Annotated in this window: 53 protein-coding genes (2 of these 53 cut by a window edge); 8 read left to right on the top strand and 45 right to left on the bottom strand. The window is 69.2% G+C overall.

What is annotated here, in order from left to right; translation table 11 throughout:
- On the bottom strand, positions 1-122 hold the beginning of the coding sequence (gene argJ, locus BJEO58_RS04760; RefSeq protein WP_101588169.1) for a bifunctional glutamate N-acetyltransferase/amino-acid acetyltransferase ArgJ. 1,051 nt of this gene lie to the left of the window's left edge; only the first 122 of its 1,173 coding nucleotides appear in the window; its start codon is at positions 120-122; its stop codon lies beyond the left edge, outside the window.
- Positions 119-1,213, bottom strand: coding sequence for an N-acetyl-gamma-glutamyl-phosphate reductase (gene argC, locus BJEO58_RS04755; RefSeq protein WP_101588167.1), 1,095 nt, complete (start codon positions 1,211-1,213; stop codon positions 119-121). Before argC ends, argJ begins: the two co-directional genes overlap by 4 nt.
- Before the next feature lie 207 nt (positions 1,214-1,420).
- On the opposite strand from argC, the gene BJEO58_RS04750 reads away from it, so the two are divergent.
- Complete coding sequence (locus tag BJEO58_RS04750; RefSeq protein WP_101588166.1) at positions 1,421-2,401, top strand: quinone oxidoreductase family protein; 981 nt, start codon at positions 1,421-1,423, stop codon at positions 2,399-2,401.
- Between the two features lie 170 nt (positions 2,402-2,571).
- Here the strand turns inward: BJEO58_RS04750 and BJEO58_RS04745 are convergent, their stop codons facing one another.
- From BJEO58_RS04745 to infC, 8 genes are all read right to left on the bottom strand, one after another.
- A complete protein-coding gene (locus BJEO58_RS04745) occupies positions 2,572-4,593 on the bottom strand; it encodes an ABC1 kinase family protein (protein ID WP_101588164.1) in 2,022 nt (673 codons plus the stop codon).
- 68 nt (positions 4,594-4,661) lie between these two features.
- Positions 4,662-5,555 (bottom strand): SDR family oxidoreductase, encoded by an 894-nt coding sequence (locus BJEO58_RS04740; protein WP_101588162.1) that lies wholly within the window; start codon positions 5,553-5,555, stop codon positions 4,662-4,664.
- A complete protein-coding gene (gene pheT / locus BJEO58_RS04735) occupies positions 5,552-8,086 on the bottom strand; it encodes a phenylalanine--tRNA ligase subunit beta (protein ID WP_101588161.1) in 2,535 nt (844 codons plus the stop codon). Before pheT ends, BJEO58_RS04740 begins: the two co-directional genes overlap by 4 nt.
- Positions 8,086-9,150, bottom strand: a complete 1,065-nt coding sequence (gene pheS, locus BJEO58_RS04730) for a phenylalanine--tRNA ligase subunit alpha (RefSeq protein ID WP_101588159.1) — start codon at positions 9,148-9,150, stop codon at positions 8,086-8,088. The genes pheT and pheS overlap by 1 nt, the downstream gene beginning before the upstream one ends.
- Positions 9,151-9,289: 139 nt before the next feature.
- Complete coding sequence (locus BJEO58_RS04725) at positions 9,290-10,192, bottom strand: TrmH family RNA methyltransferase (protein ID WP_101588158.1); 903 nt, start codon at positions 10,190-10,192, stop codon at positions 9,290-9,292.
- Between the two features lie 133 nt (positions 10,193-10,325).
- Complete coding sequence (rplT, locus tag BJEO58_RS04720; RefSeq protein WP_101588156.1) at positions 10,326-10,715, bottom strand: 50S ribosomal protein L20; 390 nt, start codon at positions 10,713-10,715, stop codon at positions 10,326-10,328.
- A 104-nt stretch (positions 10,716-10,819) separates the two neighbouring features.
- Positions 10,820-11,017: a 50S ribosomal protein L35 gene (rpmI, locus tag BJEO58_RS04715; RefSeq protein ID WP_087008466.1), complete on the bottom strand. Its 198-nt coding sequence runs from the start codon at positions 11,015-11,017 to the stop codon at positions 10,820-10,822.
- Positions 11,018-11,058: 41 nt separating this feature from the next.
- Positions 11,059-11,679 (bottom strand): translation initiation factor IF-3, encoded by a 621-nt coding sequence (infC, locus tag BJEO58_RS04710; protein ID WP_246076087.1) that lies wholly within the window; start codon positions 11,677-11,679, stop codon positions 11,059-11,061.
- 305 nt (positions 11,680-11,984) lie between these two features.
- Here infC and BJEO58_RS04705 point away from each other — a divergent pair, with 305 nt between their 5' ends.
- Positions 11,985-12,425, top strand: coding sequence for a DUF1844 domain-containing protein (locus BJEO58_RS04705; RefSeq protein ID WP_101588153.1), 441 nt, complete (start codon positions 11,985-11,987; stop codon positions 12,423-12,425).
- 254 nt (positions 12,426-12,679) lie between these two features.
- Here BJEO58_RS04705 and BJEO58_RS04700 read toward each other — a convergent pair whose 3' ends face one another.
- From BJEO58_RS04700 to BJEO58_RS04670, 7 genes are read right to left on the bottom strand one after another with little or no spacing between them, the layout of a single operon-like run.
- The gene (locus tag BJEO58_RS04700) at positions 12,680-13,498 is read right to left on the bottom strand and encodes an SseB family protein (protein ID WP_101588152.1); all 819 of its coding nucleotides are present in this window, start codon (positions 13,496-13,498) and stop codon (positions 12,680-12,682) included.
- Between the two features lies 1 nt (position 13,499).
- Positions 13,500-14,243, bottom strand: a complete 744-nt coding sequence (gene priA, locus BJEO58_RS04695; protein WP_101588150.1) for a bifunctional 1-(5-phosphoribosyl)-5-((5-phosphoribosylamino)methylideneamino)imidazole-4-carboxamide isomerase/phosphoribosylanthranilate isomerase PriA — start codon at positions 14,241-14,243, stop codon at positions 13,500-13,502.
- Complete coding sequence (gene hisH / locus BJEO58_RS04690; RefSeq protein WP_101588148.1) at positions 14,240-14,893, bottom strand: imidazole glycerol phosphate synthase subunit HisH; 654 nt, start codon at positions 14,891-14,893, stop codon at positions 14,240-14,242. The genes priA and hisH overlap by 4 nt, the downstream gene beginning before the upstream one ends.
- Positions 14,890-15,492 carry a hypothetical protein gene (locus BJEO58_RS04685; protein ID WP_101588147.1) on the bottom strand — a complete coding sequence of 201 codons (603 nt, stop codon included), beginning with the start codon at positions 15,490-15,492 and terminating at the stop codon, positions 14,890-14,892. Before BJEO58_RS04685 ends, hisH begins: the two co-directional genes overlap by 4 nt.
- Positions 15,489-16,091, bottom strand: coding sequence for an imidazoleglycerol-phosphate dehydratase HisB (gene hisB, locus BJEO58_RS04680; protein WP_101588145.1), 603 nt, complete (start codon positions 16,089-16,091; stop codon positions 15,489-15,491). The genes BJEO58_RS04685 and hisB overlap by 4 nt, the downstream gene beginning before the upstream one ends.
- The gene (locus BJEO58_RS04675; RefSeq protein ID WP_101588144.1) at positions 16,088-17,248 is read right to left on the bottom strand and encodes a histidinol-phosphate transaminase; all 1,161 of its coding nucleotides are present in this window, start codon (positions 17,246-17,248) and stop codon (positions 16,088-16,090) included. Before BJEO58_RS04675 ends, hisB begins: the two co-directional genes overlap by 4 nt.
- Before the next feature lie 9 nt (positions 17,249-17,257).
- Entirely contained in the window at positions 17,258-17,734 is a 477-nt protein-coding gene (locus BJEO58_RS04670; RefSeq protein ID WP_101588142.1) for a hypothetical protein, read from the bottom strand.
- A gap of 358 nt (positions 17,735-18,092) precedes the next feature.
- Here BJEO58_RS04670 and lexA point away from each other — a divergent pair, with 358 nt between their 5' ends.
- Positions 18,093-18,746 (top strand): transcriptional repressor LexA, encoded by a 654-nt coding sequence (gene lexA, locus BJEO58_RS04665; protein WP_373270406.1) that lies wholly within the window; start codon positions 18,093-18,095, stop codon positions 18,744-18,746.
- A 57-nt stretch (positions 18,747-18,803) separates the two neighbouring features.
- Here lexA and BJEO58_RS04660 read toward each other — a convergent pair whose 3' ends face one another.
- Positions 18,804-20,795 (bottom strand): ATP-dependent DNA helicase, encoded by a 1,992-nt coding sequence (locus tag BJEO58_RS04660; RefSeq protein WP_101588139.1) that lies wholly within the window; start codon positions 20,793-20,795, stop codon positions 18,804-18,806.
- The gene (gene hflX / locus BJEO58_RS04655) at positions 20,792-22,378 is read right to left on the bottom strand and encodes a GTPase HflX (RefSeq protein WP_101588137.1); all 1,587 of its coding nucleotides are present in this window, start codon (positions 22,376-22,378) and stop codon (positions 20,792-20,794) included. Before hflX ends, BJEO58_RS04660 begins: the two co-directional genes overlap by 4 nt.
- A 54-nt stretch (positions 22,379-22,432) precedes the next feature.
- On the opposite strand from hflX, the gene BJEO58_RS04650 reads away from it, so the two are divergent.
- Entirely contained in the window at positions 22,433-23,050 is a 618-nt protein-coding gene (locus tag BJEO58_RS04650; protein ID WP_101588135.1) for a class I SAM-dependent methyltransferase, read from the top strand.
- Between the two features lie 66 nt (positions 23,051-23,116).
- On the opposite strand, the gene dapF is transcribed toward BJEO58_RS04650, so the two are convergent.
- From dapF to BJEO58_RS04590, 12 genes are all read right to left on the bottom strand, one after another.
- On the bottom strand, positions 23,117-24,055 hold the full coding sequence (dapF, locus tag BJEO58_RS04645) for a diaminopimelate epimerase (RefSeq protein WP_246075972.1): 939 nt from the start codon (positions 24,053-24,055) through the stop codon (positions 23,117-23,119).
- A 9-nt stretch (positions 24,056-24,064) separates the two neighbouring features.
- A complete protein-coding gene (miaA, locus tag BJEO58_RS04640; RefSeq protein ID WP_101588133.1) occupies positions 24,065-24,964 on the bottom strand; it encodes a tRNA (adenosine(37)-N6)-dimethylallyltransferase MiaA in 900 nt (299 codons plus the stop codon).
- A complete protein-coding gene (locus tag BJEO58_RS04635; RefSeq protein WP_101588131.1) occupies positions 24,961-25,731 on the bottom strand; it encodes a hypothetical protein in 771 nt (256 codons plus the stop codon). Before BJEO58_RS04635 ends, miaA begins: the two co-directional genes overlap by 4 nt.
- Before the next feature lie 7 nt (positions 25,732-25,738).
- Entirely contained in the window at positions 25,739-27,247 is a 1,509-nt protein-coding gene (gene miaB / locus BJEO58_RS04630) for a tRNA (N6-isopentenyl adenosine(37)-C2)-methylthiotransferase MiaB (RefSeq protein ID WP_101588129.1), read from the bottom strand.
- 65 nt (positions 27,248-27,312) lie between these two features.
- Positions 27,313-27,879 (bottom strand): hypothetical protein, encoded by a 567-nt coding sequence (locus BJEO58_RS04625; RefSeq protein WP_101588128.1) that lies wholly within the window; start codon positions 27,877-27,879, stop codon positions 27,313-27,315.
- A gap of 196 nt (positions 27,880-28,075) precedes the next feature.
- The gene (locus BJEO58_RS04620) at positions 28,076-28,786 is read right to left on the bottom strand and encodes a regulatory protein RecX (protein ID WP_101588126.1); all 711 of its coding nucleotides are present in this window, start codon (positions 28,784-28,786) and stop codon (positions 28,076-28,078) included.
- A 4-nt stretch (positions 28,787-28,790) separates the two neighbouring features.
- Entirely contained in the window at positions 28,791-29,906 is a 1,116-nt protein-coding gene (recA, locus tag BJEO58_RS04615; RefSeq protein WP_101588125.1) for a recombinase RecA, read from the bottom strand.
- Between the two features lie 330 nt (positions 29,907-30,236).
- Positions 30,237-30,464: a DUF3046 domain-containing protein gene (locus tag BJEO58_RS04610; RefSeq protein ID WP_101588123.1), complete on the bottom strand. Its 228-nt coding sequence runs from the start codon at positions 30,462-30,464 to the stop codon at positions 30,237-30,239.
- Between the two features lie 9 nt (positions 30,465-30,473).
- Entirely contained in the window at positions 30,474-30,923 is a 450-nt protein-coding gene (locus tag BJEO58_RS04605; protein ID WP_373270404.1) for a helix-turn-helix domain-containing protein, read from the bottom strand.
- A gap of 20 nt (positions 30,924-30,943) precedes the next feature.
- Positions 30,944-31,417 (bottom strand): CinA family protein, encoded by a 474-nt coding sequence (locus BJEO58_RS04600; RefSeq protein ID WP_101588120.1) that lies wholly within the window; start codon positions 31,415-31,417, stop codon positions 30,944-30,946.
- Positions 31,414-32,022 carry a CDP-diacylglycerol--glycerol-3-phosphate 3-phosphatidyltransferase gene (gene pgsA / locus BJEO58_RS04595; protein ID WP_246075971.1) on the bottom strand — a complete coding sequence of 203 codons (609 nt, stop codon included), beginning with the start codon at positions 32,020-32,022 and terminating at the stop codon, positions 31,414-31,416. The genes BJEO58_RS04600 and pgsA overlap by 4 nt, the downstream gene beginning before the upstream one ends.
- An 85-nt stretch (positions 32,023-32,107) precedes the next feature.
- Positions 32,108-34,828, bottom strand: coding sequence for a DNA translocase FtsK (locus BJEO58_RS04590; protein WP_101588229.1), 2,721 nt, complete (start codon positions 34,826-34,828; stop codon positions 32,108-32,110).
- Positions 34,829-35,179: 351 nt separating this feature from the next.
- On the opposite strand from BJEO58_RS04590, the gene BJEO58_RS04585 reads away from it, so the two are divergent.
- Positions 35,180-36,736 (top strand): DUF1846 domain-containing protein, encoded by a 1,557-nt coding sequence (locus BJEO58_RS04585; protein ID WP_101588117.1) that lies wholly within the window; start codon positions 35,180-35,182, stop codon positions 36,734-36,736.
- A 95-nt stretch (positions 36,737-36,831) separates the two neighbouring features.
- On the opposite strand, the gene aceB is transcribed toward BJEO58_RS04585, so the two are convergent.
- Together aceB and BJEO58_RS04575 are read right to left on the bottom strand one after the other, a co-directional pair.
- Positions 36,832-38,433 carry a malate synthase A gene (gene aceB / locus BJEO58_RS04580; protein WP_101588115.1) on the bottom strand — a complete coding sequence of 534 codons (1,602 nt, stop codon included), beginning with the start codon at positions 38,431-38,433 and terminating at the stop codon, positions 36,832-36,834.
- A gap of 67 nt (positions 38,434-38,500) precedes the next feature.
- Complete coding sequence (locus tag BJEO58_RS04575) at positions 38,501-40,474, bottom strand: FAD-linked oxidase C-terminal domain-containing protein (RefSeq protein WP_101588114.1); 1,974 nt, start codon at positions 40,472-40,474, stop codon at positions 38,501-38,503.
- A 297-nt stretch (positions 40,475-40,771) separates the two neighbouring features.
- On the opposite strand from BJEO58_RS04575, the gene BJEO58_RS04570 reads away from it, so the two are divergent.
- Positions 40,772-42,628 (top strand): L-lactate permease, encoded by a 1,857-nt coding sequence (locus BJEO58_RS04570; RefSeq protein ID WP_101588112.1) that lies wholly within the window; start codon positions 40,772-40,774, stop codon positions 42,626-42,628.
- A 58-nt stretch (positions 42,629-42,686) separates the two neighbouring features.
- Complete coding sequence (locus BJEO58_RS04565) at positions 42,687-43,439, top strand: IclR family transcriptional regulator (RefSeq protein ID WP_101588110.1); 753 nt, start codon at positions 42,687-42,689, stop codon at positions 43,437-43,439.
- 160 nt (positions 43,440-43,599) lie between these two features.
- Here BJEO58_RS04565 and BJEO58_RS04560 read toward each other — a convergent pair whose 3' ends face one another.
- Both BJEO58_RS04560 and dapA read right to left on the bottom strand, forming a co-directional pair.
- Positions 43,600-45,285: a ribonuclease J gene (locus tag BJEO58_RS04560; protein ID WP_101588109.1), complete on the bottom strand. Its 1,686-nt coding sequence runs from the start codon at positions 45,283-45,285 to the stop codon at positions 43,600-43,602.
- A complete protein-coding gene (gene dapA / locus BJEO58_RS04555) occupies positions 45,279-46,202 on the bottom strand; it encodes a 4-hydroxy-tetrahydrodipicolinate synthase (RefSeq protein WP_101588107.1) in 924 nt (307 codons plus the stop codon). The genes BJEO58_RS04560 and dapA overlap by 7 nt, the downstream gene beginning before the upstream one ends.
- 47 nt (positions 46,203-46,249) lie before the next feature.
- Between dapA and BJEO58_RS04550 the strand changes: the two genes are divergently transcribed.
- Complete coding sequence (locus BJEO58_RS04550) at positions 46,250-47,569, top strand: heparan-alpha-glucosaminide N-acetyltransferase domain-containing protein (RefSeq protein WP_101588106.1); 1,320 nt, start codon at positions 46,250-46,252, stop codon at positions 47,567-47,569.
- Here BJEO58_RS04550 and BJEO58_RS04545 read toward each other — a convergent pair.
- The 10 genes from BJEO58_RS04545 to BJEO58_RS04500 form a co-directional block, all read right to left on the bottom strand.
- The gene (locus BJEO58_RS04545) at positions 47,529-48,737 is read right to left on the bottom strand and encodes a MalY/PatB family protein (protein WP_101588104.1); all 1,209 of its coding nucleotides are present in this window, start codon (positions 48,735-48,737) and stop codon (positions 47,529-47,531) included. The two genes, BJEO58_RS04550 and BJEO58_RS04545, sit on opposite strands and share 41 nt — an antisense overlap.
- Positions 48,734-49,189, bottom strand: a complete 456-nt coding sequence (locus tag BJEO58_RS04540; protein WP_101588103.1) for a hypothetical protein — start codon at positions 49,187-49,189, stop codon at positions 48,734-48,736. Before BJEO58_RS04540 ends, BJEO58_RS04545 begins: the two co-directional genes overlap by 4 nt.
- Positions 49,186-49,938: a 4-hydroxy-tetrahydrodipicolinate reductase gene (dapB, locus tag BJEO58_RS04535; protein WP_101588101.1), complete on the bottom strand. Its 753-nt coding sequence runs from the start codon at positions 49,936-49,938 to the stop codon at positions 49,186-49,188. The genes BJEO58_RS04540 and dapB overlap by 4 nt, the downstream gene beginning before the upstream one ends.
- A 136-nt stretch (positions 49,939-50,074) precedes the next feature.
- Positions 50,075-50,695: a superoxide dismutase gene (locus BJEO58_RS04530; RefSeq protein WP_101588100.1), complete on the bottom strand. Its 621-nt coding sequence runs from the start codon at positions 50,693-50,695 to the stop codon at positions 50,075-50,077.
- 138 nt (positions 50,696-50,833) lie between these two features.
- On the bottom strand, positions 50,834-52,189 hold the full coding sequence (locus BJEO58_RS04525) for a M16 family metallopeptidase (protein ID WP_101588098.1): 1,356 nt from the start codon (positions 52,187-52,189) through the stop codon (positions 50,834-50,836).
- 9 nt (positions 52,190-52,198) lie between these two features.
- Positions 52,199-54,427: a polyribonucleotide nucleotidyltransferase gene (locus BJEO58_RS04520; RefSeq protein ID WP_101588096.1), complete on the bottom strand. Its 2,229-nt coding sequence runs from the start codon at positions 54,425-54,427 to the stop codon at positions 52,199-52,201.
- 366 nt (positions 54,428-54,793) lie between these two features.
- The gene (rpsO, locus tag BJEO58_RS04515) at positions 54,794-55,063 is read right to left on the bottom strand and encodes a 30S ribosomal protein S15 (RefSeq protein ID WP_101588095.1); all 270 of its coding nucleotides are present in this window, start codon (positions 55,061-55,063) and stop codon (positions 54,794-54,796) included.
- 71 nt (positions 55,064-55,134) lie between these two features.
- Positions 55,135-56,085, bottom strand: coding sequence for a bifunctional riboflavin kinase/FAD synthetase (locus BJEO58_RS04510; RefSeq protein ID WP_101588093.1), 951 nt, complete (start codon positions 56,083-56,085; stop codon positions 55,135-55,137).
- A 108-nt stretch (positions 56,086-56,193) separates the two neighbouring features.
- Positions 56,194-56,679 (bottom strand): hypothetical protein, encoded by a 486-nt coding sequence (locus BJEO58_RS04505; protein WP_087008238.1) that lies wholly within the window; start codon positions 56,677-56,679, stop codon positions 56,194-56,196.
- Positions 56,679-57,345, bottom strand: the 3' portion of a protein-coding gene (locus BJEO58_RS04500) for a MarR family transcriptional regulator (RefSeq protein ID WP_219617068.1). The gene runs 41 nt beyond the window's last position; only the last 667 of its 708 coding nucleotides appear in the window; its start codon lies off the right edge, out of view; its stop codon occupies positions 56,679-56,681. Before BJEO58_RS04500 ends, BJEO58_RS04505 begins: the two co-directional genes overlap by 1 nt.

The raw sequence follows: 57,345 nt of genomic DNA, 5'->3' as shown, positions 1-57,345 counted from the left end.
ACGGCGGCCACCGCATCGGAGGGCCCGTCGTTCACGACGAGCGACAGGTCGGACCTGCCGGAGTCCTTGAGCCCCACGGTGAGGCCCGCGGCGCGGAAGCCGGTCGGGTGGGTGACGGTCATGGTGCGACTCCATTCACGGGGAGGGCGAGGTCTTCATCGAGGCCGAGCGCGAGGTGGGCGGACTGGAGCGCCTGCCCCGCAGTGCCGCGCACGAGGTTGTCGAGGGCGACTGACACGAGGACGGTGCCCGCCCGTTCGTCGATCGCCCACTGGACGTGGGCGCTGTTCGAGCCGGTGACCGAGGAGGTGCGGGGCCACTGCCCCGTGGGCAGCACGGTGATGAACGGTTCACGGGCGTAGGCCGAGTCGAAGGCTCGTGCGATGGCGTCCGGGGCGTCGGCGACGACTGCGGACGGAGCCAGAGGTGCGGAGAGGGTCGCGTGGATGCCGCGCACGATGGGGACCAGAGTGGGGGTCAGCGCGATGCGGACGCCTCCGGCGTGCTGGGCCTGGACACCGATGCCGAGCGCTCCGGCGAGGTTCTGCTCGATCTCCGGCACGTGGCGATGGGTCCCGGCCTGTCCGTAGGAGCTCACGTCGCCGATGATCTCGCCGCCCAGGAGGTGCGGCTTCATCGCCTTCCCTGCTCCGGACACGCCGTTCGCCAGGGTCGCCGTGAGCCGGGTGGGATCGACGAGACCCGCCTGGACGAGCGGCTGGAAGCCCAGCGTGACCGCGGTGACGTTGCATCCTGGCACTGCGATGCGCGTCGCGCGGCGGAGGACCTCCCGCTGCTTCGATCCGTCGGCGAGCAGGAGTTCGGGCAGGCCGTAGTCCCAGCTGCCCTGGTGCTCACTGCCGTAGAACTCCTCCCAGGCCGCGGCGTCCGTGAGGCGGTGGTCGGCCGCGAGGTCGAGGATCAGGGTCCCCGGGCTCGTCGCTTCCAGTTCGGCGGCGATCGCGCCGGACGCACCGTGCGGAAGCGCGAGGACGACGATGTCGTGTCCGGCCAGGGCCTCTGGAGTGGACGGCTGGATCTCCATGTGCGCGCAGGAGCCGAGATGCGGCTGGTGTCGTCCCAGGAGGTCGCCCGCGGTCGAATGCCCCGCGACCGTCGTCACCCGCAGCTGCGGGTGACCGGTCAGCAGACGGAGGATCTCGCCGCCGGCATAGCCGGTGGCACCGGAGACCGCCACGGTATATTCACTCATGCGAATAATCATACGCCTTCCGGCGTCGTCATGCACGGCTTTCGGCACGATCCTCGCAGAAGACGTGCTCCCAGGCGCCCGTCCGGTTGGCGGAAGCCCTGATGCGGGCGAGCCCCTGCGCGCTACGATCGCCGGGACAGAGCAGTCACAGTGCGCGCGCACGCGCACGAGGAACCCGCGCGGACGACGCGCAGGAGGGGGACGACGATGGTCGCAGCACACGGAGTGAGGGCGATGCAGGCAGGTGGACCAGAGGTCCTGGAGTTCGGCGAGATCGAGGTCGCGGCCCCCGGTCCAGGGGAGATCCTCGTCGACGTGAAGGCCGCCGGGATCAACTTCATCGACACGTACCGGCGCTCCGGCGTCTACCCCATGGACTACCCCCACACCGTGGGCGTCGAGGGATCGGGCATCGTCGCCGAGGTCGGCGAAGGCGTCACCGCCTGGAGCGCGGGCGATCGCGTCGCCTGGCACGACGGGCCCGGCTCATACGCCACCCGTGCGACCCTGCGAGCCGATATGGCGATGCGCGTGCCGGACGGGATCGACTTCGACGTCGCGGCGGCGATTCCGCTGCAAGGGCTCACCGCGCAGTACCTGGTGACCGGCTCCCACCGGATCGAGGCCGGGCAGACCGCCCTCGTCCACGCCGCGGCCGGCGGTGTGGGTCTCCTCCTGATCCAGCTGATCAAGCACCTCGGGGGCCGTGTCATCGGCACGGTGTCGACGGAGGAGAAGGCCGAGCTCGCCCGTGCCGCGGGAGCGGACGACGTGTTCCTCTACGGCGAGGGCGTCGACGTCGCCCAGACGGTGCTCGACCTCACGGACGGCCGCGGCGTGGACGGGGCCTACGACGGCGTCGGCAGAGACACGTTCGACGCGTCGCTCAGGGCGACTGCGGTGCGGGGCTCGCTCGTGCTGTTCGGCGGGGCCTCCGGCCAGGTGCCCCCGTTCGACATCCAGCGGCTCAACGGCGGGGGCGGAGTCTTCCTGTCCCGCCCCTCGCTCACCTGGTTCGTCCGCACTCCGGAAGAGCTCGCGGAGCGATCGGAGATGCTGTTCGCCGGTCTGTCCGACGGCTGGCTCGACTTCCGCGTGGGCGAGACCTTCGCTCTCGCCGACGCAGACGAAGCCCATCGCGCGCTCGAGGGCCGCCGGACCACGGGGAAGGTCGTCCTCACCACCTGACGAACGAGGGAGCGGGACGACGGCCGGGCGCGTGCGGACACGCGCCCGGCCGTTGCGTGCGACAGCGCACGGACCTGGCCACCTTCAGCACACACCGCAACTGAAAATGGTTGCGATTTCGACAGCAACCTGTGCGGAGGAGCCCCGTCCGGCGCGGCGTTCCGCCTCGGTCAGAGCTCGGCGCGTCTGTCGCGCAGTGCCGGAGCCAGCACGATGGCGGCGAGCACCATGCCGCCCAGCAGCAGCCACGCTCCGAAGTACGTGAAGATCGTGAATCCGGTCGCCAGGGGTGGTCCGAAGTCGAACGCCATCATGATGACGCCCGCGAGCACCAGTGCAGTCGCCAGGACCACTTGGACCAACTGGTCCACGACCGTGCGCACGAGGTTCCTGATGAGGCCGATGTTGAGCCCGCTCGTGCCGATGTCGAGCGTTCCGTCCTGCAGGTGCTTCACCACGCGGGACAGTTCGACGGGGAAGTTCGCGAGGACCGGCGCCGTCGCCCCCGCGTAGAGCACGGCATCCTGCGCACTCCCGCGCACGTCGCGGGTACCGGCGAGGAGATCCCTGCCGTGCTCGCGGACGAGCCCCAGGAGGTCAGCCTCCGGATCGAGCCGGCGCAGGCTGTCCTCCAGCGTCGTGATCGCGCGGAACGCCTGGGCGACCGCGGACGGCATCGTGAACCCGTGGGACAGGATGAACGACAGCAGTTCGCGGAAGAACCCCGATGCCGCACCGCCGAATCCGTCCGTCGTGCCGGCCGCGGCCGATGCCACTCCCCCGTCGTAGCGCAGCATGATCTGCCCGATCTCCCGCTGCACCTGGCGCAGGTCGAGCCCAGGCGGCATGCCGAAGAGGTCGATGACCGCGTTCGTGGCCGCCAGTGAGTTCTGGCGCTCGAAGGCCAGCAGCAGCTGGAGGACGTCGCGACGGTCCCGCGAGTCCAGGCGACCCACCGCGCCGAAGTCGATGAGGCCCACGCGCGCTGCGTCCGACACCATGATGTTGCCGGCGTGGAGGTCCGCGTGGAAGACCCCGGACTCGAGCATCTGCCGCGCGACGACGACGAACAGCTGCTCCGCCGCCTCGCGACGGGCGATCATCGACAGGCCGCCGAGGACGTCCTCGCCCCGGGTGAGGGGGCGGCCCGGCATCCGCTCCATCACGATGATCTGCCGCCCCGACAGTTCGACGAACACCTCCGGGATGCGCACCAGCGAACCCGGCTGTGCGCCCAGGTCCTCCCGCATGGCGAGCGTCTGCCGGATCTCTCCGCGGTAGTCGAGCTCCTCCGCCAGCGAGTCGAGGAAGCCGCGGGCGATGTCGGTGAGGCCGATCGTCTGCGCCCAGGACGCCGTCTTCTCGAACCGCTCCGCCAACGACATGATGATGTCGGAGTCTGCACGCACCTGCCGGCGCAGATTGGGCCGCTGCACCTTGACGACGACCTCCTCGCCCGAATGCAGCACCGCCCGGTGCACCTGGGCCACAGAGGCCGCGGCGAGCGGCTTCTCGTCGAACTCGCGGCAGACGTCCTCGATCGGACGTCCCCACTGGCGTTCGATCTCCGGCCGGATCTCCGCGAACGGGACCGCCGGCACCTCTGACTGCAGTCGCGAGAACTCCTCGACGAACTCAGCGGGGATCATGTCCGCCCGCGTCGCGACGAACTGGCCCAGCTTGACGAAGGTGACGCCGGCCGCCGCGAGCGCCTGGGCGGCCGCCTGCGCGATCTCCGTCATCGACACTCGCAGGCTGGGGATGCGGGGACGCAGGTAGCGGCGCAGGCCGAAGCGGATGAGGAGGTTCTGGATCTCTCCGATCCTCCGCAGGCGGCGATACCAGGTGGGCAGTCGCGACACGGTGCGCGCCGCCTGCGAGAACGATCCGGACGGCAGGACCAGTTCGATCGCCAGCATGACGAACAGCTGGATCGCGACGAACCAGGCGAAGATGAGCAGGAACACCATGACGGCGGGGAAGCTCATCCCCAGGAACGGGACGTCGCCGCGCTGCACGATCTCGAGCATCTCGAACGCCTGGAGCGACACGGGCCAGATCGACAGGCCCATGACGAGAGAGACCAGCGTGTTGCGCAGCGCCCCCGTGCCCACGTTGATGAGTCGACGCACGAACACGCCGACGATGACGGCATTGACGAGGCCGAGCACGATCGTCCACAGGACGTCCACGGTGCCCCCTTCCCCGGGGTCGGTCCACTCCCTGCCCGGTGCCCGCGTCCGGGCCACCGGCGGCAACGCTACTGCATGCGCACGGACAGCGTGCGGAGGCCGTCGCCGAGGTCCCCCGGCGTCAGCGTGCCCGCAGCGCCTTCGAGGGACTCGGGTGTGTCGACGCCCGCACGGACGTACCGTCCGGTCCACGCGTCGAGACGTCCTGAGGCCAGGGCAAGGGCGAGATCCACGACGGCCTGCGGCGCGGTCCAGTCGTCCCCCGTCCGGTGGTCGTGCATCGGCATCGACCTCGTCATGTCGGATGCGACGACCCCGGGCGCCATCTCGAAGACGCGCAGGCCCCGGTCGTGGCCGTGGTCGACGAGCGACTGGGCCAGCCGGAACAGTCCGGCCTTGGACGCCGAGTACGCGGCGTGCGCCGTCGTGCCGGAAGCGCCCGAACCGGAGTTCAGGTCGATGATCCGCACGGGCTCGCCCGACTGCGCGGCGCTCTCCAGGAGCGTGGGCACGAGCGCACGGACCACGCGGAAGACCCCGATGAGGTTCGTCTCGATGACCGATGCCATGTCCTCTGCATCGACCTCCCAGATCGGACCTTCGCTCGCCTCCACGGTGCCGGCGTTGTTCACCAGCGTGCGCAGGGGCGCGTCCCATTCAGCGGCGACGCGGGAGACCTCGTCGGTGAAGGCGGCCACCGAGTCGGGCGCTGTGACGTCGAGCGCGATGCCCCGCACGCGCGGGGTCACCTCTGCGCCGTCGACGTGCACGCAGGATCTGTCGACGATCCCCACTGCCGCGGCCCGTGCGGAGTCTGCGGAGCGCGCGGTGACGAGGACCGGGTGCCCCGCGGCGGCGAACCCCTCCGCGAGCGCTCGTCCGATCCCGCGCGACGCGCCGGTCACGACGACGAGGCTCGAGGTGGGATCGACCGCCGGAGCGTGCTCGGTCGGTGCGGTCACGAGCGGACCTCCGCGCTGTGCTTCGTCGCCGCCGCCGTCGTCGCCGCCTCGCGCAGTCGGGAGGCCTCGTCCGCCGTCAGAGTGCGGTCCGTCGCACGGAACGTCATGCGCAGCGCCAGTGACTTGGCACCAGCGGGCACCTGGTCGCCGGTGTACACGTCGAAGACTTCGAGCGACTCGAGCTCCTCACCGGCGGCCGAGCGCAGGGTGTCCATGAGCTCAGCTGCCGGCAGTGCCTCGTCCACGACGAGCGCGACGTCCTGACGGGACACGGGGTATGTCGACAGTGCGCCCGTCCAGTCCCGTTCGTCGGGCTGGGCGAGCAGCGCATCGAGGTCGATCTCGAAGGCCGCGGTCCGCACCGGCAGACCGAGGTTCTCGCAGACCTTCGGGTGCAGTTCGCCGGCCCAGCCGAAGACCGATCCGTCGGCCAGGGTGAACCGCGCGCACCGGCCCGGATGCCACGGAGCCCGCGCGTCGGCCTCCGCCCGGACGGTCTGGCCGTTCACAGCTGCGATCCGGTGGACCAGGTCGATCGCGTCGTGGGCGTCTGCGCGCCGTCCCCCGCCGAGCACACCGGGCAGCACGGCGTGGCCGGCGATGACGCCCGCGATGTGGTGCGGCTGTGCGGGCACGGAGCCGCGGACCCGGTTCAGTTCGAGAGCGGTGGGGTGGTAGCCGGGGGCGAATCGCGGACCAGGCTCATCCGTGGGACGGCCCCCGTGCGTCACGAGGCCGGCTTCGAACACCGCCACGTCCTTGAAGCCGCGACCGGTGTTGCGCACCACTGCGTCGACGAGGGTGGAGAGGAGCGTCGACCGCATCAGCGGGCGATCCTCGCCGAGCGGATTGGCGAGCTTCACCAGCGTCCGCCGTTCGTCGTCCTCGGGATACAGCAGCTCGTCGGCACGTGCCTGCGATGTGAACGGGTAGGTGAGGACCTCGGTGAGTCCGCTCGCCGCGAGCATGTTCGAGACGCGGCGGCGCGCACGCTGGGACGTCGTGAGTCCGGCACCGCCGGGGGCCTGGGGCTCGACGGAGGGGATCCTCTCGTATCCCCCGGCCCGGGCCACCTCTTCGACGAGGTCGACGGCACGTGTGAGGTCCGAGCGCCACGTCGGTACCGTGACGCGCAGAACGGGCGCCTCACCGGCCGCGGCCGTCGAACGCTCCGCCACGGCACCGATCGCGGCGAGCAGCTCTACGACCTCGTCGACCGTGTAGTCGACTCCCACTCGCGCAGAGGGCAGGTCCGCCGCCAGCTCGATGACCCGGGGCTCCGGAGCGCGTCCCGCCTGCGTGGCGTCCGCGCTGAGGACGCCACCCGCCAGTTCGACCAGGAGGTCAGCGGCGCGGCGCGCTGCGGCGGGGCCGAGAGCGGGGTCGACGCCGCGTTCGAACCGTTTCGCCGCTTCGCTCGGCACCTTGTGGCGCCGGGCGGTCCGCGCAATCGAGACGGGGTCGAAATGGGCGGCTTCGAGGACCACTTCGCGCGTGGCGTCGGTGACTTCGAGCTCTGCCGAGCCCATGATGCCGGCGAGTCCGATGATGCGGCTGCCCGCTGCGCCGCCCCCGGCGTCGGTGATGAGGAGGTCTTCTGGGTCGAGTGTCCGCTCCGCGTCGTCGAGCGTCACGAGAGTCTCCCCCGCAGCCGCCCTGCGGACTGTGAGCGGCGGCGCGAGCTTCTGCGCGTCGTACGCGTGGAGGGGCTGGCCGAGCTCCAGCATCACGTAGTTCGTGATGTCGACCGTGAGGCTGATCGGCCGCATCCCCGCTTCGAGCAGACGGCGGGCCATCCAGAACGGGGTGCGCGCAGTCGGGTCGATGCCCGTGACGGTGAGAGCCGTGAAGCGGCTGCACCCCGGTTCGCCGTGGATCGGTGCGGAGTCCGCGAGCACGACGGGGAACCCCGCGTCCGTCGGCGGATCCGTCGGAATGTCCGCAGGGTCTGTGAACGGCTGGTCCTTGAGCATCGCGTACTCGCGCGCGATCCCGCGCATGCTCAGCTGATAGCCGCGGTCGGGTGTCACATTGACGTCGAGGGTGACCCGGTCAAGGCCCAGGAGCGCGATCGCGTCGTCGCCGGGCGCGCCGTCGAGCCCGAGCTCCGCGAGCACCATGATGCCGTCATGGTCATCGCCCAGCCCCAGCTCCCGGGACGAGCAGATCATGCCGTCGGACACGTGGCCGTACGTCGTGCGCGCCGCGATGGCGAAGTCTCCCGGGAGCACGGCGCCCGGCAGGGCCGCGACGATGAGGTCTCCGGGACCGAAGTTGTGGGCACCGCAGACGATTCCCTGCGGCTCCGGCCTCCCGACGTCGACCGTGCACCAGTTGACGGTCTTACCGTTCGAGTGCTCCTCCGGGTCGGCGGTCAGCACACGACCGACGACCAGGGGTCCGGTCACCGACGGGCCGATGTACTCCTCTTCCTCGAGCCCGATCCCGGCGAGCTCCGCTGCGAGCGCATGAGGATCGTCGACCACGGAGAGATCGATGTGGTCCGACAGCCATTCGAGTGGAACGCGCATCAGGCATCCACCCCGAATCGTGCGGAGAAGCGGAGGTCGCCCTCGACCATGTCGTGCATATCGTTGATGCCCTCCCTGAGCATGAGTGTGCGTTCGATGCCCATCCCGAAGGCGAAGCCCTGGTACTCGTCGGGATCGATGCCCGCCGCGGCCAGGACGTTCGGGTGGACCATCCCGCAGCCGCCCCACTCGATCCAGCCCGGACCGCCGACCTTCTGCGGGAACCAGAAGTCCATCTCTGCGCTGGGCTCCGTGAACGGGAAGAACGACGGACGCAGGCGGGTCCGCGAATCGGGCCCGAACATCGCGCGCGCGAATGCGTCGAGGGTGCCCTTCAGGTGCGCCATCGTGAGGCCCTTGTCGATCGCGATGCCCTCGACCTGGTGGAACACGGGCGTGTGCGTCGCGTCCAGCTCATCGGTGCGGAAGACTTTGCCGGGGCAGACCACGTAGAGGGGGACTCCGCGCTCCAGCAGGCTGCGCGACTGGACCGGTGACGTGTGTGTGCGCAGCACGAGACCCGCGTCGGGCGGATCGACGAAGAAGGTGTCCTGCATCTGCCGCGCGGGGTGGTCGGGGCCGAAGTTGAGCGAGTCGAAGTTCAGCCATTCGGCCTCGATCTCCGGTCCTTCGGCCACTTCCCAACCGTGCCCCACGAAGTGATCGGCGATCTGCTCCTGCAGCAGCTGGAGAGGGTGACGGGCACCCTGAGAGGTGCGGGCCGCCGGGAGGGTCACATCGATCGCCTCTGCGACGAGCACCTCCGCCTCGCGTTTCGCCTCGAGCTCCGCCTGGCGGTCTGCGAGCGCGCGGGACACCCGCCCGCGAGACTGGCCGACGAGCTTGCCCGCCACGGCCTTGTCCGCCTTGTCGAGGGTTCCGATCCCCCGATTCGCAAGGGCCAACGGCGACCTGTCCCCCGTGTGCGCGATCTTCGCCGCCTTGAGCTGCTCGAGGTCGCCGGCATCGCTGAACGCCTGGAGCGCGGCGTCGACTGCCGCGGACACCGCGGGCTCGTCGCGGGGGTCGATGGTGGTCGGATCGACGGCACTGGGCTCGGACATCGGCCTTCTCTCATGAGTGCGTGACGGACAGGGCGGGCGCTCGCAGCGCCGTGGCACAGTCTAGCCCCGCGGGTCGGTGCGGAGGACTGGGGCCGGACATGTACAGAGGCCCTCAGCCGCTGCTGGGGACGGACGTGCGTCAGAGATGGATCGTGCGGGCGGACTCGTAGATGCAGATGCTCGCGGCCGACGCGAGGTTGAGGCTCTCCGCCCGCCCGTAGAGCGGGATGGCCACGGCGCCGTCACACCCCGCCCGGTCCGCCGCCGGCAGCCCCCACGCCTCATTGCCGAACACCCACGCGGTGGACCGTGACATGTCGAGCCCGGTGTCCCAGGGGGCATGGAGATCATGTGCGGGCGGGTGGGCGTCCGCTGCGAGGACCTGCAGTCCGCGGGCCCGCGCGAGCTCCGCGACCTCGGGCAGCCCGACGCCCGTCACGACGGGCACGTGGAAGAGGGAGCCGGCTGTCGATCTCACGGTCTTCGGATTGTAGAGGTCCACGCTGGACGAGGTGACGACGACAGCGTCGGCCCCCGCCGCATCGGCCACCCGGAGCACTGTTCCCGCATTGCCCGGGTCGCGCACCTGGGACAGCACGACGATCAGGCGCGCCTCACGGGTGACGACATCCGTCAGTGGGACATCGAGGCGTTCGACGACGGCGACCACCCCCTGCGAGGCGACGGTATCCGTGAGCGTCGCCAGGACATCGGCAGTCGCCTGACGGATGCGGACGCCCGCGGTGCGGGCCGCGTCGAGGAGCTCCTCATTGCGGTCAGCAGCCTCGGCGGTGGCCCAGACGTCCAGGATCGCACCCGCAGGCACCAGCCGGGACGAGTCATCCTGCGACGGGAGCGTCGCCGGAGCGGGCCGGACCTCACCGTGCCGGATCAGCGCCTCCCGCAGCGCCTGCGGTCCCTCCACGAGGAACCTGCCCGCCTTGGTCCTCCAGGAGCGCTTCGCGAGCTTCGCCGCCTCCTTGATCCGGGGGGCTTCAGGACGGGTGACGACGGGGCCGGTCAGGCGTGGGTGAAGGTCCATACCGGAAGACTACCCAGCCCCGGCGGGCGGCCGCACTCTGCGCGCGTGCTCTCGCACACAGCGCGAACGGGGCCGAAGACCCGTGTGGGTCTTCGGCCCCGTTCGTGGGACGTCCCTGCGTGAGGGAAGCGGTTCAGGCCGCTGAAGTCTTCGGCGCGTTCACGTCCGAGGGGAGCCCGTCCTTGGCGACCTTGACCAGCGTGGCGAACGTCGCCTGGTCGTTGACGGCGAGCTCAGCCAGCATGCGACGGTCGACCTCGACGCCTGCGGCCTTGAGACCCTGGATGAAACGGTTGTAGGTCATCCCGTTCGCGCGCGCACCGGCGTTGATGCGCTGGATCCAGAGGCGACGGAAGTCACCCTTCCGGGCGCGACGGTCGCGGTAGCTGTAGACCAGCGAGTGGATGACCTGTTCCTTGGCCTTGCGGTACAGGCGCGAACGCTGTCCGCGGTATCCGCTCGCCCGGTCAAGAATGACCCGGCGCTTCTTCTTGGCGTTGAGCGCCCTCTTCACACGTGCCACGTGTACTCCTTGTGAATATCGCCACTGCGGCGGCAGTGGTCGCGCGCATCCGTCAGACCACGGGTCTGCCCGGGATGCGCAGTGCTGTCTGCGTTGTCAGGGACTCAGCGCTTGCCGAGGAGCTTCAGGCCCTTGGCCCGATCGCCCTTCGTGAGCACCTGGTCCATCGAGATCCGGCGCTTGCGCCGCGAGGACTTGTGCTCCGCGAGGTGGCGCTTGTTGACGCCCTCGCGCATGACCTTGCCGCTGCCTGTGAGGCGCAGACGCTTCTTGGCGCCGCTGTGGGTCTTCTGCTTCGGCATGGTGCCGTTCTCCTTCACATCTCGTTATCGGCGTCGGCGGGTCAGGATTCCGCTGCGGAGGAGTCCTCCGGGCGGGCCTCAGCCTTGGCCTGTGCTTCGCGGTCGCGACGGGACTTGACCTCCGCCTGCGATCCCTTCGATCCGGCGGTCGCCTTGCGCGATTCCGCCTTCGCATCGGACTTGGACTTCGCCGGAGCGATGACCATGACCATGTTCCGCCCGTCCACGCGGGGCGCGGACTCGACCGAACCGAGTTCGGACACATCCTCCGCGAGCCGGTTGAGGAGCCTGACGCCCATCTCCGGTCGCGACTGCTCACGACCGCGGAACATGATCATGACCTTGACCTTGTCCCCACCGTCGAGGAACCGCGTGACGTGCCCCTTCTTGGTCTCATAATCGTGTTCGTCGATCTTGAGTCGGAAGCGGATCTCCTTCAGAGCCGTATTGGCCTGATTCTTCCGTGCCTCACGTGCCTTCTGAGCGGACTCGTACTTGAATTTGCCGTAGTCCATGAGTTTGGCGACAGGGGGCTTGGCCTGCGGCGCCACCTCGACGAGATCGAGGTCCGCTTCACGGGCGAGATCGAGGGCCTTCCGCATTGCTACGATGCCCACCTGCTCCCCGTTCGGTCCGACGAGGCGGACTTCCGGGACTCTGATCTTGTCGTTGATACGCGGCTCGCTGATGTGCTGCTCCTTCTCGGCTCTGAAGACGACTCTCGACGGCCGGGGAATGCAAAAAAGCCCCGACTGCCGATGCAGAGGGGGCCTGAAGATACACCACAGGGACGCATGACAAGAGTCTGCGTGACTGTAAAGTACGACCCTGAAGCCGTACTGGAGTACCCGATCGCCGGAAGCGATCCAGGTGGGAGCTCGAAGCCCCGCTTTGCACTCCCACTACGATACTCCACTTCGCCCAGGAGTGCACATCGACGCGCGCGGGCGTGTGGGAGACTGGCCCCATGACCCAGTCGCACTCCTTCAGCTTCGACGCATCCGCCGGCGCCCAGACCACGGCCGATGCCCGCACCTCATCCTCCTCAGATCCGCACGACGCGGACGCCGCCGCCCAGGCGGTGCGCGACATCGCAGAAGTGCCCGCAGTGGAAGTCATCTCCACCGCTGCCGTCCACCTCATGAGCGCTTCGGCGGTCAAGCTCGGCCTGAGTGAGGACACGGACTCCGAGAAGGCCGCGGAACTCGTCGACCTCGACGAGGCGCGCAAGCTCATCACAGCACTCGCAGGCCTCGTCACCGCCGGCGCGACCGAGATCGGGGACCACCATGCACGTCCCCTGCGGGACGGCCTCCGCTCACTCCAGCTGGCATTCCGCGAGGCCTCCTCGGTCCCCGATGAGCCGGGGAAGGGCCCCGGGGAGAAGTACACCGGCCCCGTACGCTAGGCATCGCAGGCCCCGTCCGCGAGACATCGCAGTCGCAGTCCTGTGACTGCGCGGCAGAGGCCGCCCCCTGACTCTCAGCGTCCCCTTCCCGCGCCTGGTGCCACGCACTGCGCGTCGACGCTGAGGAAAGGGCCGGGGCCCGGAGCAGCTGCTCCGGGCCCCGGTCGTTTCGCATAGCAGGTCCTCATGCGCACGGTATGACCCCGGTCACCGCCCCGCAGGGGATGACTCCGCTCCTCGCGGGCACTGCTCCGTCAGCGCTGCACGAAGCCGAGCGTGAGGGAATCGATGCGGTCCGTCACCGTGGGGTCCGCCGCCAGTGCGTGGCGGAACGCCGTCCTGTCGTCCTCGGTGGGTGCCCCGTCGGCCCGGACCTCGACCCGGACCTCCGGCCCCTCCGCATGCACTGCAGGGGTCGCGGGCCCCATGCCCACTCCCCCGATCCATGCGAAGTCCGTCGCGACAGTGCGCAGTGCGGATGCCACGGCGGCGTCGGCCCACGCGGGCAGCCAGGGCGTCTGCTGGAGGAACGACCACAGTGCGGGTCGCCTCAGGAGGAACGTGTGCGGTGTGCCCGGATCGACGACGACGAGCTGGGCTCCCTCCTCGACGGCGGCAGCCCCCAGCCTCTCCGCTTCGATCGGCACGGGGCGTGCGTCACCGTGCCAGGCTGTGAGGGTCGGGATGTCGGTGAAGGCAGGCGTCGCTTCGCGTCCGTCGCCGGACCGCAGCCGTACCATCGACATCTCAGACGAGTTGTCGTGGAGGAGGCCTCGTTCGTCGACGGACTGCGTGAGCACCGAGGGCAGCACCGGTGCATACAGCCGCGCGTCCACGAGTGCCTCGACGACCGCACGGTGGCGCTGCGGATCGAGCGGCTCTGCGGCGACGGCCACCAGTGCGTCGCGCAGCGCAGGGTCAGCCTCACCCGAATCACCGGCGAAGGGGTTCGAGTGGAGCTCCCGTCCGCCCCAGGGCACACCGGCCGAATCAGCGGGACCGCCGACCGCGCCCCTGAGGTGTGCTGGGATCTGCGGCTCACCCGCCGCGCGGTCCTCCGATGGCTCGGACATGTCAGCGCCCCGCGACGTCCAGTGCCTCGGCGAGTGTGAAGCGCCCGGCGTACAGCGCCTTGCCCACGATCGCGGCGTCGACGCCTTCGGGCACCAGCGCGCGGAGGGCAGCGATGTCGTCCAGGGTGGAGATCCCTCCGGACGCCACGATGGGACGGTCGGTGCGTGCTGCCAGGTCAGCCAGCAGCTCTGTGTTCGGCCCCTTGAGGGTCCCGTCCTTCGTCACGTCCGTGACGACGTAGCGGGTGCAGCCGGCGGCCTCGAGCTGATCGAAGACCTCGTAGAGGTCGCCGCCGTCCTGCGTCCACCCGCGAGCGGCAAGAGTCTGTCCGCGCACGTCGAGACCGATCGCGATCTTGTCTCCGTAGTGCGCGATCACCTCTGCGGTCCATTCCGGGTTCTCCAGCGCCGCGGTGCCGATGTTCACCCGCTCCGCGCCGGTGTCCAGCGCGCGCTCGAGGCTCTCCGTGTCACGGATCCCCCCGGACAGCTCCACCTTGATCGACAGCGACTTCGTGACCTTGCTGAGGAGGCCGTAGTTCGACCCGCGGCCGAACGCGGCGTCGAGGTCCACGAGGTGGATCCACTCAGCGCCCTGCTCCTCGAACGAGCCGGCGGCCTCGAGCGGGGAGCCGTACACCGTCTCCGTACCGGCCTCGCCCTGCACGAGCCGCACGGCTTGGCCGTCCGACACATCGACAGCTGGCAGCAGGGTGAGTGCGGGGGTCTCCACGAGCGGGGTCATTGCTGTTCCTCCGAGTTCGAATGGGTGTGTGATCGAGTCTTCAGCGTGCGCAGCCAGTTCTCCAGCAGGGCGCGGCCCGCGTCCCCGGACTTCTCCGGGTGGAACTGCGTCGCCCACGTCGCGCCGTCCTCCACTGCGGCGACGAACGGCGCGCCGTGGTCGGAGGCCGTGGTGAGCGCCTGCTCGGGCCCGCGCGGGGCCGCGTACGAATGGACGAAGTAGAAGTGCTGGTCCCGGATCCCCTCGAACATGCGGGAACCTTCCGGCGCCCTGACGCGGGACCACCCCATATGCGGCACGATCGGTGCGTCGAGGCGCGATACCTCTCCCGCCCAGAGTCCGATGCCGCGGGTCCGCTCGCCATGCTCGGAGCCGGCTGAGAAGAGCACCTGCAGCCCGACGCAGATGCCCAGGGTCGGGAGTCCGGCCGCGTGCCGGTCCCGGACGAGGGGTCCGCCGCCGACGGCGTCCAGCCCGCCCATGACCGAGGCGAACGCGCCCACTCCGGGGACCACGAGTCCGTCTGCTCCAGCGATCACAGCGTGATCCGCCGTGAGGCTCACGCGGCCGCCCGCGCGTTCGACCGCGCGGACGACGGAGTGGAGGTTGCCCGACCCGTAGTCCAGGACGGCCACGTGCGGTGCGGTCACCGGTGAGCCCCCGGCCTGAGCACGCGCCGCACCCGCAGCAGGGACGCGACCAGCACGATCGCACCGAACACGGCCACGACCCACCCCATCACGGAGCCCCCGACTCCCTGCACGACGCCGAAGACGACGACCACGAGCGCAAGGAGGGCGGCGACGAGCCACAGCATCGCCGTCCGGGCGAGGGCGGCCCGCTGGGGAGTCATCGTGGCGCGCGATGCCTCCAGCTTCGACATGGACGACGTGTCGATCCAGCCGTCGATGTCACGCGGGTCCGTCACTTCGAGGAGGACCCGCTCGAGCTCGCTCGGCAGGTTCGACAGGGCGAGCCCGGCCGGAACGTCCGCCTCCCGCTCCCCATTGCGGTAGTGGGCAGCGTCGATCTGCTCCTCGCTGCGCACCATGAGGAGCACTTCGTGCTTCCCCGACAGCTTCGAGATCGCAGCTGCGGCGCGGTTGCCCGCCTCGATATCGGTCCCACCCTGCACGATCGCGGAGAAGTCGCCGATCGGCACGATGTCGCCGGGGATCTCCGACAGCACGCAGGCGGCCGCCAACTGCTCGGGTCGGCCGAACGGCGTGACGATCACGGTCCGACTCACAGCGCCCCCTTCGTCGACGGAACGCCCTGCGCCCGAGGATCCGGTTCGACGGCAGTGCGGAGGGCTCGCGCGAACGCCTTGAACTGGGCTTCTGCGATGTGATGGGGGTCGCCGCCGGCCAGCAGTCGCAGGTGCACGGTGAGACCGGCCTGGAAGGCCAGGGATTCGAGCGCGTGTCCCGTCATGGAACCGGTGAAGTGCCCACCGATGAGGTGGTAGCGCTGCGCGTCGGATTCGCCCACGTGGACGAAGTACGGGCGTCCCGACACGTCGACGACGGCCTGCGCGAGCGCTTCGTCGAGCGGGACGAGCGCATCGCCGTACCGGCGGATCCCGGCCTTGTCGCCGAGTGCGTCCCTGAGCGCCCATCCGAGCGTGATGGCAGTGTCCTCGACCGTGTGGTGCACGTCGATGTGGACGTCTCCCTGCGCACGGATCTCCATATCGATGAGCGAATGCTTCGACAGTGCCGTGAGCATGTGGTCGTAGAACGGGACACCGGTGTCGATCGTCGAGGTGCCGACGCCGTCCAAGTCGATCGAGACGGAGACGTCGGATTCACTCGTCGTCCGCTGCGCGCTCGCGGTGCGTTGCGTCACTGCGGGCTCCTTCCAAGAGTGTCGGGGTGGGTGGAGAGGATCTCATCAAGGGCTGCGAGGAACGCGGTCGTCTCCCCGTCGGTCCCTGCATTCACACGAAGGGATCCCGCAATGCCGACGTCGCGGACGAGGATCCCCTTCTCGACGAGTCGTGTCCAGAGCAGCGTCGGATCCGCGACGCCGCGGAACAGGACGAAGTTCGCATCGGAGGCCACCACGTCGAACCCGTATCCGCGCAGACCCGAGACCATGCGATCGCGCTGATGGGACAGCTCCTCGACCCCTGCGAGCAGGGAGTCCGGATGCGCCAGCGCGGCCTCTGCTGCGGCCTGGGTCAGTGACGAGAGGTGGTACGGCATGCGGACCAGTCGCAGACCGTCCACGAGCTCCGGAGCGGCCGCCGCGTAGCCCAGACGGGCTCCCGCGAAGGCGAACGCCTTGCTCATCGTGCGCGACACGATGAGGCGAGGTCGCCCCGGCAGCAGATTCAGCGCCGTCCGGAAGTCCGGGCCGGCGAACTCCGCATACGCCTCGTCGACGATGACGATCCCGTCCGTCGCGTCGTAGACGGCCTCGATGACATCGAGCGGAGTGCTGTTGCCCGTCGGATTGTTGGGTGTGCACACGAAGACGACGTCGGGCGAGTGAGTGCGCACTGCCTCGACCGCCTGATCGACCGTGATCGAGAAGTCCGCACCGCGAGGGACCTCGATCCACTCTGCGCCGGTGGACTGCGCGATGAGGGGGTGCATCGAATAGCTCGGCCCGAAGCCCAGAGCCGAACGACCGGGACCCGCATACGCCTGCAGGATGTGGAAGAGGACTTCATTCGAGCCATTGGCCGCCCAGATCATGTCCGGCTCGATCGAGGGAGACGCCAGGGCCTGCGCATCGGGTGCGCCGCCTTCGCGGTGGAGGACACTGTTCAGGTATCCGGCCAGCAGCGTCCTCAGCTCTGTGAACTCCCGGTCGGGATAGCGGTTCAGCGTCGCGCTGATCGCCGCGATCCGCTCCTGGAGGGCCGCTGTGACGTCAGCGGGGACGTCGAACGCGTTCTCATTGACGTTGAGACGGACGGGCACGTCGATGACGGGTGCACCGTAGGGAGAGCGCCCGCGGAGGTCGTCTCGCAGCGGGAGGGAGCCGAGTGAAGTCACGCATGGAGTTTACCGCGCAGGGAGCACGAGCCTCTGACCGGGGTGGACCACGCTCGACTCCATGCCGTTGAGTGTGTGGACCTCATCGATCACGACGCGCGGGTCACGATCGTAGCCACGGTCTCCGACCACAGACCAGAGGCTCTCGCCTTCGGCCACCACGACCGTGACGGTGCCGGCTGCGACACCCTCGTCGTCCGCCGCCGCACTGGGCGACCAGGCGGCCGCGAAGACGCCGACGAGCACCGCGATGAGCACGATGCCCAGCAGCAGCGTGCGCGCCAGCCGGACGCGTCGCGGCACCCGGGCTCCGTGCGGGGCCTCCGCGCTCCCCGACGTGGACGACGCACTCGCCGATCCAGCACGCACACCTGCACCGGGGACCCGGACGGAGGTCGTCGCAGCGCCCTCGAGGGCACGCAGCGGATCGTGCGATCCGACAGTGGGGACGCGGACTGTCGAGCGGGTGAGAGCGGGAGCACTCATGTCGTCACCTCCATGGGGGATCCGGCCCGGCTGCCGCCCGACCGCATGCTTTCGAACACGTGTACTATTGAACACAGCGTTCGAAGATTTGTCCAGCCCGTTTCGAACGGATATGCGATGATGGGAATCGAACGTCAGTGGTGCGGTCATGTGGATGAGTCGATCACGAGGCACGGACACAACCCTGCAGCACAGCGTTCATGCAGGTGAGAAGCGAAGGATTACGGCAGCCGTCAGGCTCGGGAGGGGAACGCCGATGACTCCGGAACAGCAGCAGCGTCGCAGGGGGCGTCCGCGCAAGAGCGGACTCGACGAAGAGATCGAAGTGGTGCGCAGGGCGCAGGGCGAGGAGGTCGAACTGCCGGGGGGATCAGCGGCAGAGGGCGACAGTCGGCTCACGCAGCGTCAGCGCCTGGTGCTCGAGACGATCGAGCGTGCGGTGTACGTCAACGGCTATCCCCCGAGCATGCGGGAGATCGGCAGGGCCGTGGGACTCGCATCCCTGTCGTCGGTCGCCCATCAGCTCTCCCAGCTCGAACGGCTCGGGTATCTCCGTCGTGACCCCAAGCGCCCCCGGGCGATCGAGGTCGTCACTCCACCGGAAGAGGTCCGCAAGGGCATCGACCCGTCGCCCAACACCGCGATGGTGCCCGTCGTCGGGCGCATCGCGGCGGGCGGGCCCATCCTCGCGGAGCAGGACGTGGACGATGTCTTCGCCCTTCCCCGCCAGGTGGTCGGATCCGGTGAGCTGTTCCTCCTCAACGTCGTGGGCGACTCGATGCAGGACGCCGCGATCTGCGACGGCGACTTCGTCGTCGTGCGCCGGCAGCCGGACGCGGAGAACGGACAGATCGTCGCGGCCCTGCTGGACGATGAGGCGACCGTCAAGACCCTCAAGCGTGCCGACGGGAAGCAGTGGCTCCTCCCGCAGAACCGCTTCTACGATCCGATCGACGGCGACTTCGCGTCGATCATGGGAGTCGTCGTCACGGTGATCCGCAAAGTGGACTGAGCCGTGACAGGGGCGGCCCCGCGACGTCGCGGGGCCGCCCCTCGCATCACGCCTCCATCAGGAGTCGGCTCCACGGAGCCGCTCGAGGGCCCCGCGCACCAGCTCGGGGTCCTCCGTCCTCCACATGGGCGGGAGCGAGGCGAGCAGGAATCCGCCGTAGCGCGCGTTCCGCAGCCGTTCGTCGAGGACGGCCACCACACCCCGGTCGGCCGTCGAGCGGACCAGCCGCCCCGCACCCTGGGCCAGCAGGAGCGCAGCATGGGTCGCGCTGACGGACATGAAGCCGTTCCCGCCCGCCCGCTGAGCGGATTCGGTCCGCGCCCGGACCAGTGGGTCATCGGGACGCGGGAACGGGATCCGGTCGATCACGACGAGCCGACAGGTGCGGCCGGGGACGTCGACGCCCTGCCACAGGGACAGCGTCCCGAACAGCGAGGACTCGTCATCGGAGGAGAACCGGGAGACGAGGGAGCCCAGACCGTCCTCCCCCTGCAGGAGGATCGGCAGGTCTGTGCGCGCCCGCATCTCCTCGGCGGCCCGAGTCGCCGCGGCTCGCGACGAGAAGAGGCAGAGCGCACCGCCGCCCGATGCCCGCAGCAGCCGCTCCAGTTCGTCGAGCGATTCCGCGCTGGCACCGCTCCGCACCGGCCGCGGCAGATGAGAGGCGACGTAGAGGATCCCCTGTCGCGTGTAGTCGAACGGCGAGCCCACGTCGATCGCGTCATAGCGCGGAGCACCGGGCCCACCCAGCCCCAGGGCCCCGGCGACGGCTTCGAATCGTCCCCCCAGTGCCAGCGTGGCGGACGTCGCGACGACGGTCGACTTCTCGAAGATCCCCGACCGCATCGTCCCCGCGACGGAGAGCGGCGCGACGACGAGAGAGGCAGTGGTCCGTTCGCGGAAGGTCGATCGCGAGACCCACGCGACGTCGTTGTCCGCATCATCAGCGAGGCGCGACGCGACCTCGAAGACCTCGAGCGCCCGCGCACGTGCGAGCTGCCGGCCCGCATCGGGGTCCGCATCGCCGCCGGAGGAACCGGAGCCGAGGTCGGCGATGAGCTGGCGAGAGGTGTCCCGCACGTGCGCCACGGCCACAGCGAGCGCCTCTGGCCAGCGATCGATGAGCCCGTCCTCGGCCGACTCCAGCGCCTTCTCCAGCCGTGCGCCCGCGCTCTCCAGCAGCCCGATCACACCGTCCTGCACGAGTCCCGTCCGCCGCACCGACGATGCGGCGTGGTCGATCATCGCCGCGGTGAGTGTCCCGGACAGCGCGTTCGTCACGCGATCCCGCAGTTCGTGCGCCTCGTCGACGATGACGGCGGAGTGCTCGGGGAGCACCGTGTGGTCCCCGAACGCGTCGATCGCCAGCAGAGCGTGGTTCGTGACGACGACGTCCGCACCGCCGGCGCGGATCTTCGCCATCTCCGCGAAGCACTCCTCGAACGCCGGGCACTTCGATCCGAGGCAGTCGAACGCGTTGACGGACGCCTGGGACCACGCGCGGTCGGAGACCCCCGGCGTCAGGTCGTCGCGGTCACCGGTCTCCGTCGTGCGCACCCACGTGCGGATGCGCTGGATCTCCTCCCCCAGCGCACTCGCAGAGGCGCTCCCGTCACCGGCGCGCCGCGAGGCGGCCTCGTCGGCTCCGAAGTCGAAGAGCGTCCCCGCGCCGTCCTCCGGATAGCCGCCGTCGAGCTTGTGCCGGCAGACGTAGTTCCTGCGCCCCTTGAGAACGGCGAAGGAGGGCTTGCGGGTGAGGTCGTCCTTGACGGCGCGCACCAGTCGGGGCAGGTCTCGATCCACGATCTGCGCCTGCAGCGCGAGTGTCGCGGTGGAGACGATCACCCGATCGCCGGTCCGGGTCGCGTGATCGAGCGCCGGAACCAGATACGCGAGCGATTTCCCCGTACCCGTCCCCGCCTGCACGAGCAGGTGGCTGCCGCGGTCCAGAGAGCTCGCAACGGCCTCGGCCATGGTCCTCTGACCTTCTCGCTCGCTGCCGCCCACAGCTCGGACGGCGGATGCGAGGAGGTCCGGAGTGTCGGTCACCCCTCGTCGTCCTGGGGCGCGCTCCGGTCACCGCTGTCCGACGACTGCGGAGCAGGACCTCCCCCTGCATACATGTCCGGCTGGACGTACGGCGCGAGCTCTGCTGCGAGTGCCTCGTCGACCCGGGCCTGGAGGAGTGTGCCTTCGGGGAGGAACCGCTCGTCGAGGACGGTCCCCCGATCGTAGATGCGGCTCACCAGCTCTCCACGGTCGAACGGCACGAGGACCGTGAGCTCGTGCGCCATCGTCGGAAGCAGCCGCGCGATCGCCGCACGCACCTCGTCCAGTCCGGCTCCCGTCTGCGCTGATGCGGCGAGGGATCCCGGGTGGTCCAGCAGCAGTCCGGACAGGGCCGCGGGTTCCGCGGCGTCTGCCTTGTTGAACACGAGGAGCTCCGGCAGATCCGCTGCAGACGCGTCCGCGAGGACCTCGCGCACAGCGGCGATCTGCCCACCGGGGTCCGGATGCGAACCGTCCACGATGTGCAGGACCAGATCCGCTCCCGCCGCCTCTTCGAGTGTCGAGCGGAAGGCCTCGACGAGCTGGTGCGGGAGGTTCCGCACGAAGCCGACGGTGTCGGTGAGCGTGTACACGCGGCCCTCGTCCGTCTCCGCCCTGCGGACAGTGGGGTCGAGGGTGGCGAAGAGCTGGTTCTGCACCATCACTCCTGCGTCCGTGAGGCGGTTGAGCAGTGAGGACTTGCCCGCGTTCGTGTAGCCGACGATGGCGACCGACGGGATCGCGTTCCGGGTGCGGTCGGCGCGCTTCGTCTCCCGCGCAGGCGCCATCGCGCGGATCTGCTTGCGCAGCCTGGCCATCCGCGTGCGGATCCGCCGGCGATCGAGTTCGATCTTCGTCTCGCCGGGACCGCGCGAGCCGATGCCCGCGCCTCCGGCGACGCGGCCGCCCGCCTGACGCGACATCGACTCGCCCCAGCCGCGCAGTCGCGGCAGGAGGTACTCGAGCTGCGCAAGCTCGACCTGCGCCTTGCCCTCGCGTGACTTCGCATGCTGCGCGAAGATGTCGAGGATGAGGGCGACCCTGTCGATGACCTTGACCTTCACGACGTCCTCGAGCCCTCGTCGCTGGCTGGGAGCGAGCTCCGTGTCGACGACGACCGTATCCGCCCCGACCGCGTCGACGATGTCGCGCAGCTCGCGGGCCTTGCCGCTGCCCAGGTAGGTCCCGGGGTCGGGCTTGTCGCGCTTCTGCAGCACCCCGTCGAGGACGGTGGAGCCCGCGGTCTCTGCCAGCGCGGCGAGCTCGCGGAGGCTCGTCTCCGCCTCCGCGGTGCGACCCTGACCGTAGAGTCCGGCGAGGACGACCTGTTCCAGACGCAGCTGTCGGTACTCGACCTCGGTGACGTCTTCGAGTTCGGTCGACAGACCGCCCACCCTCCGCAGCGCGGACCTGTCGAGGGCGTCCAGCTGCGACGCCTCATCGTGCGAGACGCCTCCGGCGTCCAGCGCCGAGGCCCGTCCGAGGATGCGGTCGATCACTCGGTCCCCGGACTCGTCGCGCCGACCGGTCGAGCCCGGTTCGGTGGCATCCGAGTGGGTGGCCCCGTCATCGATCTGCGTCATGTACTCCCTCTCTGCGATGGATGATCATTCTCCCACAGCGCCTATACTTCCCCCATGGCCGATCACTACTTCTCCGCGGCACCTGCGAGCGCCGCCGAACGCCGGGGTCGCACCGTTCGGCTGGCAGGTCGTGACGTCGACGTCACGACCGCGGGCGGCGTCTTCTCGCCCGAGCACGTGGACACCGGGACGCGGGTCCTGCTGGACCACGTCCCGGAGCCACCGAGCGGCGATCTGCTCGATCTGGGATGCGGCTGGGGTCCTATCTCCCTGGATGCCGCACTGCGAGCGCGAGGAGCAGATTCCGCCGTCCGGGTCTGGGCGCTGGACGTCAATGAACGGGCGCTGCAGCTCACCGCCGACAACGCCGCGGCGCTGGGGCTCACGAACGTGAACGCTGTGACGGTCGCCGATGTTCCCGCGGATCTCGGTTTCTCAGCGATCTGGTCGAACCCCCCGATCCGGGTGGGCAAGGCGGTGCTCCACGACATGCTCCTCACGTGGCTGCCCCGACTGGAGCCGGGTGCGAGCGCCCACCTCGTCGCCGCGAAGAAGCTGGGCGCCGATTCGCTCCTGCGGTGGCTGGACTCCGAGCTGGGTGCGGAGTTCTCAGCTGAGCGGACCGCCACTGCGAAGGGATTCCGCGTCCTCCGCGTCGATCGAGCCGCCTGAACCGACGGATCGCCGGTCCCGCAGGTCGGGAAGCCGACCCGCGGGGTCATGTGTGGGTCGCGTGCGTCAGTCGCCGGTGGCGGTGTCCAGGAGGCTGACCTCGGCGACGAGGACCGCGGGACCCGACAGGAACACGCGGTCGGGTTCGATCTCGACCCGCACGGGCCCGCCCGGCTGGTCCACCGTCCAGTCGACGGGCCCCTCGTGACCCGCCCAGAAGCGTGCGGCCAGCGCTGCAGCGCACGCACCGGTCCCACAGGCCATCGTCTCCCCCACGCCGCGCTCGTGCACCCGCATGCGCAGGCGACCGGTGCGGGGATCATCGTCGCCATCGGCGTCGACGACGATGAACTCCACGTTCGTCCCGTGCGGCGGAACGGGGTCCACATCCGGAACGGTTCCCAGGTCGGCACTGATGAGCTCGTGCAGCGAGGGCAGGGCCACCACGGTGTGCGGATTCCCCATGTCAACGCTCACCGCTGGGCGGGCGACGTCCGTACCGCGAGTGGTGACGATCGAGTCGGCACCGAGCTCCGCGTCCCCGGTCCGCGCCGCGGGCAGGTCCCAGGCACCCATGTCGACCCGATACCACGGAGCGGGCCCCCCGGCGGGGTCCGGGACCACGGTGACCGTCTTCATGCCGCCGCGGGTGCCCACGAGGATGGGGGCTGAGGCATCGACGAGTCCGTTCTCGACGAGGTAGTGCGCGAAGACGCGGACTCCGTTCCCGCACATCTCTGAGATCGACCCGTCGGCATTCCGGTAGTCCATGAACCACTCCGCCCCTGCTGCGGCGGCGGCACCCGCATGGTCTGCGGTGTGTTCACCGTCCATGAGCGCGCTCGACCGCACGACGCGGATGACTCCGTCACCGCCGATCCCGCGTCGCCGGTCGGTCAGTTCGCGGACGGCCTCCGCGTCGAGTCGTGCGTCGGCGTGCGGATCGTCGATGAGGACGAAGTCATTGGCCGAACCGTGTCCCTTGGTCACCCTGGCTGTGCTCACGCGCGCAGTCTACGGCGTGAGGCTCAGGGCCCGCTCCACGAGGTCCGGGGAGTCGGCGGACAGGAGGTGGATGCGGGGATCCCGTCGGAACCACGTCTCCTGCCGCTTCGCGAACTGCCGCGTGCGGATGATCGTCCGATCGATCGCGTCCTCCCGCGTCATGGTGCCGTCGAGGTGCGCCATGATCTCCGCGTAGCCGATCGCCTGACCCGCGGTCGAGGAGGCGTGCAGGCCCGCGGAGCGGAGCCCGACGACCTCGTCGACCCACCCCGCATCCCACATGCGGTGCACGCGGTCCTCGATCCGGCGGTGCAGGACACCCCGGTCGAGCACGAGTCCGATCTGCACGGTGGGCCGCACGTAGGTGTAGTCCGGGAGGTGGGCGGTGAACGGCGATCCGGTGATCTCGATGACTTCGAGGGCTCGGACGATCCGTCGCGTGTCCCCGGGCGCGATCTTGTCGGCCGCCGGCGGATCGAGCGCGCGCAGCCTGCTGTGGAGTGAGGCGGCTCCCTGCGATTCTGCCTCGGCCTCCAAACGTGCGCGCACGCCCGGATCCGTCCCGGGGAAGCGGATGTCATCGGTGACCGCACGGACGTAGAGCCCGGAGCCGCCGACCAGCACGGGCCGTCGGCTCCGTGCTTCGATGTCCTCGATCGCCCGCCGTGCGAGGTGTTGGAACCCGGAGACGCTCGACTCCTCTGCGATGTCGAGCACGTCGACGAGATGGTGCGTGATTCCGCCGCGCTCCTCCAGCGGCAGCTTCGCCGTTCCGATGTCCATCCCGCGATACAGCTGCAGGGCATCACCGTTCACGATCTCTCCGCCCATGCGTCGGCAGAGCGCGATCGCGAGGTCCGACTTCCCGGTGGCGGTGGGTCCGACCACAGTGACGAGCGGTCGCTTCATGCGCGCTGCTTCGCGGACCGTGCTGGGTGTTCCGCCGGTGTGCCGGCAGGACGCGCGAGCACGTCGGCGGGCACGACCGCGATGAGCCGATACCGCACGTGGTGCACATCGACGGCGGCGACGGTCCGCGCATAGGCGTCGATGAGGTCCACGGCGGCCAGTGCCTCCGTGCACGCCGCCGCAGCAGCCGCCTCGCTGTGCAGCAGGGACAGGTTCGTCGTGTCGACGGGTCCGGTCAGCGCTCGCTCCAGTCGGTCGTCGAAGTCCGCTGCACCGGGGCGGGGCTCCAGCGGTGCGTCGGGGTGGGCCGCCCCGGAGAAGTCGAGGGGGACGAGCAGAGGCTCCGCATGACCCGCTGCCAGCGGAGCGCGACCAGCGGGCGTCGGCACGAGCTGTACTGTGCGCGACGCTTCCAGTGCGGCGAGCACGGCGACTGCGATGCCGAGCGGGATCTCGCAGTCGTCGTCTGCCGCGACAGCGCGATCGCCGCGCAGTCTCCCGACCTCGGCAGCGAGGTCGTCTCCTCGCAGGACGTCGGATGCGGTCACGACGCAGTCGTCGCCGGTGCGATCGATCCGGACCCCTGTCCCGATCCCGAGGCCGCCCAGACTCAGCAGGGCCGGGACCCGCGGGCCCGGGATCGCCACCCTCCACGTCTGCGCACGGTCGAGGAGGCGGTGCAGCTCCTCGCGGAACTCCCGCATCGCTGCGGGTTCGCGCTGGTCCACGCCCTCCAGCAGGAGGGCTGTGCCGGGGATGACGAGCACGATCGGTTCACCCGTCCAAGCCCACGCGCAGGGTCGGCATCCCGAGTGACGTGGCCGCCGGCACGCGTCCCGGGCCCGCCGCAGGCGCACCGCAGGAATCCGCCTGCGAGCGATCGTGGGCGTCGCCCGCGCGGGTCGTGCGGATCGAGTACCCGGAATCGCTCAGCAGGAAGTACGGCTTGGCGTCATCGATGACGACGGAGACCACGTCGCCGGGACGAGGCACCGCCGCGCCCTCCGCCACACCGACGTGCACGAGCCGGTGGTCCTCCGCCCGGCCGGAGAACCGTCCGTGCTGCGCGTCGGGCAGTGAATGCACGAGCACCTCCTGTCGGGTGCCGATGAGCGCCCGGTTCTGCTCGTGGGAGATCCTGTCCTGCAGCGCGACGAGGCGCTCGAAGCGCTCCTGCACGATCTCCTTGGGCACCTGGTCGGGCATGGTGGCGGCGGGGGTGCCCGGACGGATCGAGTATTGGAAGGTGAAGGCCTGGGAGAAGCGGGACGCGCGCACGACGTCGAGTGTGGCTTCGAAGTCCTCCTCCATCTCACCGGGGAAGCCGACGATGATGTCCGTCGTGATCGCGGCGTGCGGGATGCGCTCCCGCACCTCCTCGAGGATGCGGAGGAACCGTGAGGACCGGTAGGACCGCCGCATCGTTCTGAGGATCGTGTCGGAGCCGGACTGCAGGGGCATGTGCAGCTGCGGCATCACGGTAGGCGTCTCTGCCATCGCGTCGATCACATCGGTCGAGAACGCGGCAGGGTGCGGACTGGTGAAGCGGACGCGCTCGATCCCCTCCACCCGACCGACAGCGCGCAGCAGCTTCGCGAACGCACCCTTGTCACGGAACTCCGCTCCGTAGGAGTTGACGTTCTGACCCAGGAGGGTGACTTCCAGCGCGCCGTCCGCAGCGAGAGCCTCGACCTCCGCGAGGATGTCCCCCGGTCGGCGGTCCTTCTCCTTGCCGCGCAGGGACGGGACGATGCAGAACGTGCAGGTGTTGTTGCACCCCACGCTGATGGAGACCCACCCGGAGTGCGTCGATTCACGGCGGGTCGGGAGCGTCGAGGGGAACACGTCGAGGGAATCGAGGATCTCCACCTGGGCTTCTGCGTTGTGCCGCGCGCGCTCGAGGAGGACCGGGAGGGAGCCCATGTTGTGGGTGCCGAAGACGACATCGACCCAGGGCGCCCTCTTCACGATCTCGTCGCGATCCTTCTGCGCCATGCATCCGCCCACCGCGATCTGCATGCCCGGCCGCTCCTCCTTGACGTGCGAGAGCCGGCCGAGATTGCCGTAGAGACGGTTGTCCGCGTTCTCGCGCACCGCACACGTGTTGAAGACGACGATGTCCGCCTGTTCCCCGTCGGCCGCCGGCGCATAGCCGGCACCGTCGAGCAGACCGGACAGGCGCTCCGAATCGTGGACGTTCATCTGACAGCCGTACGTCTTCACTTCGTACGTCTGAGGGGCTGCTGGGGCAGGCGCGAGGGCGACGGGAGAGATCTCAGTCATGGCGGCACCATCCTACCGATGGAGGACCTCGACCGTCTGCCGGCGCACACAGACCTCGCGGATGCTCACATGCCGGGGCGGCTCAGCCGTCCGTCGTCCGACCATCCCACCGCCGCGAGGATGTCATCCGCCACAGCACGGGTCGCGGCGTGGTCGAGAGGGCCGTTGACCCCTCTGAAGGCCACGGCCAGGGTCGCAGCACCGTCGATCTTCACGAATCGTGTCACCGCTCCGCCGATGAACAGCGATCCGGCGTCGACGATCGCGGAGTACGCATAGGTCCAGCCGGGGGAATCGAGGGGCACGATGCGCACTCCCGGATGGTCGTACTCCTCGCGGACGGCGTCCAGGGAGTGATCGCGCGGTTCGGTGTCCGAGGACACGACGGAGACGAACACGTGGTCTGCACGACCGGACTCCTGCTGGCACGGACCACCGGCGGGGTCGGTGCCGAACGAGAGGATCGCACCGCTGCCGTCCCCGTAGACACTCACCGGCGTGATGAGCAGTGCAGACACCGGCAGCCCGAAATAGGCCGCCACGCACGGAGCGAGGTGTTCTGCGGAGTCGAGAGGCAGCATGCCGTCGACATGCGTGCGGGAGTGCGCGACGCGGACATGATCAGCGGACATCGTCGTTCCTGTTCCTCGCGGACGCACGGACCGAACGTCATCGTCGAACCGTGGAACGGCCAGCCTACGAGTTCCTCTCGCCTCACCTGCGGCTGATGCGCGATCTGTCACCAACCCGTTACCGGAGGCGACCGGGTCGAAGCCGCTCCCCCGCCGTCGCGCCGGCTTTCGTCGTCCGAGCTGCGGCAGGAGGCGCCTAGTCCCTGTCGTCGCCCGGCTCCTCTGCGAGGGCCTGCTCTGCTGCCCGGCGTCCGACGGAACCGCCGAAGCCGCGCCGGGCCAGCAGACCGAGCGTCCTGCGCAGCCGCACGTCATGGGCGAGGCCGCGAGTCCCAGCCGCCTTCTTCCTGGCCGCGGCCAGAGCCAGGGGGAAGTCGTCGCCCAGTTCCTCTGTGGCGGTCCGCACGTGCTCGTCCGACACGCCCTTGTCGCGCAGAGCGCGAGTGATGGCGGAGAGCGACTTCCCCCGGCCTTCCCGCTGCGACCTCACGAACTGCTCCGCGAAGCGTGCGTCGTCCACAAGACCCGCGGCGTCGAGACGCGTGAGCAGTCGATCGACGATGTGCGCCTCGCATCCCTTGCGGACGAGCTTCTGCCGCAGTTCCGCGCGGCTGTGATCACGCAGCGCGAGGATCGCGTATGCCCGCTTCGTCGCCTCGCCGAAGGCCTGGTCTTCGCCCCCGGAGTCAGCCTCGTCCGATTCCTCACCGGACGGCCCGTCGCCTCCCGCACCACCGGCTCCCGGGGCTTCGACAGCTGGTGCCTCGACACTCAGCGCGCCCGTGGGGCCGGCAGCGCTGTGTGCGTCACCGACCCCGCGGACATCGACACGGGGGGATTCCGGTACCGCGTCGATCGCCCGCTGGAGGGAGTCGAGCAGTGACTGCCGGTCGTCCGGCTCCCCCATCGGGTCAGAACTCCGCGTCTGCCGGCGCCGGAGCCGCCTCTGTCGGCCCGTCGGTCGAGCCCGCCTCCGCAGTGTCCGCGGCCTCTGCAGCCGGTTCCATGATGAGGCCGAGCTTGTGCTTGATCTTCAGCTCGATCTCCTCTGCGAGCCCCGGGTTATCGCGGAGGAAGTTGCGCACGTTCTCCTTGCCCTGGCCCAGCTGATCACCGTCATACGTGAACCAGGAGCCCGATTTGCGGACGATCCCGTTGTCGACGCCCATATCGATGAGGCTGCCTTCGCGGGAGATCCCCTGGCCGTAGATGATGTCGAACTCCGCCTGCTTGAAGGGCGGCGCGATCTTGTTCTTGACGACCTTGACGCGCGTGCGGTTGCCCACCGCGTCGCCGCCTTCCTTCAGCGTCTCGATGCGACGGACGTCCAGACGCACGGATGCGTAGAACTTCAGCGCCTTGCCGCCGGACGTGGTCTCCGGCGACCCGAAGAAGACGCCCACCTTCTCACGCAGCTGGTTGATGAAGATCGCGGTCGTCTTCGAGCTGGCGAGAGCTCCGGTGATCTTGCGCAGAGCCTGCGACATGAGTCGCGCCTGCAGACCCACGTGGGAGTCGCCCATCTCCCCCTCGATCTCTGCCTTGGGCACGAGCGCGGCGACGGAGTCTATGACGATGATGTCCAGCGCACCCGAGCGGATCAGCATGTCCATGATCTCCAGCGCCTGTTCACCCGTGTCCGGCTGCGACACGAGAAGCTGATCGGTGTCGACACCGAGCTTCTTCGCGTACTCCGGGTCCAGGGCGTGCTCGGCATCGATGAACCCAGCGATGCCGCCTGCCTTCTGAGCGCTCGCGACCGCATGCAGCGCCACAGTCGTCTTGCCCGAGGATTCCGGTCCGTAGACCTCGACCACTCGACCGCGCGGCAGCCCGCCGATGCCCAGCGCGATGTCGAGCGCGACGGACCCGGTGGGGATCGCCTCGATGGGAGCACGCGTCTCCTCACCCAGTCGCATGATCGCGCCCTTGCCGTACTGACGGTCGATCTGGCCCATCGCGGCCTCGAGCGCCTTCGCCTTGTCCGCACCTGCTGTGCGCGGCGTGCGGGTGTTCTTCCCTGCCATGTCTCCTCCTCCAGCGGATCTGCCCTGGTTGTCTGCACCAGCGTAGGCACCGGCACGGACACGGCACCGCGAGCGCTCCGAATCTGTGTACGGCCGCGCCCTTCGTCCCCAGGCGGATCGACGCGGCGCGGCGGCTCCAAGACTACCGCAATGGGAACACGTGTTCGAACGCAGACGCAGGCGTGTCGGGGCCGAACCACGACTGCGCGCCGTCCCGTGCAGGGGCGGCGCGCAGAGGGTGATGCCGATCCAGACGCCTCTCCGTGGACGCGCCTCTCCGTGAACGCGGCCCACGGAGAGGCCCTCGTGTCCGAAGAGGAGCCGCTCGCATCACAGGGGCGCTGAGCGGGGCTTGTCCCGCCCCAGCCGACGCTCTTCGGGAACGCCGGCCGCGTCGCAGACGGCCGCCCACACCTCACGCGGGCCGAAGCCGGCCTCGAATGCCTCCGAGGGAGTGCGTGAGCCCAGGCTGCTGAGGGCGAGGTCCGTGTGGAGCGACGAGGCCCGGGCACGGCCGAACTCGTCCTCCATGAGCTCCCAGTAGAGCGCGTGACGCACGGCGCGGGTTCAGACCCGACTCGCCATGGCGCGACCGTCCGCCAGAGGGTCCTCCGACAGCACCCGACGGGACAGCTCCACCGGAACCGTGTCCGGGATCGCCACGCCTTCGTCGAGCGCGAAACGGTCACTCACATCGCGCAGGAGGATCGAGACAGGCATGTCGAGGGCACCGCAGATCGATGCGAGGAGCTCCGAGGAGGCCTCCTTCTGACCGCGCTCGATCTCACTGAGGTAGCCGAGCGACACCCGGGCGTCGGACGACACTTCGCGCAGCGTCCGGCCCTGGCGTCGGCGTGCAGTGCGCAGCGCATCGCCTAGCTCGATTCGCAGAAGAGTCATGCGGATCCTTTCTTGCCGAACATCCGACCGGACTCGTCGCCGCGGTGGTTGACAGAGTGCATAACGGGTACGGGCCGGATTCTGTTCCCACAACTCTACAGGCGGCCCCTGACACATCCCTCAGAGCGACCTGCCGATCACGTGGACCGCTGCAGCGCCCGGAGCACCAAGGACAGGGATTCCTCGACGGTGGACCTGCGGATCCGCTCGCGGTCACCCTCGAGCGCGAGCTCTCGCACTGCGACCGCCTCCGTGCCGTCGTCCACCGCGATGAGCACGCGCCCTACGGGATGACCGTCCTGCGAATCGGGGCCCGCCACTCCGGTGCATGCGACGCCGATGGTCGCGGCGCAGCGGGCGCGCGCTCCCGCCGCCATCTGACGCACCACCTCAGGGTGTACGGGTCCGTGCTCGCGCAGCAGCGACTCGTCCACGCCCGCAAGAGATGCCTTGAGATCGGTCCCGTACGTGATGAGGCCGCCCCGCAGCACTGCCGACGCGCCCGGCACGGCGGCGACCGTCGCGGCGAGCAGACCCGCGGTGAGGGATTCGCAGGTCGCCAGCGTCGCCCCGTGGGCCGCGAGCCTCCGCACCACGTCCTGTGCTGTCACGACCCGTTCGCCTCACGGACCAGGCGGTAGGACTTCACGCAGTAGTCGATCCCCGTCACCAGGGTGACGACGATCGCTGCGGTCATGGCGATCCATGCGACGACGGTCCACGCGGCGAAGAGCGCCGGCACCCACACGAGGACAGGGATCCCGAGCAGCATGAGTCCGATCGCCAGCGTCTGAAGGACTGTCTTGAGCTTGCCGCCCTTCGAGGCGGGGAGCACGACCCAGCGGATGATGACGAAGCGCAGGACGGTGATCCCGAACTCCCGGACGAGGATGACGATCGGCACCCACAGTGGAAGGGTGCCCACCACCCAGAGGCCGATGAGCGCCGCGGCCATGAGCGCCTTGTCCGCGATGGGGTCCGCGATCTTGCCGAAATCCGTGATCATGCCCCACCGGCGGGCCAGAGTCCCGTCGATCCAGTCCGTGAACATCGCCACGATGAACACGGCGAAGGCCCCGACGCGCCACGCGGGGTCCACGCCCCCCTGCCCCACGAGGAGCACGAGGAAGACCGGGACCAGCAGGATCCTCACCACGGTGAGGAGATTCGGCAGGTTCCAGTTGCTGGGTGCGGGCGTCTCGCGGCTGTCGTTCACGCCCACAAGCCTAGCCGCCCACGACCGCGGTCGGCAGGCTCGTCATGAGCCGCGGCGACGACCAGGGCGACCTCGCTCATGCAGCTCACCGGCCGGTCAGCTCCCACGCGTCGTCCGATGTCTCCTCGACGACCTCGAGACCCGTCGCCTCGTCGTACACGCGGTCGCCGCCTCCGCCGTCCGGTCGGCGATCAGGCGCTTCGGGTCCCGCGTCTCCATCCGCACCATGATCGCGCGGCGCACCATGATCGCCTGGCGTCGACGCCTCCGCACGACCGGACGGGTCATCGCCGGGCGGGTCATCACCGCGGATGACCGCGAGAGTCGAGGGCAGGTCCTCCGGACGCACGAGCACGTCACGGGCCTTCGAGCCCTCCGACGCGGCGACGATCCCGCGCGACTCCATGAGGTCCATGAGCCGGCCGGCCTTGGCGAAGCCCACACGCAGCTTGCGCTGGAGCATGGAGGTCGAGCCGAACTGGGTCGTGATGACGAGCTCAGCCGCCTGCAGCAGCAGATCGAGGTCATCGCCGATCTCCTCGTCGATCTGCTTCTTGGGAGCCTCGACGGCGACGTCTTCGCGATAGGTGGGTGCGAGCTGCGACTTGACGTGCTCGACCACGTCCTCGATCTCCGACTCGTTCACCCATGCGCCCTGCACGCGTATCGGCTTCGCGGCGCCCATCGGGAGGAACAGGGCATCGCCCTGCCCGATCAGCTTCTCCGCGCCGGGCTGGTCGAGGACGACGCGCGAATCCGCGAGCGATGACGTCGCGAACGCCAGGCGGGACGGGACGTTGGCCTTGATGAGTCCGGTGACGACGTCCACGGACGGGCGCTGGGTCGCGAGCACCAGGTGGATGCCCGCGGCGCGCGCCAGCTGGGTGATGCGCTGGATGCTCGCCTCGACGTCGCGCGGTGCGACCATCATGAGGTCGGCGAGCTCGTCGACGATCACGAGCAGGTAGGGGTACGGGTTCAGCTCGCGCTCGGAGCCCGGCGGCACCTCGATGCGCCCCTCGCGCACCGCCTTGTTGAACTCCTTGACGTGCTTGAAGCCGAAGTACGCGAGGTCGTCGTACCGCGTGTCCATCTCCCGCACGACCCATTCGAGCGCCTCCGCGGCCTTCTTGGGATTCGTGATGATCGGGGTGATGAGGTGCGGGATGCCCTCATAGATCGTGAGCTCGACGCGCTTCGGGTCGACGAGGATCATGCGCACGTCGTCCGGCGTCGAACGCATCATGATCGAGGTGATCATGGAGTTCACGAAGCTGGACTTGCCGGCTCCGGTCGCACCGGCGACCAGGAGGTGCGGCATCTTGGACAGGTCCGCGACGACGAAGCCGCCCTCAACGTCCTTGCCCACACCCATGACCATCGGATGCTCGGTCTTCCGCGCGGCATTCGACCGCAGCACGTCGCCGAGCGAGACCGTCTCGCGGTCCGTGTTCGGGATCTCGATGCCGATCGCCTTCTTGCCGGGGATCGGCGAGAGGATGCGCACATCAGCGCTCGCGACGGCGTACGAGATGTTCTTCGACAGCGCGGTGACCTTCTCGACCTTCGTGCCGGGAGAGAGCTCCACCTCGTACCGCGTGACGGTCGGCCCCCGGGAGAAGCCGGTGACCTCCGCGTCGATCTTGAACTGCTCCAGGACGTCGCGCAGTGCTGCGACGACCCGGTCGTTCGCCTCGGAGCGCTCCTTGGGGGGCGGTCCCGGTGTCAGAGCGTCCGACGGCGGCAGGGTGTACGTGACGTCGCCGTTGAGCTCCAGCTGGGTGACGCGCTGCGGAAGCTCCCCGGTCGCCTGCGGGACGGGTGTCGAGACGGTCGGCACCTGCGCGGTGTCATCCTCGCTGCCCTCGGACGCATCGGCCGGCTTCCCCGCCGCACTGCGGCTGTCGAGCACTCGGGTCTCGTCCTCCATGCCGACCTCGCGACGGAGCTTCCGGGCCTCCTTCTCCGCCTTCGTCGGACGGCGCTCCCCCGGTCGGTAGGCGGGCTCCGGCTCCGCGTCGACGTCGTAGACGTCCGCAGCCTTCTTCGGCTCGCCCTCGACGTCGGCCTCGTGGATGTACGCCTTGTCGTAGGCGACGTCCTTCTCCGCCTCGTGCGGCGGGGCCTCGCCCTCGTCCTGCGCGGCCTTCTTCCGCGAACCGCGCTTGCGGCCCATGGGCTTGAGGGTCGACGTGGACTTCCCGGATGCGACGAGGTCGGCCTCACTCGCGCCCTCGGCATCACCCGTGCTCGGCGCTCCCTCGACCAGACGGTGGTACGCGCCGATGAGGCGTGGGGGGATCTCACGGACCGGTGTCGCGGTGAGCACGAGCAACGAGAAGAGCCCGAGGAGGGCGAGCAGCGGGACCGTCACGTAGACGGTCGTGGCCGCGATGAGCGGTGAGGAGACGATGTAGCCCACAGCGCCGCCGCCGTTGGCCATCGCCTCGCGCGTATTCACGAAGCTCGGATTGCCCGCCGCGACGTGGGCGAGCCCGGACGCCGCGACGACGAGTGCGACCATCCCGATGAGGATGCGGTTGTTGCCGCGCGTGTCGTCGCCTCGCAGGAACAGGCGGATCGCGTATCCCAGCAGGATGATCGGCAGTGCCAGTGCGACGCGGCCGAACGTGCCTTCGACGACGGAGCGGACGCCGTCTCCGAATGCTCCGGGGATGTGCCACCATTCGAACGCCGCGATGAGGATCGCCAGCGCGACGAGCGCGAAGCCCGTCCCATCGCGGCGGGTCGGCTCGTCGACCGCCTCATCCGGGTCGAGGTTCCTGCGTGTCCGGTCGCCGGCCATGTGAGCCACTCCCATCCATGCGCCGGTGAGGATGTTCCTCTTCCGGGCAGCCTTGTCGGCATCGGGGCCCCCGGCGGTCCGGTCCGCGTTCGCCGTCCGTCGACTGCCGCGGGACGCCTTGCCGGCGTCCGCTGAGCGCGGGGACGTGCGAGCGCGACCGTTCTTGGCGGGGGAAGTCGTACGGGTCGCCATGCTCTCCATGGTATTCCCAGGAGTCGCTGTGCCCTCGGATCCGCCGGTCATCGGCGTGTGAGGTCACAGGGCCGCGGCGCGCGCCTCCTCCCCGGATCCTGGTCGAGGACCGATAGGCTTCACCGCAGTCCTGTCATCCGCGATGAGCAAAGGGTCCGCATGTCCCACGCCCCGTCCTCCCCCGACCACGTCGCCCTCAGCGCCTCATCGCAGAGATCCGGAGGGCCCCCTGTCGGCTTCGACCGGGAGCGGTACATCGCCCTCCAGTCCGAGCACATCCGCGAACGGCAGCGCAGGATCGGCGGACGGCTCTACCTCGAGATGGGCGGCAAGCTCTTCGACGACATGCATGCGGCGCGGGTGCTTCCCGGATTCGACCCGGACACGAAGATCGCGATGCTCGAGGAGCTGAGGGACGAGCTGGAGATCGTCATCGCGGTGAACGCGCACGACCTGCAGCGGCACAAGGTGCGAGCCGACCTCGGCATCACCTACGAGGAGGAGGTGCTCCGCCTCGTGGACGCGTTCCGGTCGCGGGGGTTCCTCGTCGAGAACATCGTGCTCACGCAGCTCGACGACGACGACCAGTCGGGGCACGGCTTCCGGGGGCGTCTCGAGCGCCTGGGGCTGCGCACCGTGCGCCACCGGACGATCCCCGGCTATCCCACGGACGTCTCCCGCATCGTCGGCGCCGACGGGTTCGGCCGGAACGAGGCGTTCGCTCCCTCCCGCGACCTCGTCGTGCTGACCGCCCCGGGGCCCGGCTCCGGGAAGCTCGCGACGTGTCTGTCGCAGATCTACCACGATCACCGCCGCGGCATCTCGTCCGGCTACGCGAAGTTCGAGACCTTCCCCGTCTGGGACCTGCCGCTCGAGCACCCGGTCAACATCGCTTACGAAGCCGCCACCGCAGACCTCGACGACCTCAACGTCATCGACCCCTTCCACCTGCGCGCCTACGGGGAGCAGGCGACCTCCTACAACCGCGACGTCGAGGTCTTCCCGCTGCTCACGGCACTGCTGGAGCGGATCGACGGGAGCAGCCCCTACAAGTCGCCCACGGACATGGGCGTCAACCTGGTGGGGCGCTGCATCTCCGATGACGCCGCCTGCCGCGAGGCCGCGGGGCAGGAGATCATCCGCCGCTGGTTCCAGGCCCGGGTCTCCGAGCATCGCGAGGGCGCGCCGGACGACGTCTCCAGCCGAGTGGGCCTCGTGATGAGCCGTGCAGGCATCGACGTCGGCGACCGGACGGTCGTCGCTCCCGCGCGGGAGGTCGCCCAGCGGACCGACGCGCCCGCCTCCGCGATACGCCTGCACGACGGCACTCTCATCACAGGGAAGACGTCTCCCCTCCTGGGGTGCTCAGCCGCGATGCTGCTCAATGCGCTCAAGCACCTCGCGGGTGCCGACGAGGAGGAGCATCTCCTGTCCCCGGAGTCCATCGAACCGATCCAGACGCTCAAGACCTCGCACCTGGGCAGCCGCAACCCGCGGCTGCACACCGACGAGGTCCTCATCGCCCTGTCCGTGTCGGCGGGATCATCCGCGACGAGTCGCCTGGCTCTCTCCCACCTCGCCGACCTCACCGACACGGACGCGCACACGACGACGATCCTCGGCTCCGTCGATGAGGGGATCTTCCGCAGCCTGGGCATCCGCGTGACGAGCGATCCCCAGTACCAGAGGAAGGCCGACCTCTATCACAAGAGGTGACCGCGGCCTCGGCGGCGGAAACGCATGAGCGCCGGGTGCACCTGTCGGTGCGCCCGGCGCTCATGCGTCGGTGAGGGGACTCAGCCGAGCGTCGCTCAGCCGAGCAGTTCGTACGCGGGGATCGTGAGGAAGTCCGCGTAGTCCTCCTGCGTCGCCATCGTCGCGAACAGATCGCGCGAGGTCGCCCAGTCGGACTCCTGGCCCGGCAGGTCCGCGACCTCTTCCGCGATGAGGCGGTCGACGAGCTCCTTCGTGACGTTCTCACCCGTATCGGCGAGCTTCACGCCGAAGTGCAGCCACTGCCACACCTGCGAACGGGAGATCTCCGCAGTCGCCGCGTCCTCCATGAGGCCGTTGATCGCGGCCGCGCCGTTGCCGCTCAGCCACGCCTGGACGTACTGGATCCCCACGGCGATGTTCGCCCGCAGTCCGGTCTCCGTCACGTCACCGGGAGTGTCCTTGACGCTGAGGAGATCCGCCGCCGTCACGGCCACGTCCTCGCGCTTCTTCGAGATCTGGTTCGGCAGGTCGCCCAGCACCTTGTTGAACTCAGCGCGGCACGCCTCGACCATGCCGGGGTGCGCGACCCAGGAGCCGTCGAACCCGTCGTTCGCCTCACGCGACTTGTCGTTCTCCACCTGCTTGAACGCCTTCGTGTTCGCAGCCTCGTCCTTCGACGGGATGAACGCGCTCATGCCGCCGATCGCGTGCGCCCCGCGCTTGTGGCAGGTGCGGACCAGCAGCTCCGTGTATGCCCGCATGAACGGCACGGTCATCGTCACGAGGCCGCGATCCGGAAGGATCCACTCCTCACCCTTCGCGCGGTGCGTCTTGATGACGGAGAAGATGTAGTCCCAGCGGCCGGCATTCAGACCCGCGGAATGATCGCGCAGCTCGTAGAGGATCTCCTCCATCTCGAACACGGCCGGGTAGGTCTCGATGAGGCAGGTCGCGCGGATCGTGCCCTGGGCCACGCCCAGCTCGTCCTGCGCGTGGACGAACACGTCGTTCCACAGGCGTGCCTCGAGGTGCGATTCCATCTTCGGGATGTAGAAGTACGGGCCGCGGCCCTTCGCCAGCTGCTCACGTCCTGCGGTCGCGAAGTAGAGGGCGAAGTCGACGAGCGAACCGGAGGCGATCTGCCCATCGATCTTCATGTGCTTCTCCTCGAGGTGCCAGCCGCGCGGGCGGACCACGATGGACGGCAGCTCCTCGTCGGGCCGGAGAGTGTACTCCTTGCCCTGGTCGGAGACGAAGTCGACCTCACGACGGGTCGCGTCCAGCAGGTTGAGCTGACCGCCGATGACGGAGTCCCATGCCGGGGTGTTCGCGTCCTCCTGGTCGGCCAGCCACACCTTCGCACCGGAGTTCAGCGCGTTGATCGTCATCTTCTTGTAGGTGGGTCCGGTGACCTCGACGCGGCGGTCCTCGAGCCCCGGTGCCGGAGCGGCGACCTGCCATGAGTCGTCCTCGCGGACAGCGCGGGTCTCCTCGAGGAAGTCGAGCTCCTCGCCGGCGTCCAGGCGTGCCTGACGGTCCACGCGCGCCGCGAGGCGCTCCTTGCGGGTCGCCGCGAACTTGCGGTGCAGCGAGACGATGAGGGACAGCGCGTCGGGCGTGAGGACCTTCTCAGCGCCTTCCGGCAGTGCGGTCGTGATCTCGAGGCCTTCCGGCAGCTCGATGGTGGATGCGGTCATGTCCTACTCCTCTGATGGTGTTCTCGTGGACGAACGGGCAGGGGTTTCGCTGTGGGGAGAGCCGCGCTCAGGTTGCGGTCTCTGCGGGATCGGCTCCCAGCGCGGCGAGGACCGCGTCTGCGATCGCGGCATCCTCGGGCGGCTTGCCGCCGGCCACGCCCAGGCCGCCGACGACGACTCCGTCGAACGCGATCGGCACTCCGCCGGCGATGCTCGTGAGCAGGCCGCCGGAACCGTGCTCCAGCTTCTGCGCCAGCTCCGGCAGGATGAGCGCGCTCGGGCGACGGGTCGAGGCGGCGGTCTGTGCCTTCCTGCGGCTCGTCTCGACGCTGTGCGGGGTCATGCCGTCGGTGCGGCCGTACGCCACCGGCTGGAGTGCCGGATCGACGATCGTCGCGCAGGTGCGCACGCCCGCCCTCTTCCCCTCTTCGATCGTGAGAGAGACGGCGCGCGCGGCGAGGTCGTACGTGATCGTCGGGGTGGAGAAGCTCACGGCCTCTCCCGTCGCCGAGGTCGTGGCCGTCAGTGCTGTCATCGTCGCCTCCGGTGCGGTGGTGAGGTCGTCCGTCGTGGGTGCCGAGGCGCCGTGCCCGGCACCGGCGACCGGTGCCTCGGTCGTGGTGGTGTCCTTCCGCGCATCGAACACGACGCCCGGGTTGAGGATCCCCTGGGGGTCCAGTGCGTCCTTGACGCGCTGGTTGATCTCCAGGACGTCCGTGCCCAGGTAGCCGGCCAGCCACGGCTGCTTGAGTCGACCCACGCCGTGCTCGCCGGTGATCGTGCCGCCCAGCGAGACCGCGAGATCCATGATCTCCCCGTAGGCCGTGTGCGCGCGCTCGCGCTGCGCGGCATCCGTCGGATCGAAGACGACCAGCGGATGCGTGTTGCCGTCGCCGGCGTGCGCCATGACGGCCACGAGCACATCGTGGCGCAGTGAGATCTCCTCGATGCCGCTCACCAGGGCCCCGAGGTTCGGAAGCGGCACGCCCACGTCCTCGAGCAGGATCGTGCCCTTCTTCTCCACAGCGGGGATCGCGATGCGGCGGGCCGCGATGAAGGCCTCGCCCTCGTCGGGGTCCTCTGTGGAGAAGACTTCGGACGCGCCGTTCGACTCGCACAGCGCCGTCACGTCGGCGATCTCCGCGCCTGCATGGCCTGCCGGCTCGTCGGACTGCACGATGATCATGGCGGCCGCATCGCGGTCCAGCCCCATCTTCGTCTCGTCCTCGACCGCGTTGATGGTCGGACGGTCCATGAACTCGAGCATCGAGGGGCGCATGCGCTGCGTGAGGGCGAGCACGGCCGCCGTCGCGGAATCGAGAGTCGGGAACGTCGCCACGAGGGTCTGCGGCGGACGCTGGGCCGGCACGAGTCGCAGCGTCACCTCCGTGATGACGCCGAGGGTGCCCTCGCTGCCGACGAACAGCTTCGTGAGCGACAGGCCGGCGACGTCCTTGAGGCGCGGACCGCCCAGTTCGATCGCACGCCCGTCTGCCAGCACGACCTTCATGCCGAGGACGTAGTCGGTCGTGACGCCGTACTTCACACAGCACAGACCTCCCGCATTCGTCGCGATGTTGCCGCCGATCGAGCAGAACGTGAAGGAGGCCGGGTCCGGCGGGTACCAGAGATCGTGCTCCCCGGCGGCCTCCTTGACCTCGACGTTGAAGGCGCCCGGCTGGGTGACTGCGGTGCGGGTGACCGGATCGACGGTGATGTCGCGCATGCGCTCGAGCGAGAGGACGATCCCGCCGTCGATGGCGGTGGAGCCGCCGGACAGACTCGTCCCTGCGCCGCGCGGAACGACCGGGGTCCCCGTCGCCGCGGCGAAGCGGACGACGGCCTGGACGTCCTCCGTCGACGTCGCACGCACGACGGCCGCGGGCGTGCCCGCGGCCGGGTCCTCAGCGCGGTCACGACGGTAGGCCTCCGTCTTCACGGGATCGGTGATGACTGCACCTTCGGGCAGCTGGGCGACGAGCTCATCGAGAGTCGCGGCGGTCCGGCCTCCCGTGGATGTGGATGGTGCGGTGGTAGTCAACTCTGGCCTTTCGTGGTCGGTCCGACCGGACTGCCTGCCGGTCGTCACGTCTCTGCCTGCACGCTAGCACCGGCGAACGCTGTCAGTGAAATCACGATTTCGCAGTGCGAAATCACGGCGGCATGCCCGGGCACACTCCGGCAGTTCATCCCGAACCGGCGTCCGATCTGCAGAATCTCCCACGCACATTCACGGCGGACGAGCAGGAACGTGATAGACAACTCACAGTGACCTGACTCTCAGCACCACGCCGAGTCCGGTCGACATCCGACCCTGCACACCCGACGGGACAACCTCATGGACAACATCGCAGTCGCAGCCCTGCTGGCGGCTTCACCCATCCTCGTGGCGGGCATACTCCTGCTCGTCTTCCGTGCCCCCGCCACCGTCGCAATGCCTGCGGCACTGGTCGTCGCAGCCCTCGTGGCGTTCTTCGGCTGGGGCATCTCCGCCGTCACGATCAGCGCATCGGTGATCCAGGGGATCATCGTGGCCCTCGGCCTCCTCTGGATCGTCTTCGGAGCACTCCTGCTCCTGTCGACCCTGACCAAATCCGGTGCGATCGATTCGATCAAGGCCGGCTTCGTCTCCATCTCGCCCGATCGACGCATCCAGGTCATCATCATCGCGTGGCTGTTCGGCAGCTTCATCGAAGGCGCCGCCGGTTTCGGCGCACCCGCGGCAGTCGTCGCACCGCTCCTGCTCGCTCTGGGCTTCCCCGCCGTCGCAGCCGTGCTCGCCGGCCTCCTCATCCAGTCGACTCCCGTCAGCTTCGGCGCAGTCGGCACACCGATGCTCACAGGCATCGGCCAGGGGCTCCTGTCCGGCGATTCCGGACGCTTCCCCCAGCCGATCCTCGATCGGATGGCAGAGCTCGGCATCACCGAACAGTCCGCGTTCGTGGCGCACACCGCGGCACAGGTCGCCACCATCCACGCGATCTGCGGCCTCATGATCCCGATCATCCTCGTGTGCTTCATGACGCGCTTCTTCGGCGAGCAGAAGAGCTTCCGCGCCGGTCTCGCCGTCGCGCCGTTCGCCTTCTTCGCGGCTGCGTCCTTCGTCGTCCCCTACGTGCTGGTCGCCTACCTGCTGGGGCCGGAGTTCCCGGCGCTCCTGGGTGGGATCATCGGCCTGCTGATCGTCGTCTCCGCGGCCCGCGCCGGATTCCTCCAGCCCAAGGACACGTGGGAGTTCGCCCCGCGTCACCGGTGGCCCGACCGCTGGATGGGCAACGTCGATCCGCGCGATGAAGAGGTGATCCTCGAGAAGAAGATGCCTCTCGTCCTCGCGTGGTCGCCCTACCTCATCATCGTCGCGCTCCTGCTCCTGACGAGGAACATCCCGCCTCTCAAGGAGTTCCTGTCGGGCCCCGTGGCCATCGACTTCACGAACCTCCTCGGCACCAGCATCAGCCAGACGTCGGACCTGCTGTACTCTCCCGGATTCCTCTTCATCATCGCGGCACTGCTCACGATCCCGCTGCAGCGCATGACCAGGAGCCAGGTCGCGGGGGCCTGGAAGATCGCGGGCAGGCAGATCGCCGGTGCGGCGTTCGCACTCCTGTGCTCCGTCCCGATGGTCCGCGTCTTCATCAACTCCGGATCCGACTTCAACTCGACCGGCATGGAGTCCATGCCCCTCACGCTCGCGGAGGCCGCAGCGAGCTCACTGGGCAGCGCCTGGCCGCTCGTCGCACCCTTCGTCGGCGCCCTGGGTGCCTTCGTCGCCGGCTCGAACACGGTCTCGAACCTCATGTTCTCGCAGTTCCAGTACGCGACGGGGGCGAACCTGGGAGTCGGATCACCGGAGACGGTCGTCGCGGCCCAGGCCGTCGGCGGTGCCGCCGGCAACATGGTGTCGGTCCACAACGTCGTCGCCGCCGCTGCCACGGTGGGCCTGCTCGGACGCGAGGGCGAGATCCTGCGGAAGACCGCCCTGCCGATGGTCGTCTACAGCCTCATGGCAGGCTCGATCGCGTTCATGATGGTGTTCGGCGGTGGACTGAACCTCGGCACGATCGTGTTCGCGCTGCTCGTCATCGGCCTGGTCACAGCGTTCTTCACGCTGCGCCGGACCCCGGACACTCCGAACGACCAGCTGCTCCCCGACCGGCCCAGCGGATCGGTCGAGGACGCATCGGTGAGTCGCTGACGCAACCCGCCGACGGCCGCCGCGGGGCCTCCCCGCGGCGGCTACGCTGGTGGACACGATGACTTCTCAGCCCTCCCCCTCCCGCCCCGCCCGCGTCCAGTCGGTCGATCGTACGATCGACGTCCTCGAAGCGCTCGCCGAGGTCGGGGGCATCGCACGGTCGAAGGAGATCGCACAGACGGTCGGACTTCCGGTCCCCACCGTGCACCGCCTGCTGGCGACGCTCAACATTCGCGGATACGTGCTTCAGCTCCCGGACCGGCGGTACGCGCTGGGCGCACGCCTGGTGCGGCTGGGCACTGTCGCCGCCCAGCAGTCGGGCGCCCAGGTCCAGCCGGCCCTCGACCGGCTGGTGGCCCGGCTCGAGGAGACGGTGAATCTGGCCTTCCTCACGCAGGACACGATGACCTACGTCGCACAGGCGTCATCGCACCGCTCGATGCGCATGTTCACAGAAGTGGGACGCCGTGTCGCCCTGCACACCTCCGGAGTCGGCAAGGCTGTGCTCACGACTCTGCCGGAGGCCCAGGTCCGCGACGCCCTCGCGACAGCAGGCACCAGAGACCTCGACGCGGTGCTCTCAGACGTCGACGCCAGCCGCGAGCGCGGCTACGCGATCGATGATGAGGAGCAGGAGGTCGGAGTCAGGTGCCTCGCGGTCGCGGTTCCCGGAGGCCCCGCACCCGCTGCGCTGTCCGTGTCCGGGCCCAGCTCCCGTCTGGGACCGCTCGTGTACGAGCAGGTGGCCGCGCACCTGCGCGCGACTGCGCAGGAGCTCGCGGAGGGCTGGGCGCTCGACACCGGCGTCTGACCTCGGCGAGGCCCACAGCGCACGTCACTGCCGGTCGCGCTTCACCGCTGAGCACACCCGATGCCTCCATGGCATCCCTCCATGGCATCACCGTTGAAGGACGGAGGGCCCCGGAGAACCTTTCGGTTCTCCGGGGCCCTCCGTCTGAGTCCAGCGGTCGTCAGAGCACGACGACCATCGGGACGATCATGGGCTTGCGACGCAGCTTCGATGAGATCCAGCGTCCGATCGTGCGGCGGATGATCTGCTGGAGCTGGTGCCGGTCCTTCGTCCCGTTCCGCAGCGCATCCAGCACAGCCGCCTCCAGCTTGGGCGCGATCGTGGCGAACACCTTCGCCTCCTCCGCGACGCCTCGCGTGTGGATCTCCGGCCCCGCGATCACCTCTCTGCGGGACGCATCGACCGCCATGAAGACGGAGACGAAGCCCTCCCCCGCGAGTGTGAGGCGGTCCTTGAGGTCCGCCTCCGTGATCGCACCGACCGAGGACCCGTCGACGAAGAGGTCCTGGGTCGGGAAGGCGCCCGCCACAGTGGGCACGCCGTCGACCAGGTCGACCGCATAGCCGTTCTCCGCGAGGACGATCCGGTCTTCCGGCACACCCGTCTGAGCAGCCAGCTCGCCGTTCGCCAGGAGGTGGCGCCATTCGCCGTGCACCGGCATGACGCCCTTCGGCTGGACGATGTTGTACGTGTAGAGGAGTTCCGCAGCAGATGCGTGACCCGATACGTGGATGTTGGCAGACCCCTTGTGCACGACCTTCGCGCCCAGCTTCATCAGTCCGTTGATGACGCGGAAGACGGCGTTCTCGTTGCCGGGGACCAGCGAGGACGCGAGGATCACCATGTCATCCTCGCCCACATCGATGGGGTGATTGCGATTGGCCATGCGTCCGAGTGCGGCCATGGGCTCACCCTGGCTGCCCGTGCTCATGAGGACGATCTGGTCATCCGGGTAGTCGCCCACCCGCTTCATGTCGATGACGGTCCCCGGAGGCGACGTGAGGTATCCGAGGTCCTGAGCGATCTTCATGTTGCGGACCATCGAACGCCCGACGAAGGCGACCTTGCGGCCGTGCGCACTCGCCGCATCGAGCACCTGCTGGACGCGGTGCATATGCGACGCGAACGACGCGACGATGATGCGGCGGGGTGCCTGCGCGAACAGATTCACGAGGACGGGGCCGATGTCCTTCTCGAACGGAGTGAACCCCGGCACCTCTGCGTTCGTGGAGTCGGTGAGGAAGAGATCGACGCCCTCCTCCCCCAGCCGGGCGAATGCGCGCAGGTCCGTGATGCGGCCGTCGAGCGGCAGCTGGTCCATCTTGTAGTCGCCCGTGTGCAGGACGTTTCCCGCACCGGTCCGGATCATGACGGCGAGAGCATCGGGGATCGAGTGGTTCACCGCGATGAACTCGAGGTCGAACGGCCCCAGCTGGTCCTTGTCGTTCTCCTTGACCACGCGGGTGGTCGGCTTGATGCGATGCTCCTTGAGCTTCGCCTCGATCAGCGCGAGCGTCAGGGTGGACCCCAGCAGCGGGATATCGGCGCGCTTCCGCAGCAGGTACGGCACCGCGCCGATGTGGTCCTCGTGCCCGTGGGTGAGCACCATTCCGACGATCTTGTCGTACCGGCCCTCGAGGTAGGTCAGGTCCGGGAGGATCAGGTCGACACCGGGCTGCTCCTCTTCGGGGAACAGCACGCCGCAGTCCACGATCAGGATCTTGTCGTGGTATTCGAAGACGGTCATGTTGCGGCCGACTTCTCCGAGTCCGCCGAGTGCTACGATTCTCAGAGCATCGCGGGAGGCCTTTTTCGGCTCCGCGATCTCCGTCTGATAAGTCAACACGTGAGGTAGTCGCTCCTTTGCAGGGCCAGGCGCACGGCCTCCACCTGCTGGGCGTCAGCCGGCAGCAGCGGGAGGCGCGTCGCGCGCGTCGGGATCACGCCCAGGAGTTCGAGCGCCGCCTTCGCGGCGACGACACCGGGCATGTGGTTCATGATCGCGTCCACCAGTGGTGCCAGGTCCGCCGCGATCCGGCGGGCCGCCGCGACATCGTTCGACGCGACGAGGGAGACGAGGGTGCTGATGCGATCAGCGGCGACGTGTCCGACGACGGACACGACGCCGGAGGCGCCGATCGCGAGCAGCGGGAGGTTGAGGGCGTCCTCACCGGAGTAGAAGGCGATCGCCCCGTGCCCCAGGACGTCCTGGGACGCGCCCAGCGCGCCCTTCGCATCCTTGACCGCGAGGATGCGCGGATGCTCCGCCAGAGCGAGGATCGTCGGGGTGGTGAGCGGGACGGCCGAACGCCCGGGGATGTCGTAGAGCATGACGGGCAGCTGCGTGGAATCGGCGATCGCGCGGGTGTGCGCGATGATGCCGTCCTGCGTCGGGCGCGAGTAGTAGGGGGTGACGACGAGAAGGCCGTCTGCACCGCACTCCTCCGCACTGCGCGACAGTGCGATCGACTGAGCGGTGTGGTTCGTGCCCACTCCCGCGACGACCTTCGCGCGCCCTGCCGTGGCAGAGATCACAGCGCGGAGGATCTCCGCCTTCTCCAGATCCGTGGTCGTGGACGCCTCACCCGTCGTGCCGGACACGACCAGGAGGTCGTTGCCCAGCCGCACGAGATAGTCCGCCGTCGCTTCGACAGCGGCATAGTCGACAGCGCCGTCCGCGGTGAACGGGGTGATCATCGCAGTACCGACGCGGCCGAAGGCCCTTATCGCCTCGATGCCTGCTGCGTCATCTATCATGGCCATGCTCCGATCCTACCCGCCGTGCGCGGGTGAACCCGCGAAGGCCCGCCGTGCTCCCCACACCCGCATCGTCCGATCCGCATACTCCACGACCGCCCCTGCGGTCTCGGATCCTCGGCGTCGACCTCGCCCGCGGACTCGCCCTGTTCGGCATGATGGCCACGCACGTCCTGCCCCGTATGGACGAGGCAGGAGATCTCACGGCCGTCGCGCTGCTCCAGGGGCGCGCGTCAGCACTGTTCGCCGTCCTGGCGGGCTTCTCCATCATCCTGTCGACGCGCAGCGCACTCGCACACACCGGCGGACGGGGATGGGCCGCGGCATCCGTGGGACTCGTGATCCGCGGTGCACTCATCGCCCTCATCGGCCTCGCGCTGGGCGAGCTGCCCTCCGGCATCGCGATCATCCTCGTCAACTACGGGGTGCTGTTCCTCATCGCCCCGCTGTTCCTGCGCTTCCCCACGTGGCTGCTGGGGCTGAGCGCGTGGGCGTGGTTCCTCCTCACCCCGCAGCTGTCCCACGCCATACGATCCAGTGCCGACTCCGGCTTCGCGGACTCGGGACTGCTGGTGCCGGCATTCTCGAACATGCACCTGGCGGACACGTGGATCGGGCTGCTCCTGACGGGCTACTACCCGCTGCTCCAGTGGGTCGGATACATCCTGCTGGGCATGTGGCTCGCACGGATCGACTGGTCCGACCTCCACCGGCGGGTCACTCTCCTCATCTCGGGTGGAGCTCTCACCACGCTCGCGCTGGCCGCGTCGGCCCTCCTCATGAACATGCGTGGCCGCTGGGAGCTGGAATCGCTCTACGGGGAGGAGTCGGTGACCGATGTCCACACGTACGTCGATCGCGTCGTCATGCTGGGCGCCTACGGGGTGACGCCTGCGGACTCCCCGTGGTGGCTGGTCACCGCGGGTCCGCATTCGGGCACCACGTTCGACCTCGTGCAGACGTCCGGGGTGGCCATGGCGGTCCTCGGCCTCTGCCTCCTGGTCGGACCGCTCCTGGATCGCGGCCCGGCCTTCGTGCACACGTGGCTGTCACGGCCGGGCTCGACGCCGCTCAGCATGTACACGCTCCACATCTGCATCCTGGCGCTCGGAGAGATGACGGCGCTCCGGACCGTCCCCGGGATGGACACGCAGGTGGAGTGGTTCTGGGTGAACGTCGTCGTCGTGATCGTCGCCGCGCTGGTGTGGACCGGGATCGTGTCGCGGCGCGGCCCCCTGGAAGCGGTGCTCGCCGCGGCCGTCCGGACTGCACAGCGGTCGATCCTCGTCGACGGCCCTGCCGACGGCCGGAACCCTGCCGACGGCTCCCGCGTCAGCGGCCCGCAGTCGCCGCAGCCGCCCCCATCTGTGTGACCGCCTCGGTGAGGATCTCCGGTCGCGTCGCGAAGTTCAGGCGCACCGCGTTCTCTCCGCCCCGCCCGAACACATGCCCGGAGCTCAGCGCCACCTGAGCCTCGTCGAGGAAGAACTTCGCCGGTCCGGCAAGATCGGAGACCACTGCCAGCGCGTTGGCGGAGGCGGATGTCGCAAGCCCCAGTGCCGAGGCGTCCAGCCAGGCGAGGTACGTGGCCTGCGGCGGGGTCCACGTCACCTGGGGCAGATGGGTCGCCAGCAGATCGCCGAGGAGCGATCGGTTCTCCTCGAGCCCCGCGAGCAGGGCATCGAGCCAGTCTGCGCTGTCGGCGAACCCAGCGGTGTGCGCGAGGATGCCGAGGTGACTGGGCCCGTGGCCGACCTCCTCCGGCAGGCGTGCGAGGTCGGCGGCCGCCTCCGGCCCTGCCATGAGCAGCGCCGCCTTGAGCCCTGCGAGGTTGAAGGCCTTCGAACCGCTGGTGAGCGCGAATGCATTCTCCGCGCCCGCGACTGACAGCACGGGCACGAACGACGCATCGGAGTAGACGAGCGGCGCGTGGATCTCATCGGAGACGATCCGCGCACCGTGCCGACGCGCGACCTCTGCTGTCGCTTCGAGCTCTGCCCGCGTGTGCACCGTGCCGGTGGGGTTGTGCGGGTTCGACAGGAGGACCACCGGATGTGCGGAGCCGCCGGAGCGTGCTCGCAGCAGGGCATCCTCGATCGCGGCGGGGTCGAGGCGGCCGTCGGTCGTGAGAGACGTCTCCACCACCTGCCGGTCCGCGTGCGTGACGAAGGCGAAGAACGGGGCGTAGACCGGGGAGGTGACGATGACGGCGTCGCCCGGTGCGGTGAGCAGTCGGAGGGTCTCGACGATCCCCATCATCACGTCCGGCACGAGTGCGGTGCGGGACGGGTCCAGGCCGTCCCACCCCCAGCGCTCCGAGGCGAAGCGTGCCACGGCCTCGGCGTAGTCCGTGCCGTACGGATACCCGGTGTCGCCGGATTCGGCCGCGCGGATGATCGCCTGCGAGACTGCGGGCGCGAGCGTCACGTCCATCTCCGCCACCCACAGCGGCAGGATGCTGTCCGGATACAGGCGCCACTTCATGCTCGTGCGCGCACGGAGTTCTGCCAGTGAGGGACCGATGAGCGGGTTGGAGATCATGCGCTCACGCTATCGCGCTTCTCCATCCGAATGGCTCGTCGCATCGATTCGCGTGCGCGCCTGCGATCCCCCGCGGCGTCGTAGGCGCACGACAGCCGGAACCACGACCGCCAGTCGTCCGGCGCCGCGTCGGTCTCCGCGCGGTAGCGCTCGAACTCTGCGTCCGCCGCTTCCCGCACGATGCGGCCGCCCGGGGTGCGCGGAAGGTCGTCCGGGGGCAGCCCGTCCTCACTCGCGAGCACGTCGGCGAGCCTCTCGGTCTGCGCACCGAACATCAGTTCCCGCACGAGTGTCCAGGCACCGACGATCGGCAGCGCGAAGAGCGCGAGGCCGATCCCCTTCGCGAGCAGAGACTCGTCCGTCACCATGATCCAGGCCCGCTGGTAGGTGAACCAGAAGTAGAGGACCAGTGCGATCGAGACGATCGCGACGCCCACCTTCGCTCTGGTCATGCGATGTCCAGGTAGGACTCGAGCCCCACGTCCAGGCCGCTGCGACCGCCGATCATGCGCACGGCTGTCAGGATGCCCGGCATGAAGGCAGTGGTGGAGAAGGTATCCGTGCGCAGGGTGAGCGCTTCGCCGTCGGAGCCGAACATGATCTCCTCGTGCGCGTTCATCCCCTGCTGGCGCACAGCATGGACGTGGACGCCGTCGATCGCCGCTCCTCTGGCCCCGTGGGGATCGGAGGCGGTGGCGTCCGGCATGGCCGGCAGACCTGCATCCGCACGAGCCCTCGCGATGCGCTGCGCGGTGTGCACGGCGGTTCCCGACGGCGCGTCCAGCTTGCGCGTGTGGTGGACCTCGAGGATCTCTGCGGAGTCGAAGTACGGAGCCGCGAGTTCGGCGAACCGCATCGCGAGCACGGCACCGATCGAGAAGTTCGGAGCGATGAGCACAGCGGTCTCAGGACGATCTGCCAGGCGCGCACGGAGTCCCTCGAGCCGCTCCCCCGTCCACCCCGTCGTTCCGACGACGGTATCGATCCCGTGGTCGACGAGGAAGGTCACGTTGGACTCCGTCGCGTCGGGAACCGTGAGCTCGACCGCCACGTCGACCTCCACGTCGAGGATCCGCTCGATCGGATCCGAGCTGCCGAGCGCGGCGGCGAGGACGAACCCGTCTGCGGCCCCGATCGCTTCGACGGCATGCGAGCCCATGCGTCCCTGCGCCCCGATGACGCCCACTCGGATGTCGCTCACGTGTCACTCCCCTGTTCTCCGATCCCGATGGATCGGCATGCACTTCGCGGTCGTTCCCGATTCTACGGGCCGGTGCCGGACGACGAAGCGCCCCCGCTCCGAAGAGCGGGGGCGCTGTCGCACTGGCAGTGCGGCGTCAGGCGATGAGACCCGGCGTCTGCGTGCGAGCGCGCTCGAAGCGTGCCTGCACGTCCTCCCAGTTCACGATGTTCCACCAGGCCTTGACGTAGTCCGGCTTCACGTTCTGGTAGTCGAGGTAGAAGGCGTGCTCCCACATGTCGAGCTGCAGCAGCGGGATGTATCCCACCTGCACGTTGCCCTGCTGGTCGTAGAGCTGCTCGAGGGTGAGGCGCTGGCCCAGCGTGTCCCATCCGAGGATGGCCCAGCCGGAGCCCTGGATCGACGTCGCCGCAGCCGTGAAGTGGCCCTGGAACGCGTCGAATCCGCCGAACTGGTCGTCGATCGCCGCTGCGAGCTCGCCGGTGGGCTTGTCGCCGCCGTCCGGGCTCATGTTGTTCCAGAAGATCGTGTGGTTGATGTGACCACCGAGGTTGAAGGAGAGGTCCTTCGACAGCTTGCTCACCGTGCCGAATTCGCCCTTCGCACGGGCCTCTGCCATCTGCTCGAGCGCGGTGTTCGCGCCCTTCACGTAGGTCGCATGGTGCTTGTCGTGGTGCAGCTCCATGATGCGACCGGAGATGTGCGGCTCCAGCGCTGCGTAGTCGTACGGAAGGTCGGGAAGGCTGTACTCAGCCATGTGATGCCTCCTTGAGTTCGTCGGGTGGGCGGAACGCCCCTCCACATCCATCGACCCTATCCTGGGTCGCTGTCGGGGACAACGGTGCCGGGACCTGCGGTTATTCCCGGCTGAGGCTCGGCGGAGCCACTGCCCGGCTCAGCCCAGGGAGGGCATCCGCAGATCGCCCCGCGGGCCGACTGCGGCGAGTGCCCACTTCTGGGCCAGGAGCCCTTCCGCGTGCGCACGGACCTCCTCCGGGGTGACCGAGCGGACGCGGTCGATGAGCGCCTCGGCACTCAGCAGGGGCATCCCGGTCAGCTCATGGCGGGCGATCCGGTTCATCCGCACCGCGGTCGATTCGAGCCCCAGAACGGTTCCCCCTGCCAGCTGCGACACCACGTCGTCCACCTCGTCCTCGCCCGGGGCCCGGTCGGCGATGCCGATGAGCTCCTCCCCCACGAGTTCGAGGACCTGGTCCGAAGATCCCGGTGCACACCCCGCATACACGCCGAACAGACCGGCGTCCGAATACTGGCTCAGCACGGTGTGGACGGAGTACGCGAGACCATGCTCCTCCCGGACCCGCTGGAACAGGCGTGAGGCCATGCCGCCGCCGAGCAGGTTCGACAGGACGAGGTGCACGAAGCGGTCTTCATGGCCTTCGTGCAGACCCGCCGTGCCGAGGATGATCCCCTGCTGCTCGGTCGCACGCTCGCGCACATGGAGGCCCGGAGTGAACACGGCCGGCGACGCGGTCGAGCCGGACCGCGTTCCACCGCTGCCGGCTCCGCGCGTCGAGGCCGCCCCCGCGGTGCTCCCGCGCTCGGCGCCTGTCACGAGAGCCTGGGCCGCGCCCGTACCGGCGATGTGCGCTGCGACCTGGTCGACGACCTCTGCGTGGGAGGCTCCCCCGGCCGCGGCGAACACGAGCCCGGGGCCGGCGTACGCATCCTCGTAGTGCTCGCGCAGGACCCCGTGCTCGAGCACACGGATCTGCTCCCGCGTCGCCCCGACGGGACGCCCGAGCGGCTGACCGGCGAACGCGAGCTCCTCGAAGTCCTCGAACAGCTGGTCCGTCGGATCGTCGGCGGCCATCGCGAGCTCCTCCACGATGACCCCCCGCTCGCGTCCGAACTCCGCCTCGTCGAGTGTGGACCGCAGGACCATGTCCCAGAGCAGGTCACCCACGGCATCGAGGTCGCTCACGAGGCACCGCGCGTAGTAGCAGGTGTATTCCTTCGACGTCACCGCATTGGAATCACCGCCTGTGCGCTCGAGGCCCCGTGCGATGTCCCGCGGGCTGCGAGTGGCGGTCCCCTTGAAGAGCATGTGCTCCAGGAAGTGCGTGGATCCCGCAGCGACGTCGGACTCGTGGCGTGAGCCCGAGCCCACCCAGACGCCGACGGTCTCCGACTGCAGGCCGGGAATGGTTTCGGTGATGATGCGAATGCCGCCGGGGAGGACGGTGCGCTCGATGCGACCGCCCTCCCCGGCTGAGAGGAGCTCACTCACGTGTGCGGATCAGGCCTCCTCGGCCGTTGCCGCGGCCGCGTCATCATCCGAGTCGTCCGCCACCGGCACGAGCGACAGCTTTCCGCGGTCGTCGATCTTGGTGATCTCGACCTGGACCTTCTGGCCCACGCTGAGAACGTCCTCGACCTCTTCCACGCGCTTGCCGTCGTTCAGCTTCCGCAGTTCCGAGATGTGGAGCAGGCCGTCACGGCCCGGGCTCAGCGACACGAACGCGCCGAAGCTCATGAGCTTGACGACAGTGCCGAGGTAGCGCTCTCCGACCTCCGGGACCTGCGGGTTCGCGATCGCGTTGATCGCGCTGCGGGCGGCTTCCGCCGCGACGCCGTCCGAGGCACCGATGAGAACGGTGCCGTCGTCCTCGACGCTGATCTGCGCGCCCGTGTCCTCCTGGATCTGATTGATCATCTTGCCCTTCGGCCCGATGATCTCGCCGATCTTGTCGGTCGGGATGTTCACGGAGATGATCCGCGGTGCTGTCGGAGCCATCTCCGCCGGGGCGTCGATCTCCTCCTTCATCACGTCGAGGATCGCGAGGCGAGCCTCACGGGCCTGCTTGAGCGCGGCAGTGAGCACGGTCGCCGGCAGGCCGTCGAGCTTCGTGTCGAGCTGGATCGCCGTGATGAACTCGCCGGTGCCCGCCACCTTGAAGTCCATGTCGCCGAACGCGTCCTCCGCACCCAGGATGTCCGTGAGGGCGGCGTACGCGGTCTGCGGTCCGTCCGGCGTGTCCACCTGGTCGGAGACGAGGCCCATCGCGATCCCGGCGACGGGGGCACGCAGCGGCACACCCGCGTGGAGCATCGCGAGCGTCGAGGCGCAGACCGACCCCATGGAGGTCGAGCCGTTGGAGCTCAGTGCCTCGGAGACCTGGCGGATGGCGTAGGGGAACTCCTCGCGCGTCGGCAGGACGGGGATGAGTGCTCGCTCTGCGAGCGCTCCGTGTCCGATCTCACGACGCTTCGGGCTGCCCACACGACCGGTCTCACCGGTGGAGTACGGCGGGAAGTTGTAGTGGTGCAGGTAGCGCTTCGACTTGACCGGCGACAGCGAGTCGATCTGCTGCTCCATCTTGAGCATGTTGAGGGTCGTGACGCCCAGGATCTGCGTCTCGCCGCGCTCGAAGAGGGCCGAGCCGTGGACACGCGGCAGCACATCAGTCTCTGCGGACAGGGGGCGGATGTCCTTCAGTCCGCGACCGTCGATCCGCACCTGCTCGGTGAGGATGCGCTTGCGGATGACCTGCTTGGTCAGCGCATTGAGCGCTCCAGCGATCTCTCCCTCACGTCCCTCGAAGCGCTCTCCGAGCTGCTCGTAGAGCGAGGTCAGCAGCACGTCGCCTGCGGCTTCGCGCTCCGGCTTGTCCGCGATCTGGAAGTTCTTCGTCTGCTGCTCGAGTGCGAGCTCTTCGACGGCTGCGTAGACGTCGTCCTGGAACTCGCGGAAGACCGGGTACTCGGCCGTGGGCTTCGCCGCACGGGCCGCGAGTTCGCTCTGCGCGCGGACGAGCTCGCGGATGAACGGCTTCGCGGCCTCGAGGCCGCTCGCGACGACGTCTTCGGTCGGTGCGGTCGCACCGCCGCGGACCAGGTCGACGACCCGATCCGACGACTGCGCCTCGACCATCATGATCGCGACGTCGTCACCGATGACACGACCGGCGACGGCCATCTCGAAGACTGCGTCCTCAAGCTGGTCGTGCGTCGGGAAGGCGACCCACTGGTCGTCGATCAGCGCGATGCGCACACCGCCGATGGGGCCGCTGAACGGCAGACCCGACAGCTGGGTCGACATCGACGCGGCGTTGATCGCCAGCGTGTCGTAGAGGACTCCGGGCGCCACCGACATGACGGTGACGACGACCTGGACCTCGTTGCGCAGGCCCTTGACGAAGGTCGGGCGCAGCGGGCGGTCGATGAGTCGGCAGGTGAGGATGGCGTCCGTGGACGGCCGGCCCTCACGGCGGAAGAACGAGCCGGGGATCCGGCCGTCCGCGTACATGCGCTCTTCGACGTCGACCGTCAGCGGGAAGAAGTCGAAGTGCTCCTTCGGCTTCTTGCTGGCGGTCGTGGCCGACAGGAGCATCGTCTCGTCATCGAGGTAGGCGCAGACGCTGCCTGCGGCCTGCTGTGCGATGCGGCCGGTCTCGAACCGGACTGTGTGTGTACCGAAGCGCCCGTTGTCGATATGGGCGACGGTGGACTCGGGGTTGATCCCCACGGTGTCTCCGTTCTGCCGCCGCGCACGTCGAACGAGCGGGCGGCGGGATGGTTGCGCCGCGTCCCCGTGTGGGACCGGCGCCGTATGGCCGACGGCAGTGCGCTGCGCGTTCGCGCGGCACGTCGTAGTTCGGCGGCCTTCGATCGAGGCCCACGCACATGCGTATTGCGGAGGCCACTGTCGAGGACCGACGACGCTGCCATCGGTGACTGGACTGGTCCATCGTAGCAAGTGGACCGGCGACCTCCGGCCAATCGCTCCGCGAGGATGCAGAAGCCCCCTCCCACCGCACGGATGGAAGGGGGCTTCGAGTCGCTCAGCGTCCGGCACCGAGGCCGACGAGCGCCGAGCGGCGGACCGGCGGATTCAGCGGCGCAGGCCGAGGCGGCCGATGAGGTCGCGGTAGCGCGTGATGTCCGTGTTCTGCAGGTACTTGAGCATGCGGCGACGCTGTCCGACGAGCAGGAGCAGACCACGACGCGAGTGGTGGTCGTGCTTGTGATCCTTGAAGTGCTCGGTCAGATCGGCGATGCGGCGAGTCATGACAGCGATCTGCACCTCCGGAGAACCGGTATCGCCTTCATGTGTCGCGTACTCCTTGATGATCTCCTGCTTGACCGTGGGGTCGAGAGCCATGTGAGTCCTCCGTGGTGTCGCTGCGCGGCGCCCGAACCTTCTGTCCGAGCACTGTGGAACCGCGGCCGATGTTAGAACGGCGACCCCGAGACTAACACAGAGCGAGCGCGGTCCACGTCCTCATGCATCTGCGCGATGAGCGGCTCCATCCCGCGGAAGGCGACCTGTCCGCGGATGCGCTCGACGAAGGAGACCTCCATCGTGTCCCCGTACACATCGAGGTCCCCGAACTGCACGTCGAGCGCATGGCCTTCGACGGTCCGCACACTGCCGTGGAACGTCGGGTTCGTCCCGACGGAGATCGCGGTGGGCAGCTGCAGTCCGCGGGCGGGGAAGTGCATCCAGCCGGCGTAGACCCCGTCCGCCGGGACCAGCCCCTCTGCCTCGAGGTCCAGGTTCGCGGTGGGGAAGCCCATCTCCCGTCCGCGCTTCTCGCCGTGCACGACGGTTCCCGTCAGCGTGTGGTCGTAGCCGAGCTGGTCCGCAGCGGCGCGCACGTCGCCGTCCTCGAGCAGCCGCCGGATGGCGCTCGAGGAGTATCGGGACCCCTCGCCCACCTCATCGATGACGACGACGTCGAAGCCGTGGCGACGGCCGATCGCGGTCAGCGCGTCCAGGTCTCCCGTGTTGTCCCTGCCGAATCGGACATCGCGACCGACCACGACTGCGCTGGCGCGGAGCCTGCCCACGAGGTAGTCGAGGACGAACTCCTCCGCGGTCTGATCCGCGAAGGCCAGGGTGTACGGCTGGACGAGGACGGCATCGACTCCGGATCGCGCGATCCGCCCGAGGCGCTGGTCGAGGCTGCAGATCAGCTCCACCGGCGAATCCGACTGGTGCACGATCCTGGGATGCGGATCGAACGTCACGACGACCGACCGGAGGCCGCGGGAATCCGCCGCTGCTCGGAGCTCTTCGAGCACGACCGCATGACCGCGGTGCACACCATCGAAGTTGCCGATGGTGATCACTGTGCGGCCGTAGTCCGCGGGTATGTCCTCAGGCCTTCGGAAGATGTCCACCTGCGTCCTCTCAGTGAGCTCGGTTCAGTGCGGACCGCGCCGGCGACCGGCGCGGAGACGTCGCCTCCGCACATGCGCGAGGCACCCGGTCCAGGGTAGCGCAGGGTCTCACCCGACGAGCGCGCGGCCGATGACGCCGATGGCCAGCGCGACTCCGAGCGACGCCAGCGAGCCGATGATGAACCGTTCCCCGGCCGTGGGGCTGCGGAGGAGCTCCGGGACTCGCCCCAGCCCCTTGATCGCGACGACCACGGCGAGGATCGACGGCTCCCCCAGAGCGATCCCTCCTGCGACGAACCCCCGCTCCAGCAGTCCGATCCACAGCCCTCCGCGCAGGAGCCCGTCGTCGTCGACATCGGCGGCAGGCTCGACCTCGTCAGCGACAGTGGGCCGCCCGACGGTCTCGACATCCTCCGCGACCGCCTCCTCTGCGACCGCGCAGTCCTCTGCGACGTCCGCCTCAGCGTGCGCAGCCCGCGCGCGGTCCCGGCCGCCGGCCACCCGGAGCACCAGCCGCGTGAGCGGCCAGCCCAGCAGCGCGGCGACGATCCCGACCCCGAGCGCCGCGATGGTCGTGACGACGTCTCCGCCCATCACAGCTCCTCCTCCGCTCCACGAGTCGTGGCGGCTGTCATGCTCACGCCCGTGGGACACAGCTCGAGAGTGCGGGCGAGCAGGCGCGCCGCCGTGCGCAGGCCCTCGTCGACCGTGACCGCGTCGTGCGTGCGCAGGGCCTTCGAGACGGCCTGACGGGTGATGCCCAGCTGATCCGCGAGCTGCGCCTGCGTGGCATCCGGAGCCGCACGCGCCGCGTCGATGACTCGCCATCCGGCGTCGGTCCGCTCGTCGATGACGATCGAGAGCAGGCGGAGCACTGTCTGCGCGTCGCGCGCCGCAGCGCTCGCATCGCTGCCGCGGCTCTCGCTTTGGGAACTCTGGGAACTCTGGGACGCATCATCGACCGAGGGCGACACACGCACGGCGACCCGATCAGGATGTCCCTTCGCCTCGTCGACGGCGTCCCGCGCTCCGAGGAACGGCCCCCCGCGCGAGGCTCTGCTCGAGTCGGCGAGCTCCACATCGTGACCGATCCCGATGCCCACCCTCCACCGCCCGTCGCGGACGATGGCCTCCCACGCGTCGACGACCGCACGAGGGTCCTCGAGGACTGCCTGGACCTCGTCGCCCGCGGTGCGCTCGAAGGGAAGCCGCACCGGCACGCCCTGCAGAGTCGCCAGCAGCGCCGGCACAGCGTCTGCG

The organism is Brevibacterium jeotgali (assembly GCF_900169175.1).
GTDB classification, from domain to species: Bacteria; Actinomycetota; Actinomycetes; order Actinomycetales; family Brevibacteriaceae; genus Brevibacterium; species Brevibacterium jeotgali.
This window is presented reverse-complemented; position numbering and strand designations above follow the sequence as displayed.

What these genes read in the sequence shown, in the direction of transcription:
- hflX (WP_101588137.1), bottom strand. Translation starts at nt 22,378, where the DNA reads ATGACGCAGATCGATGACGGGGCCACCCACTCGGATGCCACCGAACCG.
- dapA (WP_101588107.1), bottom strand. Translation starts at nt 46,202, where the DNA reads ATGGCCATGATAGATGACGCAGCAGGCATCGAGGCGATAAGGGCCTTC.
- BJEO58_RS04625 (WP_101588128.1), bottom strand. Translation starts at nt 27,879, where the DNA reads ATGTCCGCTGATCATGTCCGCGTCGCGCACTCCCGCACGCATGTCGAC.
- BJEO58_RS04700 (WP_101588152.1), bottom strand. Translation starts at nt 13,498, where the DNA reads ATGTCCGAGCCATCGGAGGACCGCGCGGCGGGTGAGCCGCAGATCCCA.
- BJEO58_RS04590 (WP_101588229.1), bottom strand. Translation starts at nt 34,828, where the DNA reads ATGGCCGGCGACCGGACACGCAGGAACCTCGACCCGGATGAGGCGGTC.
- BJEO58_RS04705 (WP_101588153.1), top strand. Translation starts at nt 11,985, where the DNA reads ATGACCCAGTCGCACTCCTTCAGCTTCGACGCATCCGCCGGCGCCCAG.
- BJEO58_RS04725 (WP_101588158.1), bottom strand. Translation starts at nt 10,192, where the DNA reads ATGGACCTTCACCCACGCCTGACCGGCCCCGTCGTCACCCGTCCTGAA.
- aceB (WP_101588115.1), bottom strand. Translation starts at nt 38,433, where the DNA reads ATGACCGCATCCACCATCGAGCTGCCGGAAGGCCTCGAGATCACGACC.
- miaA (WP_101588133.1), bottom strand. Translation starts at nt 24,964, where the DNA reads ATGAAGCGACCGCTCGTCACTGTGGTCGGACCCACCGCCACCGGGAAG.
- BJEO58_RS04605 (WP_373270404.1), bottom strand. Translation starts at nt 30,923, where the DNA reads ATGTGTCAGGGGCCGCCTGTAGAGTTGTGGGAACAGAATCCGGCCCGT.
- BJEO58_RS04670 (WP_101588142.1), bottom strand. Translation starts at nt 17,734, where the DNA reads ATGAGTGCTCCCGCTCTCACCCGCTCGACAGTCCGCGTCCCCACTGTC.
- BJEO58_RS04620 (WP_101588126.1), bottom strand. Translation starts at nt 28,786, where the DNA reads ATGGGGGAGCCGGACGACCGGCAGTCACTGCTCGACTCCCTCCAGCGG.
- BJEO58_RS04570 (WP_101588112.1), top strand. Translation starts at nt 40,772, where the DNA reads ATGGACAACATCGCAGTCGCAGCCCTGCTGGCGGCTTCACCCATCCTC.
- rpmI (WP_087008466.1), bottom strand. Translation starts at nt 11,017, where the DNA reads ATGCCGAAGCAGAAGACCCACAGCGGCGCCAAGAAGCGTCTGCGCCTC.
- pheS (WP_101588159.1), bottom strand. Translation starts at nt 9,150, where the DNA reads ATGTCCGAGCCCAGTGCCGTCGATCCGACCACCATCGACCCCCGCGAC.
- BJEO58_RS04505 (WP_087008238.1), bottom strand. Translation starts at nt 56,679, where the DNA reads ATGGGCGGAGACGTCGTCACGACCATCGCGGCGCTCGGGGTCGGGATC.
- BJEO58_RS04530 (WP_101588100.1), bottom strand. Translation starts at nt 50,695, where the DNA reads ATGGCTGAGTACAGCCTTCCCGACCTTCCGTACGACTACGCAGCGCTG.
- rpsO (WP_101588095.1), bottom strand. Translation starts at nt 55,063, where the DNA reads ATGGCTCTCGACCCCACGGTCAAGCAGGAGATCATCAAGGAGTACGCG.
- BJEO58_RS04565 (WP_101588110.1), top strand. Translation starts at nt 42,687, where the DNA reads ATGACTTCTCAGCCCTCCCCCTCCCGCCCCGCCCGCGTCCAGTCGGTC.
- BJEO58_RS04585 (WP_101588117.1), top strand. Translation starts at nt 35,180, where the DNA reads ATGTCCCACGCCCCGTCCTCCCCCGACCACGTCGCCCTCAGCGCCTCA.
- BJEO58_RS04545 (WP_101588104.1), bottom strand. Translation starts at nt 48,737, where the DNA reads ATGATCTCCAACCCGCTCATCGGTCCCTCACTGGCAGAACTCCGTGCG.
- priA (WP_101588150.1), bottom strand. Translation starts at nt 14,243, where the DNA reads ATGACCCCGCTCGTGGAGACCCCCGCACTCACCCTGCTGCCAGCTGTC.
- BJEO58_RS04650 (WP_101588135.1), top strand. Translation starts at nt 22,433, where the DNA reads ATGGCCGATCACTACTTCTCCGCGGCACCTGCGAGCGCCGCCGAACGC.
- miaB (WP_101588129.1), bottom strand. Translation starts at nt 27,247, where the DNA reads ATGACTGAGATCTCTCCCGTCGCCCTCGCGCCTGCCCCAGCAGCCCCT.
- BJEO58_RS04540 (WP_101588103.1), bottom strand. Translation starts at nt 49,189, where the DNA reads ATGACCAGAGCGAAGGTGGGCGTCGCGATCGTCTCGATCGCACTGGTC.
- BJEO58_RS04750 (WP_101588166.1), top strand. Translation starts at nt 1,421, where the DNA reads ATGGTCGCAGCACACGGAGTGAGGGCGATGCAGGCAGGTGGACCAGAG.
- argC (WP_101588167.1), bottom strand. Translation starts at nt 1,213, where the DNA reads ATGAGTGAATATACCGTGGCGGTCTCCGGTGCCACCGGCTATGCCGGC.
- recA (WP_101588125.1), bottom strand. Translation starts at nt 29,906, where the DNA reads ATGGCAGGGAAGAACACCCGCACGCCGCGCACAGCAGGTGCGGACAAG.
- pheT (WP_101588161.1), bottom strand. Translation starts at nt 8,086, where the DNA reads ATGCGCGTTCCACTCGAATGGCTGTCGGACCACATCGATCTCTCCGTG.